This is a genomic window from Plantactinospora veratri (assembly GCF_036421995.1).
GTDB classification, from domain to species: domain Bacteria; phylum Actinomycetota; class Actinomycetes; order Mycobacteriales; family Micromonosporaceae; genus Plantactinospora; species Plantactinospora veratri.
The window spans coordinates 115,195-172,865 of the sequence record NZ_JAZGQL010000010.1; the positions used below are offsets into that span (position 1 = coordinate 115,195).

Consider the following 57,671-nt stretch of genomic DNA (forward strand, 5'->3'; position numbering starts at 1 on the left):
GGGAGACCCTGCCGCCGGGCACGGGGGCGGGCGCGGAGACCGAGCCGACCAACGTGCTGCTGCCCGGCCACGACGTGCCGCTGGGCCGCTACACCACGGTGCGCCGGCTGCTGCCGCAGCGCCAGCTCCGCACCATCGGCGCCTGGTGCTTCGTCGACCACTTCGGCCCCGACGACGTGGCCAACCGGCCCGGCATGGGGATCGGGCCGCATCCGCACACCGGGTTGCAGACGGTGACCTGGCTGGTGCACGGCGAGATCCGGCACCTGGACAGCCTCGGCAACGACCAGCTCATCCGGCCCGGCCAGCTCAACGTGATGACCTCCGGCCACGGCATCGCGCATGCGGAGTACTCGCCACCGGAGCATCCGCCGACCCTGCACGGGCTGCAACTGTGGGTGGCGCTGCCCGACGGGGCCCGGTCCGGCCCGCCCGGCTTCGCCCACCACGCCGAGCTTCCGGTGCTGACCGAGCCGGACTACTCGGTGACCGTACTCGTCGGGGAGCTGGCCGGGGTCCGGTCGCCGGCGGTGGTGCACTCGCCGTTGTTCGGCGCGCAGCTCTGGCTGCCCGACGGTGGTACGGCCCGGCTGCCGCTGACCGCCGACTTCGAGTACGGCCTGCTGGTGATGTCCGGGGCGGCCGAGGTCGGCGGGGTGGCGCTCACTCCCGGTGCGCTGCTCTACCTCGGAGCCGGTCGGGCCGAGCTGATGGTGCGGGCGAGCGGCCCGACCCGGCTGATGCTGCTCGGCGGCGAGCCCTTCGACGACGCGCTGGTGATGTGGTGGAACTTCGTCGGGCGCTCGCACGAGGAGATCGCCGAGGCCCGCGCGGACTGGGCGGCCGGCAGCCTGCGGTTCGGCCGGGTGCGGGGCGACGACTCCGAACCACTGCCGGCTCCGCCGATGCCGACGACCCGGCTGAAGAGCCGCGACCGGCACGGCCGCACCGTCGGCTGAGGCCGGTGCCGCACGCTGGCCGGGCCGGGCCCACCGCACGTCGGCCCGGAGCCGGTGCGCCGGACCGTCGGTGCGGAAACCGGCGGCCCCGGCGAGCTTTGGCCCGACCCGTCGTGGGTAGTCGCCGGCATGGCGACCACTGCGACGACGAGCGTCGAGGACCGCAAGCGGCTCGTCCGCCGGCTGGTGGCACGCAGCCGCGGCTTCGCCGAGGAGTACGGCCTCCAGGTCACCAACAACCCGGCGAGCCTGTTCCAGGTGCTCTGCCTGGCGATCCTGCTGCGCCGCACGGGTGACGTGCGGCGGGCGGTCGAGCCGGCTCGGGCGCTGCGGGACGCGGGCTGGGAGAGCCCGGCCCGGATGGCCCGGTCCCGCCCGGAGGCGCGGGCGGCGGTGCTCCGCGAGCACGGTCGGGGCGCCGACGCCGACCGGTTGGCCGGCACCCTGGGCGAACTGGCCGAGGCGCTCGTCGCGCGCTACCAGGGAGACCTGCGCCGGCTGCGGACCGCCGCCAGACAGGTGCCGGCGCGGGAGCGGGCACTGCTCGCCGAGCTGCCGGGAGTGGACGCCGAGGTGGTCGAGCTGTTCCTGCGCGAGGTGCAGGCGCTGTGGGCCGAGACGGCGCCGGTCGCGGACCGTCGGGCTCTCGCCGCCGCCCGCCGGCTCGGGCTCGGGCGCTCGGCGGCGGACCTGGCCACGTTGGCCGGTGGCGGCGAGTCGGAGAAACTGGCCTGGTTGGTCGGTACCCTGGCCAGGATCGACCTCGAGGACAGATACCACGAAATCGCCCGTTGAGCAGCGAAAGAGCGTGCTTTCCCGCACAGTTTCCCGGATTCCTGACCGAACGGTCCATCCCGCATCATAGGATGGGTGGGCGGCGTCAGCCAGCCTGGTTCGGGCCGGCCGCCGCGGTCCGGTGAGCGTGTCCGGTTCGGACGTGTGACCTCACCGGGGTACTGGCGGACGTGGCGCCCGGGACACGCGTGCGAGCGCGGGTGTGACGGGCGCCCCGTCCGGTACCTCAGCTCCATTCTGGACGGTCGGTCACTGGGCCAGTCCGGCGAGCAGGTTGATGGTCGCGGCGATGATGACCGCGCCGAACAGGTACGACAGCAGGGCGTGCCCGAGCACCGCGGCCCGCATCGCCTTCGAGGTCAGGTCGGTGTCGGCGACCTGGAACGTCATCCCGATGGTGAACGAGAGGTACGCGAAGTCGGTGTACCGGGGCGGGTCGTCCTCGTGGAAGTCCACCCCTCCGTCCTCGCCGCTGTAGTAGAGCCGGGCGTAGCGGGACGTGAAGACGGTGTGCACGACCGTCCAGGAGAGCAGCACGCTGACGATGCCGAGTCCGATGTGCAGTTCCCGGTCGATGCCGTGTGCCTCGTGGTCGGTGGCGAGCAGGATCCCGATCGCCGACAGGCTCGCCAGCCCGGCCCCGAGCAGCACCGCGTCGCGTACCGGCCGGCTCGGGTCCTCCCGGACGGCCAGCTCGGCGGTCTGCCCCGAGTCGCGGTACCACAGCACCCGCCAGGCCCACAGCAGATAGGTCGCCGCCGCCGCGTCCCAGCCGATCAGCGGCCCGATCAGCGGCGACAGCAGGATGGTGGCCGGTATGCCGACGCAGACTCCGACCACCGTGATGACGGCCATCTGGATCGAGGCCTTGGGCGGGTCGTACCAGGGGCCGCGCCGCATCGGTGGAACAGCGGTCAGATCTGGCGCATGTGCCGGGCGACCCGCTGGTGGGTACGGTCGCGGGTCTTGGCGGCCATCTCCGCCGGGCTGGCGTCCGGGGCCAGGTCGGTCTTGGCGGACCGGGCCACCTCCTCGGTGTTCTGGTAGTCCACCGGGGGCATCCCGCGCAGCGCCTGGAGCACCTCCCGGGGCGCACCCGCGCGTTCGGCCTCCCGGACGATGTCCTCCTTCGGCGCCGGAAAGTCCATCGACTCCAGGTACCGCAGTACGTCCGCGTTGGTCACCATGGGATCCCGCTCCTCGCCGGTTGGCTGGTTCACCGGCCGGCCGGATACCCGTTGTAGGCACCCTCACGCCTAACTCCGAGGGCGGATCACCCGGCCGGTGTCGAGCTGCTCGACGGGTTGCACCGGGAGGAGGACGGCCGGCGCCAGGGTCCCCGGCATCGGAAGGAGACGTCAGGCGACGGCGCCGTCGGTACGCAGCCGGCGGATCCGGTCGGCGTCGAGGCCGAGTTCGCCGAGCAGTTCGTCGGTGTGCTCCCCGGGGTGTGGCGGTGGTCGCCGGATCGCCCCCGGGGTACGGCTGAATCGGGGCGCCGGAGCCGGCTGCTCGGCTCCGGCATGCACGACGAAGACGTCCCGGGCGGCGAGGTGCGGATGCCGGGGCGCTTCGGCCCAGTCGAGGACCGGTACCACGCAGGCGTCGGTCCGCTCCAGGAGTGCGGCCCACTCGTCGCGGGTCCGGGTCCGGAAGAGTCGGGCCCAGGCCCGGTGCAGCGCTGGCCAGTTCGCCGGATCGTTCCGGTCCAGCGCCTCGTCCGGCGGCAGTGGAAAGCCGGAGAGCCGGACCAGTTCGGCGTAGAACTGCGGCTCCACCGCGCCCACCGCCAGGTGCCGGCCGTCGGCACACTCGTAGGTGTCGTAGAACGGGGCGCCGCCGTCGAAGATGTTCACCCCGCGGTCGTCACCCCACCGCCCCATCCGGCGCATCGAATGGATCATCGTGGCCAGTAGTGACACCCCGTCGACCATGGCCGCGTCCACCACCTGTCCGGTGCCGCCGCCCCGGATGTCGAAGAGCGCGCAGACCACGCCGAGGGCGAGCAGCATCCCGCCGCCGCCGAAGTCGCCGACCAGGTTCATCGGCGGTACCGGCCGCTCGCCGGCCCGGCCGATCCCGTGCAGTACGCCGGTCAGCGCCAGGTAGTCGATGTCGTGCCCGGCGTACCGGGCGTTCGGGCCGTCCTGCCCCCAGCCGGTCATCCGGCCGTAGACCAGTCGGGGGTTCACCGCCAGGCAGTCGTCCGGGCCCAGCCCGAGCCGCTCGGTGACGCCCGGCCGGAAGCCCTCGATCAGCACGTCGGCGGAGCGGACCAGGTCGAGCACCACCTGCCGGCCGGCCGGCGTCTTGAGGTCGACGGCGAGCGACCGGCGACCCCGGTTCAGCAGGTCGGGATGGGGGGTGCCGAACCGCTCCGGCCGGACCTCGGCCACCCGGTCCACCCGGACCACGTCGGCGCCGAGGTCGGCGAGGACCATCGCGGCGAAGGGCCCGGGGCCGATGCTGGCCAGTTCGACGATCCGGACGCCGGCGAGTGGGCCGGCGCCGGCCGGTCGGGGTGCGATCATCCGTGCACGATAGGACACCGCACCCCATCCCGGTCCAGGCGTCGTCGCCGGACAAGTCGCCGCCGGTCGCCGAGTCGCCCTGCCCGGTTCCCGTGTCGGCCCGCCCGGTTGCCGCCGATCGACCGGAACAGGGCTTATCGTCACGGGGTGGAGCGGCTCGGTCACTGGCGGCTGGTGGGTACGCCTCGTCCCGGCCGTGCCGAACGGCTCGGTCGTCTCGTCGGCCTGCGGGTACTGCGGATCCCGGGTCTGCGCCGGGTGGTGGTCGTCGCCGGCTCGACCGACCGGCTCCGGGACCTGCTGGCCCGGCCCGCCTCCCTGCACCCGACCAGGCGCGCGGTCGTCGTCGTGGCGTACTGGCGGGCACCTCGGCGCGGCTGGTCGAGCGGCATCGGGCCGCTGGAGCACCTGCGCCGGCACCGGGTGGCGCTGCCTGGCCGGGGGCGGGGGACCGCCGTCGTCACCGTCCGGCTGTCCCGGCCGGCGCAACTGCGCGAGGTGCTGCGGGCCGCGTTGTCGGCGCTGGCGCCGGAACGGCCGTTGCCGGCGCCGGCCGGGCCGGACGTCACCAGCCACGCGACGCTGCCGGCGTACCTGCCGGCGGGCGGGACGGTGCTGCTCGGCGAGCCGGTGGACAACCCCGACATCCGGTCCCACGACGTACTGCTGCGGGCGCCGGGCAGCGGTGGCGAGGCGGCGGGCGGGCTGCCGTACGCGGTCGGCTGGCCGGCCAGCCGGCACGGGCTCCAGCCGCCGGGGGCCGCCCCGGCCGTACTGGTCGACGCGCGCCGGATCAACCCGCGTGGCCGCCGGCCCGACTGCTACCAGCCCGGCGCCCCCCGGGTACGCCTCGACTTCGCCCCGCCGGCCCGCCGGCCCGCCGGGTCGTACCCGCTGGACGGCCCCGGGGTCACCGCCCCGGTGCTCGCCACCCTGCGCCAGACCGGCGTGGTCGACTGCCCGCAGGTCCCCGACGCCGAGCCGGTGGCGGTGGCGGCGCTGCTGGTCCAGATCGCGATGACCGGTGCGGTGCTCGCCGTCCCGGTGCTGCCGGAGCGGGTCGCCGGGCTGATCGCGCCGGAGTTGCGGGCCCTGCTGACCGCCCCGGTGCCGCAGGCCGGGACGCTGGCCCTGGAGGCGCGCAGCGTCGCGCAGCGGCGGGCGGCGCTGCGCGGGCACGCGGGCGCGTTCGCCCTGCCCCGGCTCACCTCGGCGGTCTTCCCGCCGCTGCGCCCGGTGCCGTCGGTGAGCGCGATCCTGTCGACCCGGCGCCCCGAACGGCTGCCGGAGGCGGTCCGGATGCTGCTCGCGCAGACCTACCCCGAGCTGGAGATCGTGCTCTGCCTGCACGGCGTCGAGCTGCCGGAACCGGTCCGGGCCACGCTGGCCCGATCCGGCCGGCCGTACGAGATCGTCCGGGTGCCGGCCGCCGCGAGTTTCGGCGCGGCGCTCGGGTCTGCGACCCAGCGGGCCCGGGGCAGCCTGGTCAGCAAGTTCGACGACGACGACAGCTACGCCGCCGAGCACGTCTGGGACCTGGTACTCGCCAGGCACTACTCCGGGGCGACCCTGGTGGGCAAGGGATCCGAGTTCGTGCACCTGGAGAACCGGGGCGTGACGCTGCGCCGGCCCTCCGGCACCGCCGAGTCCGACTGCGAGGTGGTGGCCGGCGGTACGATCCTGATCGCCCGGGGAGACCTGGAGGCGGCCGGCGGCTGGCGGCCGGTGCCCCGCTCCGTCGACTTAGGACTGCTCGACCGGGTACGCCGGGACGGCGGCACGATCTACCGGACCCACCCGCTCGGCTACGTCTACCACCGGCGGGCCGCCGGGCACACCTGGGACCCGGGTCAGGACTACTTCCTCGACAGCGCCTCCGCGTACTGGCCGGGGTTGCCCGCCGAGGTGCTGGGTGAGGTCGAGGCTCCGCCCGGCCGGCCGGCCCCGGACCAGCGGAGCGGGTCGGCGACCGCCAGGCCGGACCGGTCCTGACCGCGCTGCCACCGTTCCGCCGCTCGGCCGGAAATCGCCGGTTGTAACCTGCGGCGCAACCGGAGGTGGTAGGACTAGCGGGTGGGCATCGTGTCACCAGGCTTCCAGGGCCGGCGTCGGCAGTCCGGACCGAACCTGCCGCCGGGGCAGTACCTGACCGAGGACTTCCCCGTGCTCTCCGCCGGCCCCACTCCCCGGGTGCCGTTGACGGACTGGGAATTCGTCATCACCAACGAGACCGGGGCCGAGTTCCGGTGGAGCTGGGACGAGATGTGGGCGTTGCCCAACGAGACGCCGACGGTGGACATCCACTGCGTGACGCACTGGTCGAAGCTCGGCACCAACTGGCAGGGCGTCTCCCTGGACACCCTGCTCGACGGCGTCGACACCGCCGCCGACTACGCGCTGGTGCACTCGTACGGCGGCTACACCACCAACCTGCCGCTGGACGACCTGCGCGACGGGCAGGCCTGGGTGGTGCACCGGTACGACGGTGCCGACCTGCCCGCCGAGCACGGTGGTCCGGCCCGGCTGCTGGTGCCGCACCTGTATTTCTGGAAGTCCGCGAAGTGGGTGCGCGGCATCCGCCTCGGCCTGACCGACGAGCCCGGTTTCTGGGAAACCGCCGGCTATCACGATTACGGTGACCCATGGCGCGAACAGCGGTACCAGGGAGACTGATGAAGCGGACCGGCTGGTGGGTCGCCCGGCTGGTCGACCGCCGGACCGAGACCGCCACCTCCGGCACGCTGGTGCTGGAGGTGCCGGACTGGCCGGGGCACCTGCCCGGCCAGCATGTCGACCTGCGGCTGACCGCCGAGGACGGTTACCAGGCGGCGCGCAGCTACTCAATCTCCGCGCCCGCCGACGGCGACCGGATCGAGGTCACCGTCCAGCGGGTACCGGACGGCGAGGTCTCGCCGTACCTGCTCGACGGGTTCTCGGTCGGCGACCAGATCGAGGTCCGCGGCCCGGTCGGCGGCTACTTCGTCTGGCGGATGACCGACCCGTCGCCGGTGCTGCTGATCGGCGGTGGCTCGGGCATCGCGCCGCTGATGGCGATGATCCGGGCCCGCCGGGAGGCCGACAGCCGGGTACCGTTCCGGCTGATCTACTCGGTCCGCTCCGCGCAGGACGTCTACTTCGCCGACGAACTGCGTCGGCGTGCCCGGGACGACCGGGGACTCGACGTCGCCTACGTCTACACCCGGGAGGTGCCGGAAGGGCTTTCCGCCCAGGCGCACCGGATCGGCGTCGCGGACGTCAACACCCACGGCTGGCCGGCCCAGCTCGAACCGGTCAACTTCGTCTGCGGTCCGACCGGGTTCGTCGAGGCGGTCTCCGACGTCCTGGTCGCGCTCGGGCACGAGCCCCGGCGGATCAAGACCGAACGGTTCGGGCCGACCGGCTGACGGCTGACGGCTGACCGGCGAGCATCCTGGAGGCGAGATGACCGAGCAGCTCCGACCAGACCCGGAGCGGATGGACTACCTGGACGGCAACATGCTGGCCGGGCCGATGCGGGACGTCTTCGCGGTGGATGTGACCACGGCGACCGGCCGGTGCGCCTCCTGCGGCCAGACCGGCCCGATGGCCGCGCTGCGGGTCTACTCGAACGCGCCCGGGGTGGTCGCCCGCTGCCCGGCCTGCGAGGAGGTCATGCTCCGGCTGGTGCGTACCCCGACCAGCGCCTGGCTGGACCTGCGCGGCACGACCTTCCTGCAAATTCCGATGCCGGCCGAACCGGCCATGATGCCCGGCCTGACCGCGATGTAGCCGCCGGCCGCGCAGCCGAGCATGTTGGCACCGGCCTGCACATGTGCGACCGGGCTGGCCGGGGCGATCCGGATGCGCTGCGGATCATCGGCTGGCAGACTCGTCGGGTGCTCACCGCCGACGATCCCGCCAGCGTCCGCTACGCCCGGATGCGCTGGAACACGCCGCTGTCGGAGGAGCACGCCGAGCTGTTGCTGAGACGGCTCGACATCCCGGCCGGGGGGTCCGTGCTCGACCTCGGCTGCGGCTGGGGCGAGCTGCTGCTGCGGGCCGTCGCCGATGCCGAGGCGGCGCTCGGCGTCGGCGTGGACACCGACGCATCCGCCCTGGACCGGGGTCGTCGGGCGGCGCAGGAGCGGGGCCTTTTTCAGGTCGACTTCGTACGCCAGCCGGCCGCCGACTGGCGACGACCGGCCGACCGGGTGATCTGCCTCGGCTCGGCACACGCCTTCGGCGGGACGGCAGCCGCGCTGGCGGCCCTCGCCGAGCTGGTCCGGCCCGGCGGCCGGCTGCTCTTCGCTGACGGCTTCTGGGAGCGGGCGCCCTCGCCCGAAGCGGTCGAGATCTTCGGTGCCGACGTGCTCGGCCTGCCCGACCTGCTGGAGCTGATCCGGGGCGCCGGTTGGCGGGTACTGCACTTCTCCACCACCGACCAGCGGGAGTGGGACGACTTCGAGAACACCTGGCGGGCCGGCCGCGAGGAGTGGCTGCTGGCGCACCCGGACGATCCCCGGGCCGCTGACGTACGCGACGAGCTCGACGCCCGGCTGCGGGAGTACGCCAGCGTCTATCGTGGACTGTTGGGGCTCGGGTACTTCGTGCTCGGCCGGTGACCCTCGGAAGGTCCGGCCGCTACACTGGGGCGAACGGTTTCCCGTCGATGGCCCGTGTGCGCCGAGAAGCACACCTCGAATGATCGATCTCTTCTGCGGCGGAGCCGCCACCCGCCGATGAGCCCGGCGATCCGGGTCCGTCCCCGCCGTGAACTGGCCGCCGCCCGCCGTCGCCGGGCGCACCGCTGCTGGGGGCATCTCGTCGCGGCACCCCTGTGGCCGATGCACCATGCCAACCTCGGCACGCTGCTGCGTACCTGTGACGCGGTCGGCGCCTGTCTGGCCGTACCGCCGTGGCGGTGGGTCGACGAGGCGCTGGCGCGCGGGAACACGCTGCGCCGGCCGAGCTGCGTACACCGGGTCGGCGATCCGGTGCGCTGGCTGGCGGCGGAGCGCGCGGCGGGCGCCCGGGTGCTCGGCGTCGAGTTGACCGACGAGGCGGTCCGGCTCGCCGACCTGCCGGCGGCCCGGCGCCGTACCGTCGTGGTGCTCGGGCACGAGTCGACCGGCATCCCGCCGGAGGCGCTGGACAGCCTCGACGCGGCGGTCGAGATCCCGATGGTCGGCACCGGACTGAGTCTGAACGTGGCGGTGGCCGGCTCCCTGGTCCTCTACAAGCTCGCCGGCCTGATCTGACCGTCGCCCGGCGGCCAGTCCGGACACGATGCCGGCCGGACCGTTGCCGCCGGCTCTCCCGGGCATCCGCTCTCCCCGGGCATCCGCTACCTCAGGCGTCCGTTGTTCGGCCGTCTGGACCACCAGCCGCGTCTGAGCCTCGGCCGTCCACTGCCTCGACGTCCGTTGTTTCGGGCGTCCGTTATCCCGGGCTTCCGTTAGAACTTCTAACGAAATGATGTTGGGCGTGTCCTCGGGACGTGAGGATCGTTCTGTCTGGATGTGAGGAGGGGTGAGCAGCCGCCGTGGATCGTGTCGGACGAGTTGTGGGCCGAGATCGCACCGCTGCTGCCTCCCCGTCCGCCCAGGCGGCATCGGTTTCCGGGCCATAAGCCTCTCGATGACCGCAAGGTGCTGTGCGGGATCCTGTTCGTGCTCTACACCGCGATCCCGTGGGAGTACCTACCCCAGGAACTCGGGTTCGGGTCGGGAATGACGTGCTGGCGCAGGTTGCGGGACTGGAACGACGCCGGTGTGTGGCAACGACTGCATGAGGTCCTGCTCGGCAGACTGCGGGCCGCCGGGCAGTTGGACATGTCCCGGGCGGTGATCGACGGCTCCCACGTCCGGGCGCTCAAGGGCGGCCCAAAACCGGGCCGAGCCCGGTCGATCGCCGCAAGCCAGGCTCGAAACACCACGTCATCACCGACGCGGGCGGCATCCCCCTCGCCGTGAGCCTGACCGGCGGCAACCGCCACGACGTCACCCAGCTCATGCCCTTGGTCGACAAGGTCCCCCGGATCAAGGGCATCCGAGGCAGACCACGGCAACGACCCGACCGGATCTATGCAGATCGCGGCTACGACTTCGACAAGTACCGCCGCGAGCTACGGACCCGCGGCATCACACCTGTCATCGCCCGACGCGGCGTCCCGCACGGCTCTGGGCTCGGCACCCGACGCTGGGTCGTGGAGCAGACCATCGCCCTGCTGCACTGGTTCCGCCGACTGCGCATCCGCTGGGAGATCCGCGACGACATCCACGAAGCCTTCCTCACCCTCGCCTGCGCCATCATCTGCTGGCGCCGACTCCAACACTCAAAGAGTTAGGAGTTTTTAGAGCAAACCTCGATATCGCACCGCCTACGTGACCGCCGCCGGTCGATTCCTCCTCCGGCACTACTGGTGCGATCCGCGCAGGAGCAGCGTGACCGAGGCAAGGATCGGCGGTGGCCCACGCTTGACGTGAGTCAGCAGCCTCAGTCTGTGGTCTCGGGTGGGAAGGTGATGTAGACGGTGGCGCTGCTGCGGCCCTCCTCGCGGACGAGTTGGTAGGTGAACCGGTCGGTCCGGCCGTGCTGCGGGACCGGTCCCGAGTTCCGACGCTACTGTCGGAGTCATGGGCCAGCGAGGGCCGCCATCGCCAGCCTTCGATGGGTGAGTATGTCGTTGTGGGGACGGTGTGGCAATGAGGTATTGGACGAGCGTCCGGTCGCTGCTCGTTGTTTGCTGCCTGCTGACGCTGACGGCTTGCACCGATGGCGAGCCCAAGCGGTCCGACGACGCGGGGCTGCCCGCCCCAACTGTCTCCGAGTCGGAGATGGCGGAGCGGATCGGCGTCTACGCCGAGCGGATCCAGGACGAGGTCCTGGATCCAACCTTTACCTTCCCGCCCAAGTGGGAGGTGGCGCAATCGGCACCGCAGCCAGCGACCTGCGCGGACCTGCCGGTCAAGGGACCGGACTGGGGCGTGGTGCCGGCACGCGACTACGACATCAACGTCGCCAGCGAGGACGAGTCGAAGTACGTCGAGGCGGTAAAGACCTGGCTCGGCAAGAACGGGTTCACCGAGCTCTCCAACAGCGCGGAGCCCAGCGCCACCGCCTCGGCGGAGCCCACCGGCGCCGGTTCGCTGAGCGCCCGATCCGCTGACGGGATAAGCGTCCGGCTGGACGTGGACGTCCTGGGCACGATCTCGCTGGCGTTCCACGGTCCCTGCGCCTGGCCGAGCAACCGCCCGAACGGCCCGACGCCATCCGCCCTACCACCGATGCCAACGCCGTCGTGGCCGATCCAGGCGGCCGCCGACGAACTGGCCTGCGAGAAACCGGAAAGATACGCCTACAACCCCAAAGGCAAGCGGTACGCCGGAAAGGGTCCACACTGGATCACCCTGGTGCAGGTCGGTAGGGATGAGGAGCGGCACGGTGGCAAATTCTTCATCCCTTCGGAATGGCAGCCATGGGTCCGGGGCGAGGCGTACGGCACGCTCGACCGCTCCCGGGTCCAGCTCGTCGCCTGCCTGACCGCCACCCCGGGTGCTCCGACCGGCCGGCAGGTGACCTGCCAGTTCGAGACCAGGGCGGTGAACTTCGCGCTCTACGAGGCGACGTACCACGTGTCGGTGCGGGAAGCCGCTACGGGACGGCAGGTCGCGAGCTTCTCTTTCCCAGGTACGCTGAACGATCAGGACAGCTGCCCGAGCCTCGTCGTGTACCGGCCAGGCGACGGCATACTCAGGGGCATCGACGTAGACGCCTTCCACGCTGCCCTCCGTCCGCTCGTGAAGCCAGCGAAATAGACGAGTCAGCCGGAGGGATCCTTGTCCGACATCGAGGTCAGGTACGCCGCACCAGCCCCCAGGCGCCCGGGTGACGCCGCGATCGGCTAACCCACCGCCAAGGCGCTGGACATTCAGAGCATGTCCAGTCTCTACGAAAAACTCCTAACTCTTTGAGTGTTGGAGTCGGCGCCAGCAGATGATGGCGCAGGCGAGGGTGAGGAAGGCTTCGTGGATGTCGTCGCGGATTTCCCAGCGGATGCGTAGCCGTCGGAACCAGTGCAGCAGGGCGATGGTCTGTTCGACGACGCAGCGTCGGGCGCCGAGTCCGGAGCCGTGGCCGGTCCCGCGTCGGGCGATGACCGGGGTGATGCCTCTGGCTCGTAGTTCCCGGCGGTAGGTGTCGAAGTCGTAGCCGCGGTCGGCGTACAGCCTGTCGGGTCGTTGCCGGGGCCGGCCGCGGACGCCCTTGATGGGTGGGATCGCCTCGACCAGGGGGATCAGTTGGGTGACGTCGTGGCGGTTGCCGCCGGTCAGGCTCGCGGCGAGGGGGATGCCGCCCGGGTCGGTGATGACGTGGTGTTTCGAGCCTGGCTTGCGGCGGTCGACCGGGCTCGGCCCGGTTTTGGGCCGCCTTTGAGGGCTCGTATGTGGAGCCGTCGATCACCGCCCGGGACAGGTCCAGCTGGCCGGCGGCTCTGAGCCTGGCCAGGAGCACTTCGTGGAGTCGTTGCCACACGCCGGCGTCGTTCCAGTCTCGCAATCTGCGCCAGCAGGTCATCCCCGACCCGAACCCGAGTTCCTGGGGTAGGTACTCCCACGGGATCGCGGTGTAGAGCACGAACGTGATCCCGCACAAGACCTTGCGGTCGTCCAAGGGTTTCCGGCCGGGGAACCGGGTCCGTCTGGGTGGTCGGGCCGGCAGCAGCGGTTCGATCTCGGCCCACAACTCGTCCGAGACGATCCACGGCGGCTGCTCACCCTCCTCACATTTAGACAGAACGATCCTCACGTCCATCGGATACGCCCAACATCATTCTGTTAGGAGTTCTTATCCCCGGGGTACGGGGCAGGTGTCGACGGCGTCGTCGCCGAAGGCGGCGCCGAGCGCCTTGGCGATCAGGTGGGGCAGCTCGCTCCGTCCGTCGTCCTGCGCCCAGCGCACCAGGGCGGTGTGCATGGCGGCCAGACAGGCGCTGGCCGCCGCCTGGGTGTGGAACGCCGTCTCCGGGTCGGCGGCGGGGTCCGTGAGCGCGTCGACGATGGCCTGCTGGAGGGCGTAGTGGTTGTCCAGGTGCCTGGCCCGCAAGGCCGGCGTCGAGATCATCAGCTGGAGACGGGCCAGCAGGAACTGCTCGTTCGCGGTGAGGTCGTCTCCGCGGCGGCTGCCGGTCAACGCCGTGGCCGCGTCGATCAGCGCGCTGCCGATGCGGCGAGCCAACGGTTGCGCGGCCGGAGACACGGCGATCCGCTCGGCGATGAGCGGGCCGTACTGGTCGACCAGGACCAGGTCCTCCTTGGTGGGGAAGTGCCGGTACACGGTCATCGCGGAGACACCGGCGGCTTCGGCGACGTCAGTGACGGTCGTGGCGTCGTACCCGCGCTCGGTGAACAGCCGTACCGCGTGCGCCTGGATGGTCCGCTGCGTCTCCGCTCGCCGCTGCGCTCGCAGTGTTGAGGACTGGTCGGGCATGTGGTAGACACTACCGCACTGGTAGTCACTAACAGTTCGGTAGTAACTAACATTAAGAGGTGGGTAACCATGGACGACCTGACCGGTAGAACCGCCCTGGTGACCGGAGCGTCGCGTGGCATCGGCCGGGCCATCGCCCTCCGGCTGGCGGCGAGGGGTGCCATGGTCATCGTGCACTTCGGCACGGACCGGGCGGGCGCGACGACGACTGTCGACGAGATCCGACGTACCGGTGGCACCGCCCTCGCTGTCCGCGCGGAGCTGGGCGTGGACGACGACGTCGAGACGCTCTTCGCGGGAGTCGAGGCCGGGCTTGACGGCCGGCCGCTCGACATCCTGGTCAACAACGCGGCGGCCGCGCCCGCCGGCCCGCTCGGGGCCACGACGCGGAGCGGCTTCGACCACCTCTTCGCGGTCAACGTGCGGGCGCCGTACTTCATCATCCAGCGCGCGCTGCCGCTGCTGCCCGACGGTGGCCGCATCATCACGATCTCGTCCGTGGCAACCCGGATGGCCAACCCCACCCAGACCTCCTTCGCCATGACGAAGGGCGCGGTCGAGACGATGAGCATGACCCTGGCCAACCAGCTCGGGACCCGAGGGATCACGGTCAACGCCGTCGCCCCGGGCGCCACCCGGACGCCGACCAACGGATCGGTCTTCGAGACGCCGGGTCTGACCGAACTCGTCGCCGGGATGACGGCACTCGACCGGCTGGGCGGGGCCGACGACGTCGCCGAGGTGGTCGCGTTCCTCGCCTCCGACGCCGCGCGCTGGATCACCGGCCAGGTCATCGACGCGAGCGGCGGCCTGTTCCTCGGACCGCGCGCCCTGAGCGCGGCCGCCGGCGGAAACCCGTAGCGGGGGAGGACCCGGCGAGGGCTGGTTGCGGTGAGGGCCCGTAGCCGCGAGGACCCATAACGGTCGGAGGTCCGCCCTAGACTGCGGCGCCATGATGGCGCGAGTCGTACCGCTGGCCGGTGCGTGATGTCCAGTGTGGAGTCCGAGACGGTGATGTCGGTGCCGCTGTCGCCGTACGCGGCCGGATTGCTACGCCAGCTGACCGACCCGGAGCGGGAGCGGGAGGCGGAGCAGGCCGCCAGGCAGCAGCCGGTGGAGCTGTCCCGGGTCGGCGACCGGGAGTTCGGCGTACTGCTGGTGGCCGCCCGCAACCTGCCGCGCCCGGTGAACGGGGTCCAGCATCCCGGCTGGGCGGTGCGGTGGGCGGTGGAGCAGGCGCTCCGGGAGCGGCAGCCGACGTTCACTCCGGAGTCGTGCGCCGCACTGCTGGCGGCGCACGCGGAACGGGCCGCAGCCGAACCGTACGCGGCCAATCCGAGGCTGGCCACCGCCGCCCTGCTCCGCTGCGACGGCCCGTGGCCGGTGTCCGCGAGGCGCTCCGCCGGTGCCATCGCCCGGGGCGCGCTCGGGTACGGCCGGGTCGCCGAGCCGTACGCGGTCGCCGCCCTCGCCGGGCTGGCCGGCGGGCTCACCCGGCCGGTGCTCTCCAAACTCTTCGCCTGGTCGCTGCACTCGTTCGCCCGGGACGAGTTCGAGCTGCTGGTGAAGCTCGGGACGACCGCCCAACTCCTCCTCGCCGAGGTCGGTCCGAACCAGTCCTACCTGTGCCCGCCGCAGCTTCCCGACGCCTGGCAGCGACTCGCCGCCATCGACGAGTACGCCGCCTTCGCCCGGCGGGCGCTGGAGGCCGCGCACGCCCGGGTGGCGGCGATCCAGGCCGGCGAGTTGCCGTACGCGGCCGATCGGGCGTTCGGCAGGGACGAGGTCGAGGCGCTGGGCCGGGCCACCCGGATCGCGCTGCTCCGCGACGAGGCGTGGCTGCCGGACCTGCTCCGCCGGTTGCTGCTCGGCGTCGCGGTCGCCCCGACCGGTGCCAACACCCTGCCGTCGCAGGCGCTGCTCTACGAGGTGGCCCGGGCCGCCGGTGAGTTCCCCACCCCGGAGGCGCTGGCGGCGCTGATCGCCGCCCGGGGAGTGGTCCGGCACAAGGGCGTGCCGAAGCAGCTCGACCGGATGCTCAAGCGGGTCGAGCGCGGGCTCGCGGAGCGGCCCGACGCCGTGCTCCGGCTGCCCGACCTCGGCTTCGACGCCGACGGCGGATGTGTCGTCCCGGTCGGTGACCACCAGGCCGTGCTGACCACGTCGGAGGAGGTGCTGCTGCGCTGGCGCCGCGCCGACGGCACGCTCTCGGCGACCGTGCCGGCGCCGGTGCGGCGCGACCATCCGGAGCGGCTCAAGGAGCTGCGTGCCCGGGTCAAGCAGGCCAGGGAGCAGCTCGCGGCGCTGGCCCGCACCCTGGAGGCGGGGCTACCGGCGGCCTCGGCGCAGCCGTACCGGCACTGGCGCGAGGGGCTGGCGGGCAACGGGCTCGGCTGGTCGGTGGCGAGGCGGCTGATCTGGGAGTTCCCGGACGCGTCCGGACGGTGGCGGGCCGGGCTGCCCGACGACGGCTGGCGGGCGGGGGATCCGGACGGGTCCGCTGAGCTGTTCCGGGACGTCGCGGGTGCGGCACTGCCTCCGCCGGACCCGGCGGCGCCGATCCGGTTGTGGCATCCGGTCCGGGCCGGGGTCGACGAGGTCCGGGCCTGGCGGGACCTGCTGACCACGCGACGGTTGCGGCAGCCGCTCCGGCAGGCGTTCCGCGAGGTGTACCTGCTGACTCCGGCCGAGGAGGAGACCGGCGACCACTCGCTGCGGTTCGCCGCGCACATCGTGCACTACCGGCAGCTCTACGCGTTGCTGAAGGGGCGGGGCTGGACGACCGGGATGCTCGGACCGTGGGACGGCGGGGACAGTGCGGTGGCACACCGGGTGCTCGCCGGCGGGACGTGGCGGGTCGGGCTGCACACCGACTATCTCGGCGAGGAGGGGGTGGAGTGTGCCGGTACCGGCCGGGTGTGGTTCGAGCGGATCGGCGAGGGTGCCTGGCGACCGAGGCCGCTGACCGAGGTGCCGGTGGAGCTGTTCAGCGAGGCGATGCGTGACGTGGATTTCTTCGTCGCGGTCACCTCGATCGCCGCCGACCCGTACTGGACGGACGGCCACACGCGATACCTCGACTACTGGCGGGACGAGAGCAGGCGGGACCTGAGCAGCAGCGCCCGGGTCCGCCGCGAGGCGCTGGCCGGGATCCTGCCCCGGACGAGGATCGCCGACCGGTGCACGCTCACCGAGCGCTATCTCGTCGTCCGGGGCCAACTGCGGACATACAAGATCCATCTGGGTAGCGCGAACATCCTGATGGAGCCGGACGACTCCTACCTCTGCATCGTGCCGGAGCGGCGGAATACGCCCGGCGACCTCTACCTGCCCTTCGAGGAGGAGCGTCTCGGCCTGATCCTCAGCAAGGCGTTCCTGCTCGCCGACGACGCGCGGATCACCGACTCGTCGATCCTGGCGCAGTTGCGCCCCCGACGGTGATCCGGTCGTCGCACGGCAGGCACTACTCCCGGGAGGTGAAGGTGCCGAGGAAGTCGTGCGGCGCCGGGCTGCCCGTGTTGTCGAAACAGAGCGTGTCGACCTCGGCGGGGGGCGGACGAGTTGAACCCGAATCCGCCGGCCGGATAGTTCCAGTTGGTCTGGCCAGCGCCGGCCGAGAAGAAATACCCGGTGTACTTCGGCGGCCCGAACGAGCCGTAGACGGCCCGCTCACGGTGGTACGACAGGGTGAACTCGCTGTTCACCGGCGCTCCACCCTGGTCGAAGCAGGCGACGTACGCGATGATGTCGACGCCGCTGGCGCCCCAGCGCGCGACCTTGCAGCGGCGCGGTCCCGCGTTCGGCTGCACCGCCGTCACCTGGAGGTTGCCGGCGAGCGTGCCCGCCACCCCCACCCCATGATGCGGGGACGGAGTCGCATCTTACCTCCGATCAGGATGGTGCGATGTGTGCTCCGGAGTCTGCGATCCCGCCCGTCCGCTGTCGGTTCCCCGGCAGTCGCGGCGTGGCAGCGCCAAACCCAAGTACGGGCGTAAGCCGGAATATGCAGTGGTATCCGCCGACGCGCTGTTCCCGGCGGGAGAGTGTGCCGATGAGGCACCTAGCCCTCTTGGCCGGATATCGGCGGGCCAGGATGCGCCTTCAGCAGGCCACCCTCGCCAGCGCGACGTGGCCCTGGCGGGCCTCGCCCACCATGGCGAACGGGGACCGGTCGACGTCACAGCAGAAGGGAAGATCCTGGGAGAGATCAACCCGTTCGGGCGCGGGTTGCCGTGCGTACGCACGGGCATGCTCGGCGGCGCCCTCCATGATGCCCGCGACCAGGTCCGTCGGCCTCGGCTTCGCCCCCTGGAGGAGGTCGTCCAGATATCTCGCACAGGCCCGGTCCTCAGCGGTCTGCCCGGTGCAGACGAGAGTGTACGGAGTCTCGGCGTGGTTCGTCCCGATCCACCGAGCGGTGGCGCCGACGTTGAGTGCCGACACCGCGAGCAGCACCGCCGGGTCCCGATACCGGACGAGTCCGCGCGTACCGTTCGACGTCGTCTGAATCAGCCGTCGGCCGTCCATCTGCGCCATCGACATCTCGAACGGCGAGTTCCCGAAGTCGAAGTCCGCTGGCTTGAGCCCCTTCAGCTCGCCGACGAGCAGGCGATCCGGGTGCAGTCGCCGGAGATCTCGGCCCACCTCGGCCGACGGCACGCAGACTATCTCCGTCGCGCCACGCTCGAAGGCAATCGCGGCGGTCGTGAAGGCACGGATGACATCGATGACGATGACGACGGTGTTGGGCCGGACCTCGGCCTCCATGCCTACGATCGACACAGCACGCGATTTTCACGGCAGCAGGTCCGGCCCGCAAGAGCATTTTCGAGGGGCGACCGGGCGCACCCGTCGTCGGCCAGCGGCCCGCGTCGCCGACGGTCCGGCGACGCGACCGGCCTCGCCGCCGGGCCGTCGAACTTATCCCGACCGCCTCCTGCGTACTGTCGCGAAGGTGCGGCGCAGGTCGGCCACCCACGCGTCGGGAATCTCCCAGGGGATGAAGTGGCCGCCGTGGTCGTGTGTGGTCAGGTTGACATGGTTGTACCAGCCGGCGCGGTCGCTGCGGAGGAAGTGCTCGACCCGCTGCTCGGTGGTCACGCCGGGCGGGTTCTCATAGCCGACGAAGGTGATTCCGGTGGGCGCTTCGACCACCGGCCACCGATCGTGGGACGGTGTCCAGGGGTAGCGGTTGTTGTTGGCGTAGGTGCGGATCGAGGTCGAGATCGAGCCGGTCGTCCAGAAGATCATGGCGTGGGTGAGCAGCTCGTCCCTGCTGAAGACCGATTCGATGTCGCCGCCGTTGTCGCTCCACTTCACCCAGCGTTCCAGGATCCAGGCGAGCATCCCGGCGGGTGAGTCGGACAGTCCGTAGCCGAGGGTGCTGGGGGCGAGCACGTGCGCGGCCAGGTGCACGGCGAAGCGCCTGTCCAGCGCGACGATTCGGGCGTGCACCTCGGCCGGCAGCCCGGCCGGGATCGGCTGCCCACCGCTGAGATCCCAGGCCCGGTCGCCGTTGAACATGGTGAGTTTCTGGCCCGACCCGATGTGGATGCCGTACAGCTCGGCCGCGTACCGGTGTCCGAGATGCCCGGTGACCAGCGCTCCGACGTCGCACCCGGCCGCCGCGTACCTCCGGTGGCCGAGCGTCCGGGTCATCAGGGTGTGCCAGAGGTCGGCGATCTTCCAGAAGTTCATGTCCGGCCGACTGCCGGAGAAGCCGAACCCGGGCAGCGACGGGACGATCACGTCGAACGCCTCGGCCGGGTCGCCTCCGTACGCCCCGGGGTCGGCCAGCGGATCGACCACCTTCGACCAGTGCCAGAACGTCCACGGCCAACCGTGCGAGAGGATCAACGGGGTCGGGTTCGGGCCGACTCCGGGTCGGCGCATGAAGTGCACGGGCACGCCGTCGACCTCGACCCGGTAGTGCTGGTACGCGTTGATCGCGGCCTCGGCCTTGCGCCAGTCGTACCCGTCACGCCAGTAGTCGACGAGTTCCCGCAGGTAATCGCGGTTGACGCCGTAATGCCAGTCCTCGTTCGCCGGGTCGTCCGGCCACCGGGTCAGGTCGAGCCGGCGCCGCAGGTCGGCGAGCACCTCGTCGGGTACGTGGATCGGCTGGGGCTGTAGTGGGAAGGGGTCGCTCATCCTCGCCTCCTCGTGCTGCCGTCGCGGTCGGGGGCCGTGCCGCCGCCGTCCCGCTGCCGGTCGATGTCGCGCAGCCGCGCCAGGGCCGGCAGGGCCGCCGCGATGGCCGCACGTTCCTCCGCCGTGAGTTGGCCGGCCAGTTCGGTCAGATGCCGCACCCGGCTCGCTCGTCTGCTGTCCACGATCGCCGCCCCGTCGTCGGTGATGTGCACGAGCACCGCTCGGCCGTCCGTGGGGTCGGGTTCGCGCTTCACCAGGCCGTCGTTCTCCAGCTTCGTCACGGTCTGGGTGATCGCGGGCTGGGTGACCTGTTCGCTGGCGGTCAGTTCGGTGAGCCGCTTGGGCCCGCCGTACCGCAGTGTGTGCAGCACGGACAGCATCGTGAAGCTCAGCCGATGCACCGTCGGTAGGCGGATGAAGATGCGGTTGAAGTCCTCCAGCGTGGAGGTCAGCTCGGTGATGCTCAGCTCCGGCACGACGTCAACGTATCACAAACTTATTAAGTTGCTGATGTAATGAGCGGCGGTGGCGCGACTGGCCAGGCCTTGTCGGCGCGCTGGTCCGTGTCTACTGTGCGGTGATGCTTCCGCGACTGCTGACGGTCACCCTCGATGCACACGACCCGGCTCGCCTGGCGCAGTTCTGGGCTGGCATGCTCGGCCGCGAGATGGTGAAGGACGCCGATGGCGTGGTCGCACCCGGCACGGACACCCAGCCCGGCCTCCGGTTCGTCCCGAGCCGCGCGGAGAAGGCGGGGCCAAACCCCATGCACTTCCACCTGACCAGCGGAAGCCTGGCCGATCAGCAACACACGGTGACCAGGGCTCTGGAACTGGGTGCCGGTCACCTCGACGTCGGGCAGCGGCCCGAAGAGGGGCACATAGTCCTCGCCGACCCCGAAGGCAACGAGTTCTGCGTGGTCGAGCCGGGCAACGCCTTCCTCGCCGGGTGCGGCTTTCTCGGGGAGCTGACCTGCGACGGTACCCGGGAGGTCGGCCTCTTCTGGAGCGAGGCGCTGGGCTGGCCGCTGGTCTGGGATCAGGACCAGGAGACCGCAATCCAGTCACCGCGCGGCGGCACCAAGGTCGCGTGGGGAGGGCCGCCCGTGACTCCGAGACAGGGGCGGAATCGGCAGCGCTTCGGCCTCGCCCCGATCGACGGCGACCAGCAGGCGGAGGTCGACCGACTGGTCTCGCTCGGGGCTACTGAGCTGGAGACCGGGGAGGACGGCGCCGTCATGCTGGCCGATCCCGACGGCAACGAGTTCTGTGTCACCGCGAACTGACCCACGGGACCGCGCGGGGCTGCCAGGTTCGCGGCCACTCAGTCGAGACAGAACTCGTTGCCCTCGATGTCCTGCATCACGAGGCACGACTCGTTGTCGTCATCGGCAGGCAGCAGTCGCACCCGTGTCGCGCCGAGCGCGACCAGTCGTGCGCATTCGGCCTCCAGGGCGGCCACCCGCTCTGCACCGACGAGCCCGGTACCGACCCGGACGTCGAGATGCACCCGATTCTTGACGACCTTGCCTTCGGGGACACGCTGGAAGTACAGGCGCGGGCCCACGCCCGACGGGTCGATGCAGGCGAAGGCCGAACCCTGACGCTCAGGCGGCAGTGATCGATTGAAGTCGTCCCACGAAGCGAATTCCTCCGGCGGCGGCGGAACGACGTACCCCAACACCTCGCACCAGAAACGAGCGACGCGCTCAGGTTCTGCGCAGTCGAAGGTGATCTGGATCTGCTTGACCGACGCCATCGGGCCAGCATAGAGGCGGGATCTTCCGTCGTCCCCGCCGCCCCCGGGCAGGCGGGCCACTCGGTTGCGCGCGGGTCGCCACACCCCGACATCCGCTCGTCGACATGATCCACGTTCTCGTAGTCTGCGGCGGTGCGGGGCGGCCGCCCCGCACCGTCACCTACCGCCAGTCGGCGTGCCCGGCGGACCCGCGGCCGACGGCCATCCGGATCACGATCGTCAGGTACGCGCAGAGCACGGCGAACCCGGCCCACCAGGGGAGTGGGAAGTACCCGGCCGACGGCGCGTAGTGCGCGATGACCTGCGGATACTCCTCCATCGTCTGCTGAACGGCGAATCCGGCGGCCGGAGTGAGTCGCAGCAGCCACTCGGAGACGGTGTCGGGCAGTAGCGGAAACGCCGTGAATGCGTAGGGCAGGGCGACGAGCGAGAGCCCGACGAGGATCGCCAGCGCGCCGCGGCGCAGCCACACGCCGAACCCGTACCCGAGGACGGCGCAGAGGGCGAGCACCGCCGCGACGCCGACGATCACCCGGGCGCCGGTGAGTATCGGTATCGGTTGCACCGGGATGCCGTTGCCCCTCAGGATCGAGAGGGCAAGCGGGACGACGATGCCGACGGCGACCAGACCGGTGACGAAGGTGGCCGCCCCGACGACAGCCGCGCGGGCGGTGATCACCTGCCGGGAGGCTCCCTCACGAACTGTGCGGACGCCGTAGCGAACCGCGACTATGAGCATGATGATCAGCGCCACCGTCAGGCCGGGCAGGGTCTTCTCGACGCTACGCGCGCCCTCCTCACCGATCGGCCCGATGTCACCGGTGCCGCTGACCGTGACGACACCGTTCCTCTCGACGGCCCCCGACGCGTTGTGGTGTTTCTCCCAGTCGGTGTGGTTCATCTCGCCCACCGGGTCGCTCTGCCACCCGCCGGTGCTGCCCTCGACGGCGACGTTGTCGAAGACGCCGACGGCCTGGGTGAACCGGACCTCCTCGGTCGCACCGCCGAGGCCGACCTTCCGGAGCGTGAGGTCACCGGGGGAGGTGGCGAAGAGGCCGACCCGCACGACGTCCGGCAGCCCGTCGAGCTTCGCCGCTGCGACGGTGTGCCACTGCCTGCCGTCGGCCGACTCCGAACCGGTGATGGTGTCGCCCGAGCGGGTCAGGCGCAGCCAGCGCGGGTACCGCGCCGAGCCGCCCGCGCTGCCGACGACGTCGTGTCGATAGTCGTACTGGAACCGTACTCCGTGGCTGCCGGTCATCATCAGTGCCGCGTACCGGGAGCCCTGCCGTACGCCGTCCTTGACGATGATCCCGGCCTTCGCCCAGGGCACCAGCCCGGGAACGATCTGGTCATGGTCCGGCGGAGGATACGTGATCGTCCCGGTCATCCCGGTCATCCGGACCGTGATGCTGCCCTCGCGGCCGAGATCGCGGTGCAGGAACCAGAACCTGTCGCTGACGGTGGCGCCGTCGCCGGCCACGGGAACGGCCGGGCACGACCCGGGGCAGGACGCCCGGTTGCCTGAGGCGTAGAGCAGGCCCAGCCCGATGACCGCGAGCGCCGCGGCGCCCAGCGCGATCAGGCGGCCCGGACGGCGGAACGCGGCCCATTCCCGCCGGAGGAGTTCGATGGTCGACATGCCGTCGGTTCTACGCACCGGCCCATAACGCCGGCCGAACCGGTTCTGTCACGCCGGTGTTAGGTCCCCCGCGGCATGCTGGAGGCATGATCAGGCTGGCCAGCGGTACCGTGCAGGCAAGGTTCACGCTCCTCTATGCGGCGGTGTTCCTCGTCTCCGGCATCGGGCTGCTGGGCCTGACCTTTCTGCTCTCCGGCGGCAGCGTCAGCAACGTCGCCCCGGCCGGAAATCCCCCCGCCGGGGGCAGCGGCCCGACCGCCGCGCAGCAGCGTATCCGGCAGTTGGAGGACCAGTTGGCCACCGTGCACACCCAGCAGGCCCGCCAACTGCTGGCCGGCTCGCTGGTGGCGCTGATCGTGATGGCGGTCGTGTCGCTCGTGCTCGGTCGGGTGCTGGCCCGGCGCGTACTGCGACCGCTGCGGCTCATCACCAACACCACCCGGCGCGTCTCGGCCGACAGCCTGGACCGCCGGCTCGCCGTCACCGGCCCGGCTGACGAGGTGAAGGATCTCGCGGACACCATCGACGAGCTGCTCGAACGACTCGAGACCGCGTTCGCCGCACAGCGCCGCTTCGTCGCCAACGCCTCCCATGAGCTACGTACCCCGCTGGCGACGATGCGGGCGTCGCTGGACGTCGCCGTCGCCAAGCCCCACCCGGCGCCCTCGACGGTGGCGCTGGCGGACCGGGTGCGCACCCAACTGGATCGGGTCGATCACCTGCTCGACGGGTTCCTCGTGCTGGCCCGGGCACAGCACGGCAGGCTGGCCGACGCCACCATGGTCGACCTCGGTGACCTCATCGACACGGCCCTGCGGGAGAGGACCGCCGACGTGCGGACGAAGCGGCTGAGCGTAACGGTGGACGTACCACCGGCAACGAAGACCCACGGCAGCCCGGCGCTGCTGGCGCGAATGGTGGGCAACGTCGTCGACAACGCGGTGACACACAACGAGCCGGGCGGATGGATCGGAATCACCGGATCGGCGGGCGGGGAGGAGACGGTGCTGGTCGTGGAGACCGGCGGTCGAGTCCTCGACCAGCGGGAGGTCGACCGGCTGGCGCAACCCTTCGCGCGGCTCGGCGGCGAGCGTACCGGCTCCTCGGGACTCGGACTATCCATTGTGGCCGCCGTCGCCGCCGCCCACGGCGGCCGGCTCGTCCTGCTCGCCCTGCCGGAGGGCGGCCTGCGCGTCTCGATCACACTTCCGGTCCCGAAGGTGCCGGTGCCGGCATGAGGATCCTCGTCGTCGAGGACGACCACGCTCTCGCCGAGGTCGTCGCAGAGGGGCTACGCGACCAGGGGATGGCCGTCGACATCGCGTACGACGGGCTGACCGCCGGCGCCAAGCTCGACCTCACCGCGCACGACGTGGTGGTCCTGGACCGGGACCTGCCCGGCCTGCACGGCGACACGCTGTGCCAGATGATCACCGAGCGGGCCGACCGGCCGATGGTACTGATGCTGACCGCAGCGGGTGCGCCCGGTGACCGGGTCAGCGGGCTGACCCTCGGCGCGGACGACTATCTCGGCAAGCCCTTCCACTTCCCCGAGCTGATCCTGCGGATCCAGGCCCTCGCACGCCGCAAGCCGGACGCGCGGCCCCGGATACTGCATGCGGCCGGTATCGTGCTGGATCCGGTACGCCGGACCGCCGTCCGCGACGGACGGCAGCTCAACCTCTCGGTCAAGGAGTTCGCCGTACTCCACGCGCTGTTACGGGCCAGCCCGGGTTTCCTGAGTACCGAGTCCCTGCTCGAGCAGGTCTGGGACGAGAATGCCGACCCGTTCACCAATACCGTCACCGTGACCGTGGGCCGGTTACGGCGCAAGCTCGGCGATCCGGCAGTCATCGCCACGACACCGGGAGTCGGCTACCGGATCGTTTGACGCACCGACCACCTCGGTGCGATCCCAGGCCGCGCGGCGAGGTCACGGGCGAGGGTGGTTGGTGATGCCGTCCAGGATGGTGATCAGGTTGTGGTGGAAGGTCTCCTCGGCGTCGAGGTGAGCGCCGTCGATGACGAGCCGCGCGACGGTGGGGTAGCGGCCTGTCTCGAGCATGCGTGTCAGGTAGGGCCCGAGGGCGGCCTGCCAGGCGGTCACGTCGGTGCCGGTGGAACGGGCGGTGCGGCGCTCGGTGACCTCTCGGCGGAGCGCTCCGATGATGAATGCGTTGAGGGCGCCCACGGCCCGCTGGAGGTCGTCGATGCCGCGCACCCCGGGGGCCCGGCTGAGCGCCGCCGCGGTCGATTCACCTACGGCGAGCGCGTGCGGTCCCAGGTGTGGCCTTCCGCCGAGCAGGTCGGAGAACCATTCATGATCAAGGGCGGCCTCGCGGGTCCGGTGAGCGATGGCCAGTACCGTGGCGCGCCACTCGGAGCGCTGGCCGGCCTCGGCGATCTGGGCATAGACGGCGTCCACCATCAGGTCGAGCAGCTCTGATCTGTTGATCACGAAGTCGTAGAGCCGCATCGGGCCGACGCCGAGTTCTTTGGCGATCTTGCGTACCGACAGCCCGTCGAGACCGTGTTCGTCGGCGAGCCGGATCGCCGTGGCGGCGATCTTCGCGCGGCTCAGTGGCACGGGCGCCGCCCGGGGTCGAGGCTCGGGCCGTTCCCAGACGGGCGGCGGTGCGCTACCGTACGGCGTATCCATAAGGTACAGCGTACGGTAACGGAGATGATGATGCGAATCGCGATCGCCGGTGGTGGCCTCGGCGGCCTGACGCTGGCCCGAATCCTGGACCGGCACGGCATCGACGCGGTGGTGTACGAACGCGAGGCGGGCCGATCCGCGCGACCGCAGGGCGGGATGCTCGACCTGCACCCGGAGTCCGGGCAACAGGCCCTGGCCGAGGCGGGTCTCACCGGCCGGTTCCGGTCCGAGGCGCGGCCGGAGGGCGAGGAACACCGCATCCTCGACCCGGCCGCACGCACCCTGGTGCACCACAAACCACAACCCGGGTCATTCTCCGGACGTCCTGAAATCGATCGGAGAAGACTGCGTGATCTTCTGCTCGATTCGCTCCCGGCCGACGCGGTTGCGTGGCAGCACCGGCTCGTCGCGGCGACGCCACGACCTCACGGGGGCTTCGGGCTGACGTTCCATGGCGGTCACCGAACCGACTGCGACATTCTCGTCGGCGCCGACGGCGCCCGCTCGGTCGTCCGGTCGCTGCTGACCGATGCGAGACCCTGCTACGTGGCCACCCTGGTGGAGCTGACCGTCAGCGACGCCGACCGGCGCCACCCGGACCTCGCCGAGCTGGTTGGTCCCGGCAACCTGTGGTGCGTCGGCATGAACCAGATCCTTGCGGCGCAACGCCTCGGCGACGGCACCATCCGAGTCGGCGTCTCGCTGCGCGCGGAAGATCGCGACCTCGACACGTACCGGAGCAAGCGTGCTCTGCTGGACATCTTCGAAGGCTGGGACTCACGCCTCACCGCACTCATCGAAGCCGGCGACAGCGCGCCGACGCCTCGCCGGATCGAAGCGATGCCCGTCGGTACCCGCTGGGCCAACCGGCCGGGAATCACCCTCATCGGCGACGCCGCGCACCTCATGCCGCCGGTCGGCGAGGGTGCCAACCAGGCGATGCTCGACGCCGCCGAACTCGCCTCGGAACTTGCCGCCAACCCCGCCGACCCGAACCTGGCGATCCGGAGGTACGAGGAGACGATGTTCGCCAGAATTCACCCGATCGCGGAAATGTCCGCACGAGTCCAGGCGATGATGCTCTCGCCCACCGCGGCCGACGACATCATCCGCTTCTTCGCGCCACGGTCCACCGAGACGATTGACATCAAGTAAGGTTCATGTTTGAGGATCGTGCCATGACGGGAGTCAACAGGCCGACACCCAGAGTCGCGATCCTCGGCACGGGCGCCATCGGCAGCGCCGTGGTGCATCGACTACTCCGAAGTGGACGCGACGTTACGGTGTGGAACCGGACCGAGAGTCGCGCCAAGGACCTGGTGGTCGCGGGGGCACTGCCAGCGCGATCCGTCGCGGAGGCAGTCTCCTCGAGCGCCCTGGTTCTGCTGACCGTCAAGGACTACGCAGCGGTAGAGCAGTGCCTTGGCCAGCTCGACACGGATCTGTCGGGGCAGGCGATTGTCGGGATGTACACGGGTACCGCCGGCGAAGCCCGGCTGGCCGCCCAGCTGGTCGCCGGCCTGGGCGCGCAATACCTCGACGCGGGGATCCAGGCCTCGCCGGAGACGATCGGCACCGATGCCGCAACCATCCTGTACAGCGGGTCTCCGCAAGCGTTCGCGCAACACCGGACGACCCTCGAACTGCTGAGCAGGCCACGTTTCGTCGGTGCGGCGCCGGAGGCGGCAGCGGTCTGGGACCTCGCCCTCTTCGGAGTGTGGTACGACGCCCAACTCGGCCTGCTACGAGCGCTTGAAACGGCACGCGCGGCCGGGGTCGACGTGGTGGAATTCTCCCGTACGGCGACCACGCAGCTCGGCCACGTGGTTGCGGCGGTATCCGCCACCGTCTCGGAGATGCAGCAGGCAAGCTACCCTCCCGGCCCGGCAGACCTCACCGAACATCTGACTGTCCTCCGCCACCTCATCGAACTGCGGGCCGGCCGACGCCTCGGAGATGGCGGCCTACCAGAGGTGGCGGCGAGAATCGAAGCGCTCCTCGCGGCCGGCCGTGGCGGCGAGGGCCTGACCGCGACCGTCGAGTAGCGTACGGTCAACCGACACCGGCTCGGTGATTCCGCCGGTACGGGCTGGCTTTCCCAGCGGTAAGGCTGTCTTGCCGCCGGGTCGACGTGTTGATCCGGCGCCTTAGCGTGGCAGGGTGGCAGCACCCAGGGTGGCACCGCCGGAGGCGATCAGCCGCAGGCTCACCTTCCTGCTCGCGGTGGCGGCGGGAGCGGCCATCGCCAACCTGTACTGGGCGCAGCCGCTGCTCGACTTCATCGCAGATGACCTACGTGCCACGACCGCGACGGCCGGCTGGCTCGTCACCGCCACGCAGGTCGGGTACGCCGTCGGCGTGTTGCTGCTGGTGCCGCTCGGCGACGTCGTCGACCGTCGCCGGTTCGTCCCGGTGATGCTGCTGACCTCGGCCGCCGCGCTGTTGCTGTGCGCGCTGGCACCATCGATCGGCCTGCTCCTGCTCGCACTCGGCGTGCTCGGGGTGACGACGATTTCCGGCCAGGTCCTCACCCCGCTCGCCGGGGACCTTGCCGGCGACGCGCAGCGTGGCCGAGTCGTCGGCGCCGTCGGGTCCGGGACCCTCACCGGTATCCTGGCCTCCCGCACCATCAGTGGGTTCGTCGCCGGTACCGCCGGGTGGCGTGTGATCTTCGCCCTCGCCGCGGTCGTCGCCATCCTGCTCGCGGTCCTGCTGTACCGTGCGATCCCACCACTGGCACCCCGGACCCGCATGCCGTACCCGGCGCTGATCGCCTCGGTCGGCGCGGTGGTCATGCGTGAGCGGGCGGCCCGATGGACACTGCTCCTCGCGGCCACCGGGTTCGCCGTGTTCTCGTTGTTCTGGACGGGGCTGACGTTCCTGCTCAGCGGTCCGCCGTTCCAGTACCCGGTGCAGGTGATCGGGTTGTTCGGCCTGGCCGGCCTCGCCGGTGTCCTCGCCGTCCAGCATGCCGGCCGGTTGCACGACGGTGGTTGGTCACTTCCGGCCACTGGCGCGGCCTGGGTACTGGCGCTCGGCGCCTTCGTCTGCGCGGCGTTCGCCGGCCGCTCCGTCGTACTCGTCGTCATTGTGATCATCGTGATCGATGTCGCCCTCCAGGGGCAGGCCCTCCTCAACCGGGCGCGGTTGTTCGCCCTCTCCGACGAGGCCCGGAGCCGGCTCAACACGGCGCTGGGTGCCGGCAACTTCCTCGGTGGTGCGATCGGCTCCGCCACCGCGACCGCGCTCTGGCCCGCAGGCGGCTGGAGAGCGGTCACGGTCGCGGGTGCGGCGCTTTGTTGCTGCGCGCTCGTCGTGTGGGCGCTGGGACGTCGCGGCCCGCTCGTGACAGCGCCATCGCGGTGACGTTGCCCGGACCGGACCAGAACAGATCGTGCAGGTCGGCCGAGAAGTGTCGGCCGGGACCGGTCCGGGCACCTCGGAGCACCGGGTGGCAGATCAGGGAACGACCACGACGCCGCCCCGCACGCCGCCCTGGGCCAGCCGGGTGTGGGCCGCCGCCGCGTCGGCGAAGGAGTAAACCCCGGCGACCCGCAACGGGATGTCAGCGCTTTCCACCAGTTTCACCAGGTCGGCCAGCCGGGAGCCGTCCGGCAGCACGTCCAGGGCGAAGGTCCGGATCCCTCGTACCGGCTTCGGGCGCAGCGGGGGTGAGGCGGCCACGTAGCCACCGCCGTCTCTGACCAGTTCCATCACTGACGGGCCGATCAGTGCCAGGTCGACAACCGCGTCGAAGCCGCCCGACGTCACCGCGAGCGGACCGTCCGAGCGCGGCACGAACGCCGCGCCCTGCGACTCGACGAACTCCCGGTCGCCGACCCCCGCGATTCCTTCGGCGTGCAGGCCGGCGACCCGGGCCAGGGCAAGGGTGAACCCGCCGACCTGTCCTGCGGCGCCGGTGACGAGCACGGACGAGCCGGACGGGAGTGCGAGCAGGTCGAGGGCCTGGGCGGCGGCGAGGCCGTTGGTCGGCAGGGTCGCCGCCTCGGTGGCGGGGATCCCGGCGGGCGCGGCGGTCAGCCACTCGGCATTCAGCACCACGTACTCGGCGTGGGTACCGACCGTGGTGCGCAGCCAGGGCGAGAAGCCGATGACATCGTCATCCACCCTGAGACCGGTGACGGAGGGACCGACCGCGTCGACCCTGCCCGCCACGTCCCAGCCGGGTGTGTACGGCAGCCCGCCCGGCAGCGGTGCCGGGAATCGACCGGCCCGGACCATGAGGTCGACCGGGTGCAGGACGGAGGCGCTGACCCGCACCCGTACCTGTCCCGGCCCGGGGTCGGGCACCGGCAGGTTCGCCACCACCTGCAAGACCTCCGGCCCGCCGAACTCCGTATAGCTGACTGCGCGCATCGCCGTACCCTCCGCTGAATGTCGTGGTTCCCGTAACCGTAGGGACCATTGGGCACCGTGAGAAAGTAGGTACCTTGGAGTGCCTAAGGCACTGACAAGGGTGGTGAGACGTGTCGACCATGACCGCAGGGCAACGGCGCGAGCAGGCAAAACGTGACTACGACGCGTTTCTGGCTGCCTGCCCGACCCGGGAGCTGCTGACCACGCTCACCGACAAATGGGCCGCGCTGGTGATCGCGGCGCTCGCCGACGGCCCGCAGCGACATGGCGAGCTCGCCCGCCGCATCGCCGGCGTCAGCCAGAAGATGCTCACCCAGACTCTGCGCAAGCTGGAGCGCGATGGTCTGCTCACCCGCACGGTGACCGCCTCCGTGCCGGCCCGGGTCGACTACGCGCTCACCCCGCTCGGCGGGGACCTGGTCCCGGTGATGGTGGCGATCAAGACCTGGGCAGAGGCGCACATGGACCGCGTCTTCGAGGCGCGCGCCGAGTTCGACGCACGGCCATGAAGACCGACGGAGACTGCCAGGCATGAGGCAACGGACAGGCTTGATAACCGGTGTGGTGAATCCTGCTCGTCGGGGTCGGCGGCCTGGCCGGTTGGCGGTGGTGGCGTGACCGGCCGCCGTACGGGCCGGAGGTGCTGGCCGCCGCCACCCTGAGCCTGGTCGACCAGGCCGCCGCGGATGCCGCGTCCAGCCCGGACAACGTGGAGCGGGCCGGCGACGGCGACCAAGTCAGTTGGGCCGGCACGGTCATGGTCAGCACGACCGAACCCCTGCTGCCGCCTCCGCCCGGGATGACCCTGCGGGCGGCTACCGGAGCTCCAGACCAGGGTATTCCGCGTGTACGTCGCCGCCGAACAACCGCCAGTAGAAGTCGTTCATCCGGGCCGCTGCCGGCGCGTGTCGGGCGAGGATCCCCGCCACGGCCGGGGGAAGCTCCTGCGGGATGTCACCACCGGCGCACCGACGTACGTACTCGTTGCGGGCGACGGGGCCGCCGCTGACCGGCACCGGTATCCCACAGACCGTGGTGACGAGCCAGTTCGCCAGCGTCATCGCCGCGTACCCGGCGTCGTGGTCGGCGTGCCGGGCCACGAACTCGCGCTCGGCGTCGGAGAGGTCGAACCTGGACGAGGTCGCCAGCCCGAAGTCGACGAGGTGGATGCGTTCGCCGTCGGAACGCAGGTTGCCGAAGTGCCCGTCCAGGTGCAACAGCTCACGATCCCGCAGGAAGGCGGTGATCTCGAACAGTTGCCGCTCGAACGTCTCGGCTCTGCCGACCGGGTCGGCGTTCAGCCAGGCTGGCAGCGGGTGGGGGACGTGTTCGAGGAACAGCACGAGGCTGGACGTCGCGCTGGCCAACTCCGCGAGGCGGGTACGCACGACCGCGGTGCCGCCGACGCGGCGGAGTACCGCGTCGACGTCGAGGTGCTCGGCGGCGGTCGGCGGCCGGCCGGGGAGCACGCGCCAGTGGTAGAGCAGCGGAAACGATTCGACCTCGCCGGCCAGCACCGCCTCGGTGACGATCTGGTTCGCGGCCAACTCACGCCAGACGTTGAGGGCGGGCCCACCGATGCCGTACTGAGAGTAGGTCGGCAGGCCGGAGAGGTTCGCCGTACTCCGCGGACGGGCCAGCTCCCGATCGGTGATCGGGATGCGCTTGACGAACACCGGCACGCCGTCGATGTCGACGACGGCGCAGCCGCCGCCCACGCCCACGGCGGCGACGGGCGCGGTGTCGAGCAGCGCCGACAGTTCGGCGTCGGCACGGGCGGCGAGCGCGACCGAGAGGTGATCGTGGTGGGAACCTCGGGCGGCCAGCATCGCGCCCATCATGCCAGCCGACGGTGGCTGCCTCACCACGTCAGTTCGGCGACGAAAAATGATTTGACAACGCAGATAGTCTGATCCTCCGTACTTCCGGCAGACCGTGAGTCGCGAGGGGGCCCTGCCCGCTCAAGACTCAGGAGCCGCGATGCGCCGGGCACCCGCCCTCTCCTTCCTGCTCGTCACCGTCTTCCTCGACATGCTGGGGCTCGGCCTGATCGTGCCGATCCTGCCGGCCCTGATGGCGGCCGTTACCAAGGACACCGCCGCGGCGGTCTTCTGGTCCGGCCTGCTCGGCTCGATCTACGGCCTGTTGCAGTTCGCCGTCTCGCCGCTGCTCGGGCGGCTCTCCGACCGGTACGGCCGACGACCCGTCCTGCTCGCGTCGCTGGCCTGCCTCGGCGTCGACTGGCTGGCCCACGCGATGTCCCACACCCCCTGGACGCTTCTGGTGTTCCACGCCCTCGCGGCCGCCTGCGCCGGAACGAGGACCGTGGTCAACGCGTACATCGCGGACGTCACCGCGCCCGAGTCGCGGGCTCGCGCGTACGGCTTGGTCGGCGCCGCGTTCGGGCTCGGCTTCGTCGCCGGTCCGACCATCGGCGGCCTGCTCGGTGCGGTCGATGTACGCCTGCCGTTCTTCGTCGCCGCCGCGCTCTCCTTCGGCAACGTCGCCTACGGCTGGTTCGTCCTGCCGGAGTCTCGGCCCGGTGACCGGACCACCCCACTGACCCTGCGGATGGCGAACCCGGTCGGTGCCGTCGCCGTCGTCCTGCGCCGGCCGGTACTCGGGCGGCTCGGGTACGCCCGCCTCTGCGCCGATGTCGCCCGGATGACCCACCAGTCGATCTGGACGTTCTTCCTCACGTACCAGTTCGCCTGGAGCACCACGCACGTCGGCGTGGTGATGGCGGCCGGCGCGCTCGTCGGCGCGGTCTTCCAGGCGCGGGCCGTCGGACCGGTGGTCCGCCGGCTCGGTGACAAGCGCGCGGCGGTGGCCGGCAGCCTGCTCGGCGTCGCCGGGCTGCTGGGTACGGCGTTCGTCTCCGCTCCGTGGATGCTCTACCTCCTACAGGCGGTCGGCGTGCTCGGCTCGGTCGGTGGCGTGGCCGCACAGTCGTGGATCTCCCGTAACGTCCGGGCCGACGAGCAGGGGATCGTGCAGGGTGCGCTGACCGGGATCGGCGCCGTCGCGGAGACCGTGGTGCCGGTTGTGGCCGGGCTGACGTTCGGATGGGCGCTGACCTACGCGTCACCGGGTCTGGTCTTCCTCGGTGCCGCCGCCTTCGCGGCCGTGTCGGCGCTGCTGCTGGCCGCCACGCCCGACGTCCGCGCAGCGTCGATCGGGGAGCCTCCGGGCGCCACGAACTGAACCAAACAGGTGCAGTACCGTCATCGGGTGCGGAAAGCCCAGAAGCGCCGGGCGACCATCGCGCCGCCGGTTCGCCACGGGTGTGGCTCGCCGCGTACGGGGTAGCCGGGACAGTGACCTGACGCGGGGGGCGGACTTCCGCCCTGATATCGAGGTTGTCGAGGTTATGCGCTTCCTGCCCAGGATCAAGAGCAGAGCCGACATCAGCGGCGCGGCAACGGTGCCGAACCCCGGTCCCACGGCAATCGAACTGGCTTCCGGTCAGCTTCTCCTGCGGCCGGCGACGCACGAAGACCTTCCCGCCATCTCTCGGGCCCACGTCCTTCTCCTGCCGTTCGGGCTGTTCCCGTCGCTCGGGGCGCGCTTTGTCCGTCGCTGGCAGCGAACGTTCCTCGACTCCCGGCACGGCGTCGGCTATGTCGTCGTCGACGCTACGGCCGGGCCGGACGAACTGGTCGGATTCCTGATGGGTACCAGCGACCAGGCCGAGTACACCACCGGGCTGATGGCGGACCGGCGTACGGTCGCGTCCCTGGCGGTGAACGGGATCGCCGCGCTGTGCGTCCGTCCTCGCGTCGCCGCCCGCCTCCTGCGATCACGGGTCCGTCCGTGGACGCAGCGGCTGCTGCACCGCCGGGCGGCGCCAGTACCGGCCCGGTCTGTCCCGGCCGCGCAGGTGGCCGTGATGACCGCGTTGGCGGTGCGGCCGGATTGGCGCAAGAGCGGAATCGGCGAGCGGCTGGTAGAGCACTTCGTGGAGTACGTCCGGGCTGCCGGCGCGACCTGGGTCGAATTGCAGACCTCGACCGGACCCCTGGGAGCGGTCGGCTTCTACGAGCGGTTGGGATGGGAAGCCGGATCCCAGCGATCCACCCCGGACGGCGACGTCATCCGCACCTACCATCGCGTCCTGCGCTGAACCCCTCCCGGACCGGCGTACGGTACCGGCGGCCCGACGTGGACCGCGGGGACGAGGTGCCAGGATGCCCTTGTGGAGATTCGTTTCGACTTCGACGACGAGCATGGTCGGGTGCTGGTGGATGTCACGCCGAACACCGACCCGGTGGCCATCGGCAAGAGTGAACGGGAGGTGGGCATGCCGGTGTGTACCGCGTCTGTCGAATTCAGTGCCCGTGGCTACCGGTCACTGCTGGGCTGGGTACAACTGGTCCGGGAACCCCGCCCGACAGATCGGTTCGAGATCGACCCCTTCGACCTGTTCGCCGACTCCACCGCGCCCTTCGCCTGGTACGGGTTCAACCCCGTACTCTTCGACGCGCCATCCCGCTGGCGCTCCGGTGCGGTGCGGTGGCAGGCGCACACCTTCCTGACCATCGGTCCGTGGGACGTCGACCGGCGGCTCGTCGTACCCCTGGTCGGGTTCACCTGGGGCTACGACCAGGATCCGGAGGACCGGCTCCAACTGTCCCCGGTGCGGTTGCTCGGACCGAGCGACTGGGACGGTCATCGCCGCTACCTGACCGAGCGGTACCCGAGCTGGAGGTTCGGCGACGGGAGTCCCCTCGCCGCACAACGCTGACGGTCGACGCCGCACCCTGGCCACCGGCCACTTCCCGACCGGTCGTCGCGTAAGCGCCGGGATCGACCGTCAGGCAACCGTCAGGTTCGTCGACGCCGGATCGTCAGGCCCGGACGCTCTGCTGAGACTCCTCGACCCACGACCACGGGAGTCTGCCGTCATGGCCGCATCGCTCTACCGGCTCGGTGCCTGGACGTACCGGCGCCGTCGGACCGTCCTGGTGGCCTGGCTGGCCCTCCTCGTCGCCGCCGGAGCACTCGCCGCCACCGCCGGTGGCTCGTACTCCGACGACTTCTCGATCCCCGGCTCCCGCGCCCAGCAGACCCTGGACACCGTCGCCGAACAGTTCCCGGCCTCCTCGGGCGCCTCCGCGCAGGTGGTGTTCGTCGCGCCCGCCGGCCACCGGATCGCCGAACACACCAGGGTCGTCGAGCAGACCCTCGGCGCCGCCGCGAAGCTGCCGCAGGTGGCCGGGGTGCTGGACCCGTTCACCGCGAGGACGGTCTCGACCGACGGTCGCACCGCCCTGGCGACCGTGGACTACCAGGAGCAGCGCACCCACCTGGCCGACGGCGCCCGCGCCGCGCTGGAGGACGTCTTCCAACCGGCCCGGGAGGCCGGGCTGCGGGTCGAGTTCGGCGGGTCGGCCTACGACAGCGCCGGTGGAAACAGCCACGGCACCGAGGCCGCAGGACTGCTGATCGCGCTGGTCGTCCTCGTCATCACCTTCGGTTCCCTGGTCGCGGCCGGGCTGCCGCTGCTCACCGCGCTGCTCGGGGTGGGTGTAACCGTCGCCGGCCTGACCACCGTGGCGGGGATGCTGACGCTACCGCCGACCGCGCCGGCCCTGGCCCTCATGCTCGGACTCGCGGTCGGCATCGACTACGCACTCTTCATCGTCGCCCGGCACCGGTCGCAGCTGGCGTCCGGGATGCCCGTGGCCGACTCCGTGGCCCGGACGATCGGCACAGCCGGCACCGCCGTGGCGTTCGCCGGCCTCACCGTGGTCGTCGCGCTGGCCGGGCTGACCGTCGTCCGGATCCCGTTCCTGACCGCGATGGGACTGGCCGCGACCGCCGCCGTGATCGTCGCGGTGCTGGTGGCGGTCACCCTGATCCCGGCCGTGCTGGGCTTCGCCGGAGACCGGCTGCGCCCGAAGCCCGGCTCGCGGGCCGTCCGGCGTGCGACGGGGGACGGCCGGGGCAGCATGGGCGGGCGCTGGGTCCGGCTGGTCACCCGCCGGCCGCTGGTCACGACGCTCGCTGTCGTCGCGGCACTCGGCGTGCTGGCCGTACCGGCGGCGGGGCTGCGGCTCGCGCTCACCGACAACGGTTCCGCCCCGGCGGCCAGCACGCAGCGGCAGGCGTACGACCTGATTGCCGGCGCCTTCGGACCGGGCTTCAACGCTCCGCTGCCGGTCCTGGCCGACCTTGCGGGCGCGGGCGGCGACGAACAGGCCGCTGCCACGGCGCTGGCCGATCGGCTCGGTGCGGTGGACGGGGTGGCCGCGGTCGGACGCCCGCAACTCTCCGCCGACGGCCGGTACGCGATGCTGACGGTGATCCCCGAGACCGGGCCGCAGGACGAACGTACCGAACGGGTGGTGACCGGTATCGAGGACGCGGGTGGCGAATCCGTGGCAGTCACCGGCGTGACCGCGATCGGCATCGACATCTCCGAGCTGCTGAGCGCTTCGCTCGTACCCTTTGCCCTGGTCGTCGTGGGTCTGGCCTTTCTGCTGTTGCTGCTGGCATTCCGGTCGCTGCTGGTGCCGTTGAAGGCGACCCTCGGCTTCCTGCTCTCGGTCGGCGCGACGCTGGGTGCGGTGGTCGCGGTCTTCCAGTGGGGCTGGCTCGCCGAGCTGGTCGGGGTCGCGCGCACCGGGCCGGTGATCAGTTTTATGCCGATCATCCTGATGGCGGTGCTCTTCGGCCTGGCGATGGACTACGAGGTCTTCCTGGTCAGCAGGATGCACGAGGAGTACGCCCAGAGCGGCGACCCGCGACGTGCGGTCGACCAGGGTTTCCGGGCCTCGGCGCGGGTGGTCGCGGCGGCCGCCCTGATCATGGTCTCGGTCTTCGCGAGCTTCATCCCGGTCGGCGACGCCACGCTGAAGCCCATCGCCTTCGCGCTCGCGGTGGGTGTCCTGCTGGATGCGTTCCTGGTCCGGATGACGCTCGTACCGGCGCTGCTGGCGCTTGCCCGGCACGGCGCCTGGTGGCTGCCGCGCTGGCTCGACCGGGTACTGCCGAACCTGGACGTGGAGGGTGCCCGGCTCACCCGGCCGGTGCAGGGACGCCCGGCCGCCCCCGCCGCAGTGGTGTGATGGGGACGTGCACAGCATTCTGGTGGTCGACGACGATCCGGGCCTGCGGGAGCTGCTCGTCGCCGCGCTGCGGTTCGCGGGGTTCGAGGTCGAGGCCGTCGGCGACGTCCCGGCCGCCCTCGCCGCGATCGGGACCCGTACCCCCGACGCGATCGTGCTGGACGTGATGCTGCCCGGTACGGACGGCTTCGACCTGTTGCACCTGCTGCGCTCGCGGGGCGTCGGAGTGCCGGTGATGTTCCTGACCGCCCGCGACGAGGTGGACGACCGGGTACGCGGCCTGCGTCTGGGCGGCGACGACTACCTCAGCAAGCCGTTCAACGTGGTCGAGGTCGCCGCTCGGCTGGAGGCCCTGCTGCGGCGGTCCGGACACGGGCCGCCGGCGGTGCCGGAGGGAGTACTGCGCTGCGGTGACCTGGAGATGGACGAGGCCCGGCACGCGGTGACCCGGGGCGGGCGTCCGGTCGAACTTTCCCCCACCGAGTTCCGGCTGCTGCGCTACCTGCTGGCCAACACCGGACGGGTGGTCTCCAAGGCGCAGATCCTGGACCACGTCTGGCAGTACGACTTCGGCGGCGACGCGGGCGTGGTCGAGCGGTTCGTCTCCAACCTGCGACGCAAGATCGACTTCGGCGGGCCGTCGCTGATCCACACCGTGCGGGGGTTCGGGTACAGCCTGCGGCCGGTGCGGCAGTGAACCGCTCCGCGAAATGGCGGCTGGCCCTCGTGGCGCTCGTCGCCGGCCCGGAGGCCGCCGCGATCACCGCCGCGGTCCAGCGGGCCTTCGACGCCCAACGGCGGGCCGAGGACCGGCTGCGCAGCTTCGTCGCGGACGCCAGTCACGAGCTGCGCACCCCGCTGGCGACCATGCACGGCTGGATCGACCTCTACGTCCAGGGTGGACTGCGCGACCCCGACCAGCTTGACCACGCCATGGAACGGATGCAGGCCGAGGTGGGCCGGATGCGGCTGCTCGTCGACGAGCTGGCGCTGCTGGCCCACCTCGACGGGGCGCGACCGCTGGAACTCGGGTCGGTGGACGTGGTGGCGCTGGCCGGCGAGGTGGTGGACGACGCCCGGGTGGTCAGCACCGACCGAGCCATCACCCTGGACGGCGTCGCGGCGGCGGTCGTCGACGGGGACGGCCCGCGCATCCAGCAGGTGCTGCGCAACCTCGTCGGCAACGCGGTGCAGCACACCCGGCCCGGCACGCCGGTCGCGGTCACCGTCAGCACCGAGGGTGGGGAGGTGGTGGTCACGATACGCGACGAGGGCGACGGGATCGCGCCGGAGCACCTGCCGTACGTGTTCGAGCGCTTCTACCGCGCCGACCCCAGCCGCAGCCGCGACGGCGGCGGCTCGTCCGGCCTGGGTCTGGCCATCGTCGAGGCGATCGTGACCGCGCACGGCGGCACGGCCGGGGTCACCTCGGTGCCCGGGCAGGGCAGCACCGTCCGGGTCAGCTTCCCGGCGAAGGCTGCCCCTGCCGGGCCGGAGCGCTCCGGTCGGCCTTCCCGCCCCGACCCGCCCGGCCGGGCGCGCTGAGTCCCTCGTCGCCTGCTCTCCCGTCCTCTGGCGCGTGTTCTCCCGTCCTCTGGCGCGGACTCGTGGCTCTCAGCGCGGACTCGTGGCCCTGCGGACCCCGAAGAGGGCGACCAGGGCGAGCAGGATGACCGCGACGGAGTATTCGTCCGCGGTCCGGGGGACGCCACCGGCGTAGACCACCAGGAAGCCGGCGACAACGGTCGGCAGGCCGAAGCCGACGTAGCAGATGACGTACAGCAGGGAGAGCACGCCGGCACGTTCGTGCGTCTCGACGAGCGGCATGACGGTCTTGAGGCTACCCTGAAATCCGCCCCCGAAGCCGATACCCCCGAGCGCGAGGCCGACGAAGAAGCCGGGGACGGAACTGGCCATGACCGACACCAGCGTGACGATCATGCCCAGGATGAGAGCGGTGATCGCGACCAGGATCACCGTCCTCGCGGCGGTGTTCCGCATCAGCAGTACGGCGACCGAACCGAAGAGAGCGAAGACGAACAGCACCAGACCGGCAGTCACGATCGAGGTGTTCATCAGGGCGCGCACCAGCGCCGGACCCAGCGCGCCGAAGAAGCCGGCCAGCGCCCAGACCGCGAAGAGCACCGGTGCGACCACCAGTACCGGCCCGCGCACGGCACGGGGCAGCCTGACCTCCGGCCGCAGGCTCCGGCGTGCCCCTGGCGTCCGGGCGACCGTCTCCGGCATCAGCGCGAGCGCCGCGCCCTGGATCAGCAGGACGACGAAGAGGACGACGTACACCAGCCGGGTCGGTGCGGGCAGGAAGCGGATGAGCAGCGCCGAAAGCAGGGCGCCGCTGCCGGTTCCGATCCCGGGGGCGATCGCGTTCGCGAGCGTGCCACGGGCACGGTCGAGGTCGAGCATGGCAGCGCCGACGGCGCCGGTGGCGGCGCCGGCCGCGAGCCCCTGCACGAGGCGGGCGGCCAGCAGCGCGGGTACGCCGTCGGCGAGGACGAAGATGACCAGCGAGGTCATCTGTACCGCGATCGCCACGGCCAGTACCGGACGCCGGCCGACATGGTCGGAGAGCCTGCCGAACGTGAGCAGCGAGGCCAGCACCGCGACGGCGTAGACGGCGAACACCACCGTGGTCGTGATCGGCGAGAAGTGCCAGCGCTCCTGGTAGATCCCGTAGAGCGGGGTCGGGGCCGCCGAGGCGGCCAGGAACGACACCAGGATCGACGCCAGCAGCACCAGGGAGACACCCGGTGGGAGTCGCGTCCGCCCGGCGATGCTCATCTCAGCTCCTCCGTCGTACGACAAGGGCCCGGCCGGCGCCGCCGACCCGAACGCCCCCTGACTGCTGGGCTGTAGCGGGGTACCCGTTGTCCGCCGTCGCACGCCGGCTGACCGGTACCGGCACCGGGCCGGGTCGCCCGCCGGTCGACCGAAGCCGGGCGGCGGTGCTGTCAAGGGTCGATCTTTGCCCGCTGCCGCGCCGGACGACGCGTCGATATAGTCCGATCAACCAACATCCAACTCACGGAGGTCGATGTGTTGGTACGGCGTCTGCGTTCCTCTCTTCTCGTAGCGGGTCTGTCGGTGGTGGCGCTGTTGGGTACGTCCGGAGCTGCCACGGCGGCTCAGGTGTCCACAAGCGACGCCGCAACCTGTCCCTCGAATGCTCTGTGTCTGTACGACGGAGTCGGATTCACCGGTGAGATGTTCGCCGTCACCTCCCTCAACCCCAGCGGCACCTGTGTGAGCCTGGTGGACGCGGACTGGGACGACCGGGCGCAATCGGTCCGGAACACCCACAGCCGCAGCTCGGCCATGTTCATGAACGACGACTGCCTCGGCGACCCGTACCAGGTCTCGGGCAACTCCGGCATCTCCGACCTGGGCACGTTCACCCCGGACAGCGTCTGGGTCCAGCGGTAGGGCCGTGACCCGGCGGTACGCGGTGCCGGTACGGCCGGGTCCGATGTCGCGTTCGACGGTCGCAGGCGGGCCCCCGGTGCCCGCCTGCGACGTCGGAGCGGGGAGCGTACGGTGCGCAAACTGTGTCAGGACAAGGTCGTCGTCGTCACCGGCGGTACGTCGGGAGTCGGCGAGGCGGTCGCCCGGACAGTCGCCCGTGAGGGCGCGGTCGGGATCGTCGTCGCCGGACGGGACCGCGGGCGTGGCCTCGCGGTGACCGCCGCGCTGGCCGGCACGAACTGTTCCGCCGAGTTCGTCCGGGCACACCTGGAGGATCCCGAGGACTGCCGCGCGGTGGTCCGGCGGGCGGTCGAGCGGTTCGGCCGGGTCGACGGGCTGGTCAACAGTGCGGCGGACACCGGACGATCCACACTGGACGGGACCACGCCGGCATTCTTCGACCGGATGATGGCCGTCAACGTACGCGCGCCGATGCTGACGATGCAGGAGGCGGTCCGGGACATGCGCCGCCGTCGGGCCCCGGGTGCGATCGTCAACATCCTCTCGACGAGCGCCCACGGCGGTCAGCCGCACCTCTGCGCGTACTCCACCTCGAAGGGGGCGCTGGCGACCCTCACCCGCAACGTCGCCCACGCCCACCGCCGGGACCGGATCCGGGTCAACGGGCTCTGCCTGGGCTGGACCGACACCCCGCACGAGGACCGGGTCCAGCGATCGTTCCACGGCCGGGCGCCGGGCTGGCTCGCGGAGGCGGAGGCGGCGGCGCCGATGGGTCGGCTGGTCAAACCGGACGAGGTCGCCGAGATGGTCGCGTTGCTGCTCTCCGACCGCATCGGCGTGGTGACCGGCTCGCTCGTGGAGTTCTCCCAGGACGTCCTCGGCGGCGCGGACTGACGCCTCGCCCTGTTCGACTGATCAAGATGAACTCTTGAACGGAGGTTCTCCCTGGTGAAACGGCGTGGAAGGACATCCGTCGACCCGGTGGCCCCCGGCAGGGTGCCGGCCGGCAACACCGCGGCGACAGCGGAGGAGACGGCGTGGGCGAGGTGACCGGGACCCGCCGGGTCCACGGGTGCGAGCTGCTGGAGTACCGCTACGGGCCCGCCCTGGTGCCGGCACCGGCCGGGCCGGTCAGCTCGATGTGGCGGTACCGGTCGCTGCTCCCGCTCGACGACAGCCCGGTCCGGTACCCGCTGCCGGTCGGCGGCACGCCCCTGGTGGCGCCGCCCCGGCTGCGTGCCCGGCTCGGCGTGCCGGAACTCTGGCTCAAGGACGAGACCCGCGGGCCCAGCGCGTCCAACAAGGACCGGGCCACCGCGCTGGTCGTCGAGGACGGACTGCGGCGCGGCGTCTCCACGGTCACCACGGCGTCGACCGGGAACGCGGCGGTGGCGACCGCGCTGGGCGCCGCCGCGGCCGGGTTGCGCGCCGTGATCCTGGTGCCGGTCGACTGCGATCCGGAGAAGGTGTCCCTGATGCGCTCCGCCGGGGCGCTGGTGGTGCGGGTGGCCCGGGGCTACGACGCCGCGTTCGACCTGTCCCGGAACGCGGCCGCGACCTTCGGCTGGCTCGACCGCAACACCGGGGCGAACCCGCTCACCACCGAGGCCAAGAAGACAGTGGCCTGGGAGATCTGGGAGCAGCTCGGCCGCCGGTGCCCCGACGTGGTGGTCGCGCCGGTCGGCGACGGGCCGACGCTCGCCGCGCTCGCGAAGGGCTTCGACGAGCTGGTGCTCTGCGGGGCGGTGCGGCGGCTGCCCCGGGTGGTCGGAGTGCAGGCCGAGGCGTGCCAGCCGCTGGTGCACCGCTGGGCGGGCACGGCACCGTCACCGCAGACGACGGACCCCGCCGGTACGGTGGCGGACGGCATCGCCGTCGACCGTCCGGTCGCCGGTGACCTGGCCCTCGACGCGGTACGCCGCAGTGGCGGGGCGATGGTGGCCGTCCCCGACGCCGCGCTGCTCGACGCGGTACGACTGCTCGCCGCGTCTGCCGGGGTCGGCAGCGAACCGGCCGGTGCGGCCGCCCTCGCCGGCCTGATCGCGGCGCTGGAGCAGGAACTGCTCGACCGCTCCGAGACCGTCGCCGTGCTGGTCACCGGCCGGGAGTTGCGGGCCGGGCCGGCGGCGGCCGGGCCGGACGCGCCGGTCATCGACGGTGACCTCGACGAACTGGCGGAGTGTCTGGCGGTCGCCTCCCGCGCATAGCCGCGGCCCGGTGAGAATCTGGTGCCGTGGAATGGGTACGGGACTTCTACACGCAGACCGGCCGGTGGTGGGGAGAGGCGGAGGGGCGCGTCCGGGAGCGGGACCACCGCCGGGTCAGCCTGCTGCACCGGTACGTCGGCGAAGGGCCACTGCGGGTGCTGGAACTCGGCGCCGGCTACGGGACCACCGCGCTCGCCGCCGCGCAGGCCGGACACGACGTCACCGCCGTGGAGATCAGCGACCGGGCAGACCGGGCCGCCGGGCTCCCGGCAGATGCCACGCCGGGCACGCTGACCGTGGTCAAGGACGACTTCTACCGGGTACGGCTGCCGGGAGACTTCCCGGCGGTGTGCTACTGGAACGGCTTCGGGGTCGGTTCGGACGCCGACCAGCGCCGGCTGCTGCGACGCATCGCCACCGAGTGGCTCGCCCCCGACGGCACCGCCCTCGTCGACGTCATGAACCCGTTCGTCTGGGCGCGTTGGGACGGTGACGAGGAGGAGAAGCCGGCGAGACCCGACGACGGCTACCCGTACGCGGTGTCGAACCGTACGGCCTTCGACCCGGTCACCTGCGTGGCGGTCGACACCTGGTGGGAGAGTGGCAGTCCCGACCAGCAGATCAGCCAGTACCTGCGCTGCTACACGCCGGCCGACCTGATGCTCCTGCTGGAGGGCACCGGGCTGCGACTGGATCGGCTGGTGGTCGGCGAGGAGGAGACGCCGGTGGCGCCCTGGCCGGGATCGACCGCCCTGCTGCGCGACCACGACGAGTACGCGGCGGTGCTCCGGCACGGTTAGGTACCCGTGCACGGCACGGGCGGCGGCGGTGCCCGGCACGGGTCACGCCGGTCCACGGTGTGCGCCCGGTTAGACCTGTCTCGATCGCCCGGGGCGTCGTAACCTCCCCGGGCATGAGGATCTCGGCCGCGGCGCTTCGGCGCATCCGTCGGATCGGCCTGTGGTCGGCCGTCGTGGCGGTGGTGGTCGCGATGGCCGCGAGCGGGTTCGCACTGTGGAGCGTCCGGCACCCCTTCCCGACCACCGACGGCGAGCTGCGGCTGGGCGGCCTGACCGCCCCGGTCACGGTGCTGCGGGACGGCAACGGGATCCCCCAGATCTACGCCGGGAACGAGGACGACCTGTTCCACGCCCAGGGCTACGTGCACGCCCAGGACCGCTTCTGGGAGATGGACCTGCGCCGGCACATCACCGCCGGTCGGCTTGCCGAAATGTTCGGGCCGGACCAGGTGGAGACCGACGTTTTCGTGCGTACCCTCGGCTGGCGCGAGTCCGCACGCGCCGAGTGGGACCGGCTGTCGCCGGACGCGCGGCGGCGGCTGCTCAGCTACGCGGCCGGCGTCAACGCGTGGATCGAGGCGAACGGCGGCCGGGACGCCCACCGGGGCAAGGCGTTGCAGTATTCCGTGCTGGCGGTGCTGAGCCCCGGCTACCAGGTGGAGCCCTGGGACCCGGTCGACAGTGTCGCGTGGCTCAAGGCGATGGCGTGGGACCTCGTCGGCAACCTGTGGCAGGAGATCAACCGAGCCGCCGTGGTGCTGGAGGGGCGCAGCCGGACCCAGGCCGAGGAGCTGTATCCGGCGTACCCGAGCGACGCGCACCAGCCGATCGTCCCGACCCGGCCGGCAGCCGGCCCGGAGACCGAACCCCGGCGCAGCACGCCCGCCGGCGGCCTCTCCCGGGACGACCTGGAGCGGGCCCGGGACGGGCTGGAGGCGGTACAGCGGGCGGCGGCGAGCCTTCCCGAGCCGGTCCGTCCGGGCGGTCCCGGTACGGGATCCAACTCGTGGGTGGTCGCCGGTTCACGCACCGTCTCCGGCGCACCCATCCTGGTCAACGACCCGCACCTGGCGCCCTCCCTGCCCGGCGTCTGGTACCAGCTCGGGCTGCACTGTGCCTGCGGATACCGGGTCGCCGGCTTCACCTTCGCCGGGATGCCGGGTGTGGTGATCGGGCACAACGAGCGGATCGCGTGGGGCCTGACGAACCTGCCCACCGACGTGACCGACCTGTATCTGGAGCGGCTCGACGGTGACCGCTACGCGGTCGGGGACCAGTGGCGTCCGCTGGCCGTCCGGGAGGAACGGATCAAGGTCGCGGGCGACTCGGCGCGTACCGTCCGGATCCGGCACACCCGGCACGGGCCGCTGCTCTCCGACGCCTTCCAGCAGCTGCGCGACATCGGCGCGAAGCCGCCGCTCGGTCCGGACGGCGCCCCGGCCGAGACCGCCCAGCCGGCGCCCGGCGGCGGCTACGCGGTCGCGCTGGCCTGGACCGCGCTCGAGCCCGGTCGCAGCATCGAGGCGCTGTTCGCGGTCAACCAGGCCAGGAACTGGACCGAATTCCGCGCCGCCACCGCCCTCTTCGACAGCCCGGCACAGAACTTCGTCTACGCCGACGTGGACGGCAACATCGGTTACCAGGCGGCGGGCGCGGTGCCGGTGCGCGGTGCCGGCGACGGGCGCTGGATGTCGCCGGGCTGGGATCCGGCCTACGACTGGACCGGCCGGCTGCCCTTCGCCGAACTGCCGCACCTGCTCAACCCGGAGGGCGGCGTGATCGTCACCGCGAACCAGGCGGTGACCGGGCCGGACCACCTGCGGTGGCTCACCGCGGACTGGTCGTACGGCTACCGCAGCGACCGGATCGGCGACCTGCTGGCCGAATCGGCGGGCCGCCGGCTCGACCTGACCGACATGGAGCGGATGCTGACCGACGACCGCAACGGCCTGGCCCCCGAGCTGGTCCCGGCGCTGCTGGCCGTGCCGGCGGACCGGCTCGGCGGTGGACCGGCCGCCGGACGGGAGCTGTTGGCTGGCTGGGACTTCCGGCAGCCCGCCGACTGCGCCGACGACGACGGCGCCCGGTGCCGCTCCTCGGCCGCCGCCGCGTTCTTCAACGCGACCTGGCGGCACCTGCTGGCCGGGGTCTTCGACGAGCTGCCCGAGCACGAGCCGCCGCTCGGCGACGACCGCTGGTTCGTGGTCGTGGCGAAGCTGCTCGACCAGCCGGACGCGTCGTGGTGGGACCGGCAGGAGACCGGCCAGGTCGAGCGGCGCGACGACATGCTCGTCGCCGCGATGCGGGCGGCGCACCAGGAGCTGACCGCCGCGCAGGGCGACGAGCCGGACGGGTGGCGGTGGGGCAGGGCGCACACCCTGACCCCCCGGGACCAGAGTTTCGGCGTCTCCGGTGTCGGTGCGGTCGAGTGGCTCTTCAACCACGACCCGGTCCCGGTCTCCGGCGGTACCGACGCGGTGAACGCCACCGCCTGGAACGCGGCGGACGGCTACGAGGTGACCGAGCTGCCGTCGATGCGGATGGCGGTGGACCTTTCCGACCTGAATGCCGCCCGGTGGGTGCAGGTCACCGGCAACTCGGGGCACGCCTACCACCGCCACCACACCGACCAGCTCGACGTCTGGCGTACCGGCCGGATGCTGCGGTGGTACTGGCTGCGCGCCGACATCGAGGCGGCGGCCGAGAACACCCTGACCCTGCGGCCGTAGCCGGGCCGGACGACCGGGAGGAAGGCAACGTGACGGACGTACCAGCCCAACATCGATCGACGCTGGCCGATGTCCTGCGCTGGCGCTCGGAGGAGCAGCCGGAACGACTCGCCTTCGCGTTCCTCGGCGACGAGCCGGACACCGAGGTGCGCTGGGACTACCGGACCCTCGACTCGCGGGCCCGTGCCGTCGCCGCCGCCCTGCGCGACCGGTGCGTCCCCGGCGACCGGGCGCTGCTGCTGCACCCGCCCGGCCCGGAATACGTCGCGGCCCTCTTCGGCTGCTGGTACGCCGGCATCGTCGCCGTTCCGGCCTACCCGCCACGGGCCGGCACCCGCACCGAACGGCTGGTCGCGATCGCCGACGACGCCCGACCGGCCGTGGCGCTGACCACCGCCGCGCTCGGCGACGCCGTCTCGGACAGCTGGAACGGCGCGACGATCGCCACCGACACGCTGACCGACCCGGCCGGCGGGCCCGCGTCCGGCCTGGCGGGCGGAGCGACGGCCGCACTGTTGCAGTACACCTCCGGCTCCACGGCCACCCCCAAGGGCGTCCTGCTCAGCCACGACAACCTCACCGCCAACTCCACGCACATCCGGCGCTCCTTCGCCAGCGGACCGGAGAGCCACGCCGTGGTGTGGCTGCCGCCGTACCACGACATGGGGCTGATCGGCGGGCTCCTCCAGCCGGTCTGGGCCGGCTTCCCGGTCACCCTGATGGCACCCACCGCCTTCCTGCGCCAGCCGCTGCGGTGGCTGCGCGCCATCAGCGACACCCGCGCCGACTGCAGCGGCGGCCCCAACTTCGGGTACGAGATGGCGCTTCGTCGGATCCGCCCGGAGCAGCTCGCCGAGCTGGACCTGCGCGCGTGGCGGGTCGCGTTCAGCGGCGCCGAGCCGGTCCGGGCCGACACCCTCCGCCGGTTCGCCGAGTACTTCGCCCCGTGCGGGTTCCGCGCGGACGCCTTCTACCCCTGCTACGGGCTCGCCGAGGCGACCCTGCTCGTCACCGGTGCCCCGGCGGGCCGGCCACCGGTGAGCGCCCGGTTCGACCGGGACGCCCTGGCCGAGGGCAGAGCCGTTCCGTCCGCCGCCGGCCCCGAACTCGTCGGGTGTGGACGGTCCATGCCCGGCCAGTCGGTCCGGGTGGTGGAACCGCAGACCGCCGAGGTCCTACCGGACGGGAAGGTCGGCGAGATCTGGGTCAGCGGACCGAGCGTGGCACAGGGGTACTGGGACCGGCCGGCGGAGACCGCGCACACCTTCGCCGCCCGACTGGCTGGCGAGACGGGGGAGCGGTCCTGGCTGCGCACCGGCGACCTGGGTTTCCTGCACGACGGCGAGCTTTTCGTCACCGGCCGGCTCAAGGACCTCGTCATCCTGCGTGGCCGCAACCACTACCCGCAGGACATCGAGGCGACCGCCCAGCGGGCCGACCCGGTGCTGCGCCCCGACTGCGGTGCCGCGTTCGGGGTGCCGGTCGACGGCGAGGAGCGGCTGGTCGTCATCCAGGAGGTGGAACGCGGCCGGACGGTCGACCACGCCGCCCTGACGGCCGCCATCCGCACCCGGGTGGCGGCCGAGCACGACGTCGTGCCGTACGCGGTGCTGCTGGCCCGCCCGGCCACCATCCCGCGTACCACGAGCGGGAAGGTACGGCGGCAGCGCTGCCGCGAGCTGTACCTGGCGGGGGAACTCGTCGGGCTCGCCCACGACGTCCTCGAACCCGCCCCGGACGGGGAGGTCGACGAACCCTCCACGGTGACGCCGGCCGACCTCGCCGCCGCCGACCCGCACACCCGACGGCAGATCGTCACCGAGCTGGTCCGGCTCGGCGCGGCCCGGGTGGCGCGGCAGCCGGCGGAGAAATTCGACAGCGCCCGGCCACTCGTCTCGTACGGCATCGACTCGGTGACCGCGGTCGGGCTCCAGCACCGGATCGAGACGGCCACCGGGGTACCGGTCGCCGTCGGCACCCTGCTCGGCGGCGGCAGCACCGACGACCTCGTCGACGAGGTCCTCACCGGCCTCGACGCCACGGCCGGGCCGGCTGCCGAACCCACGACCACCGGCGGCCCGGACGGCGAGCCCACGCCCAACCAGCGGGCACTGTGGACATTGCAGCGGATCCTGCCCGACTCGACCGCCAACAACCTCGGCTGCGCGGTACGGGTCACCGGCGGGCTCGACGTCCCAGCCCTGCACCAGGCACTGCGGGACCTTGTCGAGCGGCACGACGCCCTGCGCACCAGCTACCCGTCCCGGGGCGGCGTGCCGGTCGCGGTGGTGCACGAGGCGCTCGACGGCTGGTTCGGACACGTCGACGTCACCGGCCTGACCAGCACGGCCCTGCTCCAGCGGTGCGCCGACGACGCCGACCGGCCCTTCGACCTCGCGCGCGGGCCCCTGCTGCGGGTGCGGCTCTACACCGGAGCCGGCGACCCGCTGTTGCTGCTGGCCGCACACCACATCTGCCTGGACCTGTGGTCGGCCGAACTGCTCCTGGCCGAACTCGGCGAGCGGTACCGTGCCGCACTCGGTGGGCAGAGCACGACGGACCGGCGGCCCGCGCCGCCGTACGCCGGGTACGCCGCCCGACACCTCCGCGCGGTCACCGGACCGGGGGCCGAGCCGGCCCGGGCGTACTGGGCCGAGCGGCTGGCCGGCGCGCCGCCGCGTACGGTGCTGCCCGCGCCCGGCCTACACCCGCCGGTCCGGCGGTTCCAAGGGGCGACCTGGCACAGTGACCTTCCCGGCGATCTGGTCGGCCGGCTACGTGCCCTCGCGGCAGCCGAGGGGACGACGCTCTTCACCCTCCTGCTGGCGGCCTACACGACACTGCTGCACCGGCACAGCGGCGCGTCCGACGTGGTCGTCGGTACCCCGGCCGGCGCCCGGGTCCGGCCCGGTGACGCCGACGTGGTGGGCTACGTGTCGAATCTCCTGCCGCTGCGCACCACCGTCTCCGGCGAGCCGTCGTTCCGTACCCTCCTCGGCCAGGTCCGCCGCGAGCTGATGGCCGCCCTGGAGCGCCAGGAGTACCCGTTCGCGCTCGTCGCCGACGCGGTCGGCGGCACCCACGACCTGAGTCACGCGCCGGTGTTCCAGACCACGTTCGCCGTCGCCGCCGCCCACCCCGGTGGCGACCCCGCCCTGGCCGGCCTCGTCCTCGGCATCCCCGGCCAGCACGGCCGGCTCGGTCCGCTCGAGGTCGACGCGGTACCGCTGCCCCGGGTGGCCACCCCGTTCGAACTGACGCTGACCGTCGCCGAGACGCCGACCGGCGCGGTCGCCTCCTGGACCTACGACACCGACCGGTACGACGCCGGCACCGTCGAACGGGTCGCCGAGGGTTACGCCACCCTGCTGGCCGCCGCCGTCGACGACCCGGACCAGCCCGTCTCGCGGGTACCGGTGATGCCGGCGGCATCGCGGGAGTGGTTGCTGTCGGTGGTGGCCGGTGACCGCGCTGCGGGTACCGCCGACATCGGTGGTTCCGTGCTGGATCGGTTGGCGGGGGTGGTGGAGTCCTCTGGTCCTGCGGTGGCGTTGACGGATGGCTCGGGTGTGTCGGTGTCGTTCGCTGAGGTGGGGGAGTTGGTTGGTCGGTTGGCGGGGGTGTTGCGGTCGGTGGGGGTGGTGCGGGAGTCGGCTGTGGGGGTGTGTGTGTCCCGTGGGGTGGATCTGCCGGTGATCGTGTTGGCGGTGTGGTGGGCGGGTGGGGTGTATGTGCCGTTGGATCCGTCGTTGCCGGGGAGGCGGTTGGCGGAGATGGCGGAGGCTGCCGGTGTTTCGGTGTTGGTGTCTGCTGTGGACGGGGTGGCGGTGCCGGGGTTCGGGGGTGCGGTGGTGGACGTGTCCGGGGGTGTGGCGGGGTTGGTGGCGGGTTCGGTGGTTGGGGGTTCGGTGGTGGTGCCGGTGGTGCCGGTGGTGGGGCAGGGGGCGTTTGTGGTGTTCACGTCGGGGTCGACGGGTCGGCCGAAGGGTGTGGTGGTGGAGCACGGGGGGTTGTGGAATCGGTTGGTGTGGATGTGGGAGGGGTTTGGTTTTGGGGTGGGGGAGGTGGTGTGTCAGAAGACGAGTGTGGGTTTTGTGGATTCGGTGTGGGAGTTGGTGGGTGGGTTGTTGGCGGGGGTGCGGTCGGTGGTGGTCCCGGACGAGGTGGCACGGGACCCGGTACGACTGGTGGACGTGTTGGGGCGGGAACGGGTGACCAGACTCTGGCTGGTGCCGTCACTGCTGCGAGCGGTCCTGGACGCGGTCCCCGATCTCGGATCGCGGTTGCCGGAGCTGCGGATGTGGGTGAGTAGTGGTGAGGCGTTGCCGTGGTCGTTGTGGCACCGCTTCCACACCGCGATGCCGCACGCCCGACTCTTCAACCTCTACGGCACCTCGGAGATCTGGGACGCGACCTGGCACGACCCGTACGCGAACCCGGTGTCGCCGGTCGCGGCGTCGGTGCCGGTCGGTCGGCCGATTCGGGGTGTGCGGGTGTATGTGCTGGATGGGGTGGGTGGGTTGGTGCCGGTGGGTGTGCCGGGGGAGTTGTGGGTGGGTGGGGTGGGGGTGTCGCGGGGTTATCTGGGTGAGCCGGGGTTGACGGCGGATCGGTTTCGGCCGGATCCGTTCGGGGTGTCGGGTGGGCGGATGTATCGGACTGGGGATCTGGCGTGTGTGTTGCCGGATGGGCAGGTGCAGTTTCTGGGTCGGGTGGATCATCAGGTGAAGGTTCGTGGGGTGCGGGTGGAGCCGGCCGAGGTGGAGGCGGCTCTCGAACGCCACCCCGACGTACGGACCAGCGCGGTGGTCAGCCATCCCGACCCGGCCGGGCGTGACCGGCTGGTGGCGTACGTGGTGCCGGCCGGAGATCGCCGGCCGACCGTCACCGCGCTCCGGGCGTACCTGCACGAGCGGCTGCCCGACGCGTTCGTGCCGTCCACCTTCGTGCACCTTCCCGAGCTGCCCCGCAACGCCAGCGGCAAGGTCGACCGGCCCGCGCTCCCGCCACCCACCGGCGAGCGGCCGCACCTCGACGGCGCCTTGGTCGCCCCCCGCTCCGTGGTCGAGCGCCGGCTCACCGAGATCTGGGCCGAGGTGCTCGGCGTGGACCGGATCGGTGTGCAGGACAACTTCTTCGACCTCGGCGGCACCTCGCTGACCCTGGTCGAGGTGCACGAACGGATCGTCGCGGCGTTCGACGTCGACATGCCGGTGGTCCGGCTCTTCCAGAACCCGACGATCCAGGCCCTCGTCGCCCACCTGGACGGCGGTGCGGCCGAGGGAGCCGACCGGCTGCACCGCGGCGCCGAGGACGCGGCGCGGCGCCGCAGGGCCCTGGCCGGCGGCCGTGCCCGCACCGCCCGGGCCGCCGGAACCGAACCGCAGTGAGCCGATCGCAGGGGGTCTCGTGAACGACACCGACATCGCCATCGTCGGCATGGCCATCCGCTGCCCCGGGGCGGCGGATCTCGACCAGTTCTGGTCCAACCTCCGCGCCGGGGTCGAGTCGGTGAGCTTCTTCGGCGAGGAGGAGCTGGAACCGCCGTCGTACCTGCCGGTGGACCAGAGCGCCGAAGGGTTCGTGCCGGCCGCCGGTGTCCTCGACGGCGCCGACCTGTTCGACGCGGAGTTCTTCGGCGTCTCCGCGTCGGAGGCCGAACTCATGGACCCGCAGCACCGGCTCTTCCTCCAGTGCGTCTGGGAGGCGATGGAGGACACCGGCCACGACCTGACCCGGGGCGACCGGACGGTAGCCATGTACGCCGGCTCCGCCGCCAGCACCTACGGGCTGTCGGTGCTGCGCGGCGCCACCTCCGCCGTGCGCGCCTACCAGGGCGTGATCGGCACCGACAAGGACTACCTGCCCACCCGGGTCTCGTACAAGCTCAACCTGACCGGCGAGAGCGTCGCGGTGCAGACCGCCTGCTCCACCTCACTGGTCGCGGTACACCTCGCCTGCCAGAGCATCCTCAGCGGACAGTCTGAGGTGGCCATCGCCGGCGGCGTCGCCGTGCAGACCCGGCAGCGGACCGGGTACGTCTTCAACCCGAACGCGATCTTCTCGCCGGACGGGCACACCCGGACGTTCGACCGGGACGCCCACGGCACCGTCTTCGGCAACGGGCTCGGTGCTGTCGTCCTGCGGCCGCTGGCCGACGCGATCCGCGACGGCGACCGGGTGTACGCGGTCATCAAGGGCACCTCGGTGAACAACGACGCCGCGACGAAGGTCAGCTACACGGCGCCGAGCGTCGACGCCCAGGCCGCCGTGGTGGCCGGCGCGCTGGCCTTCGCCGACGTCCCCGCCGACACGATCGGGTACGTCGAGGCGCACGGTACCGGCACCGAACTCGGTGACCCGATCGAGGTGGCCGCCCTCACCCAGGCGTTCCGGCGTACCACCGACCAGCGCGGCTTCTGCGCGCTCGGCTCGGTGAAGACGAACATCGGTCACCTCGACGCGGCCGCCGGGGTGGCCGGGCTCATCAAGACGGCCCTGGCGCTCTGGCACCGGGAGATCCCGGCCAGCCTCAATTTCCGCACGCCCAACCCGCGCATCGACTTCGCCGGCAGCCCGTTCTACGTCAACACCGAGCTGCGTGACTGGCCGGCCGGCAGCTCGCCCCGCCGGGCCGGCGTCAGCTCGCTCGGCATCGGCGGCACCAACGCCCACGTGGTGCTGGAGGAGGCGCCGGCCGCAGCGCCCGCACCGGTCCCCGGCACGCCGCCGCGCCCGGCGCACCTGCTGACGCTGTCGGCGAAGACCGCCGAGACACTGCGTACCCTCGCCGACCGGCACCGGGGCCACCTCGCCGCGCACCCGGACGTGCCCGTCGCGGACTACTGCCACACCGCGAACGACGGTCGGGTCGCCTTTCCACACCGGCTGGCCGTCGTCGGCGACTCGGCCGGGGCGCTCGCCGGGGCGCTCACCCGGCACCTCGACGGCACCGGACGCCGGTCCGGCGTCACGGTCGGGCACGCGCCGCGCCGTCCGGCGGTCGCCTTCCTCTTCACCGGGCAGGGGCGGCTGCACCCCGGGGCCGGCGCCGGCCTGCGCGACACCGAACCGGCCTTCCGGACCGCCTTCGACGAGGTGGACGAGGCGCTCCGCCCGCATCTCGACGAGCCGGCGCACCGGTACCTCGACCCGGCGCACCCCGCCTCGGCCCAGCTCGCCGACACCCGGATCGCCCAGCCGATCCTCTTCGCGCTGGAGTACGCGCTGGCCCGCACCTGGCTGCGCTGGGGGCTGCGCCCGGAGGCGGTGCTCGGGCACAGCCTCGGCGAGTACGCCGCCGCCTGCGTTGCCGGCGCCGTGAGCCTGCCCGACGCGGCGCGGCTGGTGGCCGAACGCGGGCGGCTCACCGCCGAGGTCGCCACGGGCGGGCTGATGGTGGCGGTTCTCGCCGAGGAGCGCGACGTCACGCCGCTGCTCACCCCCGGCGCCGGCGGCATCGCGGTGGCGGCGGTCAACGGCCCACGGCACACCGTCGTCTCCGGCGACCGCGCCACGGTCGAGGGGTTCGCCGACCGCTGCGCCGCCGCCGGCCTGCCGGTCCGCCCGCTGCCGGGCGCGGTGCCGTTCCACTCGCCGCTGATGGACCCGATCCTGCCGGCCCTGCGGGCCAGCGCCGCGACCGCCCGGTTCACCGACCCGGGCATCCCGATGGTGTCCGGCCGCACCGGACGGTTCGTCGACGGCGCCGACGACCTGGAGCCGGAATACTGGGCCGCGCAGGCGCGCCAGCCGGTGCTCTTCGCCGCCGGGGTCAGCGCGCTGGTCGAGCGCGGTGTCGAGGTGTTCCTGGAGATCGGGCCCCATCCCACCCTCGCCCCGCTGGGCCGGCGGATCGCCCCCGACCCCGGGTTGACCTGGCTGTCGTCGCTGGACGCCGAGCGCGACCCGACGCAGGCCATGCTCGCGGCGCTCGGCGGCGCGTACGTCGCCGGGGTGCCGGTCGACTGGCGGGCGTTCGACGGCCACCGGCAGCCCCGCCGGGTGGCGGTGCCGAAATACCCGTTCGCGCCGAAGCGGTACTGGCTCCCCGAACCGGAGGCCGCGCCGCTGACCGCCCAGCCGACCGTACCGGGCGGACCCGAGCCGCAGCCGGACGCACGGAAGCCGGAGCCGGGGCCGGAACGAAGGCCGGGCGCGCGAGGGCCGGAGCCGGAGATGGCGGCAGCGGCCGTGCGGGATCCGGCAGCGGCCGTGCACGATCGGGTGCCGTCCGGGCCGGGCGCGGCCGCACCGCACGACGTGCTGGCCCAGCTGCGCGACCTGACCGCGCGGCTGCTGCGGGTCGACCCCGCCCGGGTCGACCCGGGCGCGTCGCTGCTGGAGATCGGACTCGACTCGCTGGTCCTGATCGAGGCGGCCCAGGTGATCGAGTCCACGTTCGGGGTACGGCTCACCGTCCGGCAGTTGCTCTCCGAGCTGACCACGCTGGAGGCGGTCGCCGGGCACGTCGCGGCGCGGCACGACCCGGCCCGGCACCCGCTGCCCCCGGCATCCGAGACGGCTCCGGCGGCTCAGCTGGCGGCAACGCCACCGGCGGCCCGGGCGGAAGCACCGCCAGCGGCGGCTGCCGGGGCGGGGGAGGCGGCGCCGGGCCCCGAGCCCTTCGTACCGTTCCGGCCCATCGTCGTGCGGCGGACCGGCGCCACGTCCGGCAGCCCGCGTGCCCTCGCCACGTTGATCGCCGACTACACCCGGCGTACCGCCGGCTCGCGGCGGCTCGCCGCAACCCACCGCCCGGTGCTGGCCGACAACGACAACCGGGTGATGTCGGACTTCCGGATGGCGATCAAGGAGATGGTCTATCCCATCGCGGCGGAACGGTCCGCGGGCGCCCGGCTCTGGGACGTCGACGGCAACGAGTACGTCGACGTGATGATGGGGTACGGCTCGAACCTGTTCGGCCACTCGCCGCCGTTCGTCACCGACGCGATCCGCGAGCAGCTCGACCGCGGTGTGCACATCGGCGTGCAGTCGGATCGGGCCGGCGAGGTCGCCGGACTGCTGGCCGGACTGACCGGGGCGGCCCGGGTGGCGTTCTGCAACTCCGGCAGCGAGGCGGTGATGATGGCGCTGCGGCTGGCCCGCGCCGCGACCGGCCGGACCAGGGTGGCGATGTTCGCCGGCTCCTACCACGGGATCTACGACGGCACGCTGGGCAGCATGCGACGGCTGCGGCCGGACCTGCCGCCCGCGCCGGTCGCGCCCGGCATCCCGCAACGCATGGTCGACGACCTGGTCATCCTGCCGTACGCCGACGAGGCGGCCCTGCGGACGCTGCGCGCACAGGGCGGCGACCTGGCCGCCGTACTCGTGGAGCCGGTGCAGAGCCGCCGGCCGGACATCCAACCGGGGTGGTTCCTGCGCGAACTGCGGGAACTGACCGCCGGATCGGGAGTGGCGCTGGTCTTCGACGAGATCGTCACCGGGTTGCGGACCCGTCCGGGCGGCGCGCAGGAATGGTTCGGGGTCCGCGCCGACCTCGCCACCTACGGCAAGGTACTCGGTGGCGGCCTGCCGATCGGCGCCGTCGCCGGTGACGCGCGCTTCCTCGACGCGGTCGACGGCGGCACCTGGTCGTACGGCGACGACTCCTTCCCCTCGGCCGAGACGACGTTCTTCGCCGGCACCTTCTGCAAGCACCCGCTCGCGATGGCCGCCGCCTCCGCCATGCTCGCCGAGCTGACCCGGCGGGGGCCGGAGCTGCACGACGCGCTCAACCGGCGCACCGCCGAGATGGTCGAACGGCTCAACGGCTTCTTCGTCGAGGAGGCGGTGCCGATCCGGGTCGCGCACTTCGGGTCACTGTTCCGGTTCTTCTCCACACAGGACATCCACCTGCTCTACTACCACCTCGTACTGCGCGGCGTGCACGCCCGCGAGGGGCACAACGCGTTCCTCTCCGCCGCGCACACCGACGAGGACGTCGACCGGATCGTGCACGCGGTGCGCGAGGGTGTCACCGCGATGCGCGCGGCCGGGCTGCTGCCCGCCGGGGAGGGGCCGGTGCTGCACACTCCGGCGGCACCGTCCGGTAAGCCGGCCCGGGACGACCGGGTACCCGAACCGGCCGCCGTCGGCGCGGACGACCGGGCGCACCCGTCCCACGTCGTGCGCGACGACGACCCGACCTACCCGCTGACCGCGGCACAGCGTCAACTGTGGACGGTCGCGCAGCTCGATCCGCAGGCGTCGGTGGCGTACCACCAGACCAGCGTCCTGCGACTCCACGGCGACCTGGACCTCGACGCGCTGCGCGGCGCGGTCCGCGCGGTGGTGGCCCGGCACGAGGCCCTGCGCACCGTCTTCGACGACGACCAGGCCCGCTGGCAGCGGGTGCTGCCGGCGGCCGAGGTGGACGTGCCGCTGGTGCGGGTCCCGCCCGAACGCGGTGCGGACGTGCCGGCCTGGCTGGCCGAGCGGGAGCGCCGCCCGTTCGACCTGACCGCCGGGCCGCTGGTCCGGCTCGCCGCGGTACCGACCGGCCCGGACGAGCACCTGCTCGCGCTGACCGTGCACCACATCGTCGCCGACGGCTGGTCGGTCGGCCTGGTGCTACAGGAGATCGGGGCCGCCTACACGGCGCGGCGGCGCGGTCAGGCCTGGCAGCCGCCGCCGGCACGGCCGTTCCGGGCGTACGTGACCGAACTGGCCGAGCGCCTGACCGGCCCGGCCGCCGCCGCGACCGAGCGGTACTGGCTGGAGCGGATGGCCGGCCCGCCGCCGGAGCTGGACCTGCCCACCGACCGGCCGCGCCCGGCCGCTCGGACGATGCGCGGTGCCCGGTACACCACCACCCTGGAGACCGACCTGGTCAACCGGTTGCGCGCGGTCGGTGCCCCGGGCGGGTCGACGCTGCTGATGGTCCTGCTGAGCGCCTACCAGGTGCTGCTGCACCGGCTGACCGGCCAGCCCGACGTGGTGGTCGGCGTACCGGTCAACGGCCGCGGCGCGGCGGGCACGCAGACGACCGTCGGGCACTGCCTGGACGTACTGCCGATCCGGGCCACGGTCGACGCCGACGAGCCGTTCACGGCACTGCTGCGCCAGGTCAGCGAGCACCTG

47 protein-coding genes (2 of these 47 only partly in view) are annotated in these 57,671 nt (G+C 72.1%); 33 read left to right on the forward strand and 14 right to left on the reverse strand.

Features of this window, described 5'->3' with window-relative positions; translation table 11 throughout:
- Positions 1-959 carry the 3' portion of a pirin family protein gene (locus V1634_RS16505; RefSeq protein WP_331208710.1) on the forward strand. Its footprint begins 25 nt before the window's first position, so 959 of the gene's 984 nt are visible here — the last part of the coding sequence; its start codon lies off the left edge, out of view; its stop codon occupies positions 957-959.
- A gap of 129 nt (positions 960-1,088) precedes the next feature.
- Positions 1,089-1,754 (forward strand): HhH-GDP family DNA glycosylase, encoded by a 666-nt coding sequence (locus V1634_RS16510; RefSeq protein ID WP_331208711.1) that lies wholly within the window; start codon positions 1,089-1,091, stop codon positions 1,752-1,754.
- A gap of 249 nt (positions 1,755-2,003) precedes the next feature.
- Here V1634_RS16510 and V1634_RS16515 read toward each other — a convergent pair whose 3' ends face one another.
- The 3 genes from V1634_RS16515 to V1634_RS16525 all read right to left on the reverse strand — a co-directional run bounded on the left by V1634_RS16515 (position 2,004) and on the right by V1634_RS16525 (position 4,285).
- On the reverse strand, positions 2,004-2,654 hold the full coding sequence (locus V1634_RS16515) for a DUF1345 domain-containing protein (protein ID WP_331208712.1): 651 nt from the start codon (positions 2,652-2,654) through the stop codon (positions 2,004-2,006).
- 14 nt (positions 2,655-2,668) lie between these two features.
- On the reverse strand, positions 2,669-2,974 hold the full coding sequence (locus V1634_RS16520; RefSeq protein WP_331208713.1) for a DUF2795 domain-containing protein: 306 nt from the start codon (positions 2,972-2,974) through the stop codon (positions 2,669-2,671).
- Positions 2,975-3,112: 138 nt separating this feature from the next.
- Complete coding sequence (locus V1634_RS16525; protein ID WP_331208714.1) at positions 3,113-4,285, reverse strand: CaiB/BaiF CoA transferase family protein; 1,173 nt, start codon at positions 4,283-4,285, stop codon at positions 3,113-3,115.
- 147 nt (positions 4,286-4,432) lie between these two features.
- Between V1634_RS16525 and V1634_RS16530 the strand changes: the two genes are divergently transcribed.
- The 8 genes from V1634_RS16530 (at position 4,433) to V1634_RS16565 (ending at position 12,081) form a co-directional block, all read left to right on the forward strand.
- Positions 4,433-6,277 carry a hypothetical protein gene (locus V1634_RS16530; protein WP_331208715.1) on the forward strand — a complete coding sequence of 615 codons (1,845 nt, stop codon included), beginning with the start codon at positions 4,433-4,435 and terminating at the stop codon, positions 6,275-6,277.
- 90 nt (positions 6,278-6,367) lie between these two features.
- Entirely contained in the window at positions 6,368-6,958 is a 591-nt protein-coding gene (locus V1634_RS16535; RefSeq protein ID WP_331208759.1) for a molybdopterin-dependent oxidoreductase, read from the forward strand.
- A complete protein-coding gene (locus V1634_RS16540) occupies positions 6,958-7,689 on the forward strand; it encodes a ferredoxin reductase (protein WP_331208716.1) in 732 nt (243 codons plus the stop codon). The genes V1634_RS16535 and V1634_RS16540 overlap by 1 nt, the downstream gene beginning before the upstream one ends.
- A gap of 37 nt (positions 7,690-7,726) precedes the next feature.
- Positions 7,727-8,053 (forward strand): DUF6510 family protein, encoded by a 327-nt coding sequence (locus tag V1634_RS16545; protein WP_331208717.1) that lies wholly within the window; start codon positions 7,727-7,729, stop codon positions 8,051-8,053.
- Between the two features lie 41 nt (positions 8,054-8,094).
- On the forward strand, positions 8,095-8,886 hold the full coding sequence (locus V1634_RS16550) for an SAM-dependent methyltransferase (RefSeq protein WP_331208718.1): 792 nt from the start codon (positions 8,095-8,097) through the stop codon (positions 8,884-8,886).
- A 117-nt stretch (positions 8,887-9,003) separates the two neighbouring features.
- Complete coding sequence (locus V1634_RS16555; RefSeq protein WP_331208719.1) at positions 9,004-9,522, forward strand: TrmH family RNA methyltransferase; 519 nt, start codon at positions 9,004-9,006, stop codon at positions 9,520-9,522.
- 288 nt (positions 9,523-9,810) lie between these two features.
- Positions 9,811-10,610, forward strand: a protein-coding gene (locus V1634_RS16560) for an IS5 family transposase (RefSeq protein ID WP_331208760.1) whose coding sequence is annotated in 2 segments (ribosomal slippage) — positions 9,811-10,147 and positions 10,147-10,610 — 801 coding nt in all. Because the reading frame shifts where the segments join, the coding sequence is not laid out codon by codon here.
- Positions 10,611-10,968: 358 nt separating this feature from the next.
- Entirely contained in the window at positions 10,969-12,081 is a 1,113-nt protein-coding gene (locus V1634_RS16565) for a hypothetical protein (protein WP_331208720.1), read from the forward strand.
- Between the two features lie 144 nt (positions 12,082-12,225).
- On the opposite strand, the gene V1634_RS16570 is transcribed toward V1634_RS16565, so the two are convergent.
- Together V1634_RS16570 and V1634_RS16575 are read right to left on the reverse strand one after the other, a co-directional pair.
- Positions 12,226-13,078 (reverse strand): IS5 family transposase gene (locus V1634_RS16570; RefSeq protein WP_331208721.1). Its coding sequence is split into 2 segments (ribosomal slippage): positions 12,226-12,688 and positions 12,687-13,078, totalling 855 coding nucleotides; the frame shifts between segments, so codons are not numbered across the junction.
- A gap of 33 nt (positions 13,079-13,111) precedes the next feature.
- Positions 13,112-13,753 carry a TetR/AcrR family transcriptional regulator gene (locus V1634_RS16575; protein WP_331208722.1) on the reverse strand — a complete coding sequence of 214 codons (642 nt, stop codon included), beginning with the start codon at positions 13,751-13,753 and terminating at the stop codon, positions 13,112-13,114.
- Between the two features lie 69 nt (positions 13,754-13,822).
- Between V1634_RS16575 and V1634_RS16580 the strand changes: the two genes are divergently transcribed.
- The 3 genes from V1634_RS16580 to V1634_RS16590 all read left to right on the forward strand — a co-directional run bounded on the left by V1634_RS16580 (position 13,823) and on the right by V1634_RS16590 (position 17,614).
- Positions 13,823-14,614: an SDR family oxidoreductase gene (locus V1634_RS16580; protein WP_331208723.1), complete on the forward strand. Its 792-nt coding sequence runs from the start codon at positions 13,823-13,825 to the stop codon at positions 14,612-14,614.
- Between the two features lie 126 nt (positions 14,615-14,740).
- The gene (locus V1634_RS16585) at positions 14,741-17,194 is read left to right on the forward strand and encodes a DUF4132 domain-containing protein (RefSeq protein ID WP_331208724.1); all 2,454 of its coding nucleotides are present in this window, start codon (positions 14,741-14,743) and stop codon (positions 17,192-17,194) included.
- Positions 17,195-17,440: 246 nt separating this feature from the next.
- On the forward strand, positions 17,441-17,614 hold the full coding sequence (locus V1634_RS16590) for a hypothetical protein (protein ID WP_331208725.1): 174 nt from the start codon (positions 17,441-17,443) through the stop codon (positions 17,612-17,614).
- Positions 17,615-17,854: 240 nt separating this feature from the next.
- Here the strand turns inward: V1634_RS16590 and V1634_RS16595 are convergent, their stop codons facing one another.
- The 3 genes from V1634_RS16595 to V1634_RS16605 form a co-directional block, all read right to left on the reverse strand.
- A complete protein-coding gene (locus V1634_RS16595) occupies positions 17,855-18,520 on the reverse strand; it encodes a 2-phosphosulfolactate phosphatase (RefSeq protein WP_331208726.1) in 666 nt (221 codons plus the stop codon).
- Positions 18,521-18,673: 153 nt separating this feature from the next.
- Positions 18,674-19,903: an epoxide hydrolase family protein gene (locus tag V1634_RS16600; protein WP_331208727.1), complete on the reverse strand. Its 1,230-nt coding sequence runs from the start codon at positions 19,901-19,903 to the stop codon at positions 18,674-18,676.
- On the reverse strand, positions 19,900-20,379 hold the full coding sequence (locus tag V1634_RS16605) for a MarR family winged helix-turn-helix transcriptional regulator (RefSeq protein ID WP_331208728.1): 480 nt from the start codon (positions 20,377-20,379) through the stop codon (positions 19,900-19,902). The genes V1634_RS16600 and V1634_RS16605 overlap by 4 nt, the downstream gene beginning before the upstream one ends.
- 104 nt (positions 20,380-20,483) lie before the next feature.
- On the opposite strand from V1634_RS16605, the gene V1634_RS16610 reads away from it, so the two are divergent.
- Positions 20,484-21,188, forward strand: coding sequence for a VOC family protein (locus tag V1634_RS16610; RefSeq protein ID WP_331208729.1), 705 nt, complete (start codon positions 20,484-20,486; stop codon positions 21,186-21,188).
- A 38-nt stretch (positions 21,189-21,226) separates the two neighbouring features.
- Here V1634_RS16610 and V1634_RS16615 read toward each other — a convergent pair whose 3' ends face one another.
- Positions 21,227-21,661 (reverse strand): VOC family protein, encoded by a 435-nt coding sequence (locus V1634_RS16615; protein WP_331208730.1) that lies wholly within the window; start codon positions 21,659-21,661, stop codon positions 21,227-21,229.
- A gap of 160 nt (positions 21,662-21,821) precedes the next feature.
- Positions 21,822-23,303 carry a hypothetical protein gene (locus V1634_RS16620; RefSeq protein ID WP_331208731.1) on the reverse strand — a complete coding sequence of 494 codons (1,482 nt, stop codon included), beginning with the start codon at positions 23,301-23,303 and terminating at the stop codon, positions 21,822-21,824.
- 86 nt (positions 23,304-23,389) lie between these two features.
- On the opposite strand from V1634_RS16620, the gene V1634_RS16625 reads away from it, so the two are divergent.
- The gene (locus tag V1634_RS16625) at positions 23,390-24,541 is read left to right on the forward strand and encodes a sensor histidine kinase (protein WP_331208732.1); all 1,152 of its coding nucleotides are present in this window, start codon (positions 23,390-23,392) and stop codon (positions 24,539-24,541) included.
- Complete coding sequence (locus V1634_RS16630) at positions 24,538-25,194, forward strand: response regulator transcription factor (protein ID WP_331208733.1); 657 nt, start codon at positions 24,538-24,540, stop codon at positions 25,192-25,194. The genes V1634_RS16625 and V1634_RS16630 overlap by 4 nt, the downstream gene beginning before the upstream one ends.
- Positions 25,195-25,236: 42 nt before the next feature.
- On the opposite strand, the gene V1634_RS16635 is transcribed toward V1634_RS16630, so the two are convergent.
- Positions 25,237-25,962, reverse strand: a complete 726-nt coding sequence (locus tag V1634_RS16635; RefSeq protein WP_331208734.1) for a TetR/AcrR family transcriptional regulator — start codon at positions 25,960-25,962, stop codon at positions 25,237-25,239.
- 30 nt (positions 25,963-25,992) lie between these two features.
- Between V1634_RS16635 and V1634_RS16640 the strand changes: the two genes are divergently transcribed.
- From V1634_RS16640 to V1634_RS16650, 3 genes are all read left to right on the forward strand, one after another.
- Positions 25,993-27,117, forward strand: coding sequence for an FAD-dependent oxidoreductase (locus tag V1634_RS16640; protein WP_331208761.1), 1,125 nt, complete (start codon positions 25,993-25,995; stop codon positions 27,115-27,117).
- Between the two features lie 23 nt (positions 27,118-27,140).
- Positions 27,141-28,007, forward strand: coding sequence for an NAD(P)-dependent oxidoreductase (locus V1634_RS16645; RefSeq protein ID WP_331208735.1), 867 nt, complete (start codon positions 27,141-27,143; stop codon positions 28,005-28,007).
- A 115-nt stretch (positions 28,008-28,122) separates the two neighbouring features.
- Entirely contained in the window at positions 28,123-29,328 is a 1,206-nt protein-coding gene (locus V1634_RS16650; protein WP_331208736.1) for an MFS transporter, read from the forward strand.
- 93 nt (positions 29,329-29,421) lie between these two features.
- Here the strand turns inward: V1634_RS16650 and V1634_RS16655 are convergent, their stop codons facing one another.
- Positions 29,422-30,339: an NADP-dependent oxidoreductase gene (locus tag V1634_RS16655; RefSeq protein ID WP_331208737.1), complete on the reverse strand. Its 918-nt coding sequence runs from the start codon at positions 30,337-30,339 to the stop codon at positions 29,422-29,424.
- A 119-nt stretch (positions 30,340-30,458) separates the two neighbouring features.
- Between V1634_RS16655 and V1634_RS16660 the strand changes: the two genes are divergently transcribed.
- Complete coding sequence (locus V1634_RS16660; RefSeq protein WP_456238614.1) at positions 30,459-30,848, forward strand: winged helix-turn-helix transcriptional regulator; 390 nt, start codon at positions 30,459-30,461, stop codon at positions 30,846-30,848.
- Positions 30,849-31,154: 306 nt separating this feature from the next.
- Here the strand turns inward: V1634_RS16660 and V1634_RS16665 are convergent, their stop codons facing one another.
- Entirely contained in the window at positions 31,155-32,180 is a 1,026-nt protein-coding gene (locus tag V1634_RS16665) for a serine/threonine protein phosphatase (protein ID WP_331208739.1), read from the reverse strand.
- 139 nt (positions 32,181-32,319) lie between these two features.
- Between V1634_RS16665 and V1634_RS16670 the strand changes: the two genes are divergently transcribed.
- The 6 genes from V1634_RS16670 to V1634_RS16695 all read left to right on the forward strand — a co-directional run bounded on the left by V1634_RS16670 (position 32,320) and on the right by V1634_RS16695 (position 38,954).
- Positions 32,320-33,543, forward strand: a complete 1,224-nt coding sequence (locus V1634_RS16670) for an MFS transporter (RefSeq protein WP_331208740.1) — start codon at positions 32,320-32,322, stop codon at positions 33,541-33,543.
- Between the two features lie 166 nt (positions 33,544-33,709).
- Positions 33,710-34,462, forward strand: a complete 753-nt coding sequence (locus V1634_RS16675; RefSeq protein ID WP_331208741.1) for a GNAT family N-acetyltransferase — start codon at positions 33,710-33,712, stop codon at positions 34,460-34,462.
- A 72-nt stretch (positions 34,463-34,534) separates the two neighbouring features.
- On the forward strand, positions 34,535-35,083 hold the full coding sequence (locus tag V1634_RS16680) for a hypothetical protein (protein WP_331208742.1): 549 nt from the start codon (positions 34,535-34,537) through the stop codon (positions 35,081-35,083).
- 160 nt (positions 35,084-35,243) lie between these two features.
- The gene (locus tag V1634_RS16685; protein WP_331208743.1) at positions 35,244-37,409 is read left to right on the forward strand and encodes an MMPL family transporter; all 2,166 of its coding nucleotides are present in this window, start codon (positions 35,244-35,246) and stop codon (positions 37,407-37,409) included.
- A gap of 7 nt (positions 37,410-37,416) precedes the next feature.
- A complete protein-coding gene (locus V1634_RS16690; RefSeq protein WP_331208744.1) occupies positions 37,417-38,106 on the forward strand; it encodes a response regulator transcription factor in 690 nt (229 codons plus the stop codon).
- Positions 38,103-38,954, forward strand: a complete 852-nt coding sequence (locus V1634_RS16695; protein WP_331208745.1) for a sensor histidine kinase — start codon at positions 38,103-38,105, stop codon at positions 38,952-38,954. Before V1634_RS16690 ends, V1634_RS16695 begins: the two co-directional genes overlap by 4 nt.
- A 69-nt stretch (positions 38,955-39,023) precedes the next feature.
- Here V1634_RS16695 and V1634_RS16700 read toward each other — a convergent pair whose 3' ends face one another.
- Positions 39,024-40,208, reverse strand: a complete 1,185-nt coding sequence (locus tag V1634_RS16700; RefSeq protein WP_331208746.1) for an MFS transporter — start codon at positions 40,206-40,208, stop codon at positions 39,024-39,026.
- Between the two features lie 348 nt (positions 40,209-40,556).
- Here V1634_RS16700 and V1634_RS16705 point away from each other — a divergent pair, with 348 nt between their 5' ends.
- The 7 genes from V1634_RS16705 to V1634_RS16735 all read left to right on the forward strand — a co-directional run.
- Entirely contained in the window at positions 40,557-40,850 is a 294-nt protein-coding gene (locus tag V1634_RS16705) for a peptidase inhibitor family I36 protein (RefSeq protein ID WP_331208747.1), read from the forward strand.
- Between the two features lie 111 nt (positions 40,851-40,961).
- Positions 40,962-41,744 (forward strand): SDR family oxidoreductase, encoded by a 783-nt coding sequence (locus tag V1634_RS16710; protein WP_331208748.1) that lies wholly within the window; start codon positions 40,962-40,964, stop codon positions 41,742-41,744.
- A 143-nt stretch (positions 41,745-41,887) separates the two neighbouring features.
- A complete protein-coding gene (locus V1634_RS16715; RefSeq protein WP_331208749.1) occupies positions 41,888-43,057 on the forward strand; it encodes a threonine synthase in 1,170 nt (389 codons plus the stop codon).
- A 26-nt stretch (positions 43,058-43,083) separates the two neighbouring features.
- A complete protein-coding gene (locus V1634_RS16720; RefSeq protein WP_331208750.1) occupies positions 43,084-43,857 on the forward strand; it encodes a class I SAM-dependent methyltransferase in 774 nt (257 codons plus the stop codon).
- A gap of 113 nt (positions 43,858-43,970) precedes the next feature.
- A complete protein-coding gene (locus tag V1634_RS16725; protein WP_331208751.1) occupies positions 43,971-46,586 on the forward strand; it encodes a penicillin acylase family protein in 2,616 nt (871 codons plus the stop codon).
- A 29-nt stretch (positions 46,587-46,615) separates the two neighbouring features.
- The gene (locus tag V1634_RS16730) at positions 46,616-51,976 is read left to right on the forward strand and encodes an amino acid adenylation domain-containing protein (RefSeq protein ID WP_331208752.1); all 5,361 of its coding nucleotides are present in this window, start codon (positions 46,616-46,618) and stop codon (positions 51,974-51,976) included.
- A 19-nt stretch (positions 51,977-51,995) separates the two neighbouring features.
- On the forward strand, positions 51,996-57,671 hold the 5' portion of the coding sequence (locus V1634_RS16735; protein WP_331208753.1) for a non-ribosomal peptide synthetase/type I polyketide synthase. It continues 2,331 nt past the right edge of the window; only the first 5,676 of its 8,007 coding nucleotides appear in the window; the start codon lies at positions 51,996-51,998; its stop codon lies beyond the right edge, outside the window.

Coding starts and splice junctions, on each gene's coding strand:
- V1634_RS16510 (WP_331208711.1), top strand. CDS start 1,089: ATGGCGACCACTGCGACGACGAGCGTCGAGGACCGCAAGCGGCTCGTC.
- V1634_RS16515 (WP_331208712.1), bottom strand. CDS start 2,654: ATGCGGCGCGGCCCCTGGTACGACCCGCCCAAGGCCTCGATCCAGATG.
- V1634_RS16525 (WP_331208714.1), bottom strand. CDS start 4,285: ATGATCGCACCCCGACCGGCCGGCGCCGGCCCACTCGCCGGCGTCCGG.
- V1634_RS16540 (WP_331208716.1), top strand. CDS start 6,958: ATGAAGCGGACCGGCTGGTGGGTCGCCCGGCTGGTCGACCGCCGGACC.
- V1634_RS16545 (WP_331208717.1), top strand. CDS start 7,727: ATGACCGAGCAGCTCCGACCAGACCCGGAGCGGATGGACTACCTGGAC.
- V1634_RS16550 (WP_331208718.1), top strand. CDS start 8,095: ATGTGCGACCGGGCTGGCCGGGGCGATCCGGATGCGCTGCGGATCATC.
- V1634_RS16555 (WP_331208719.1), top strand. CDS start 9,004: ATGAGCCCGGCGATCCGGGTCCGTCCCCGCCGTGAACTGGCCGCCGCC.
- V1634_RS16565 (WP_331208720.1), top strand. CDS start 10,969: ATGAGGTATTGGACGAGCGTCCGGTCGCTGCTCGTTGTTTGCTGCCTG.
- V1634_RS16575 (WP_331208722.1), bottom strand. CDS start 13,753: ATGCCCGACCAGTCCTCAACACTGCGAGCGCAGCGGCGAGCGGAGACG.
- V1634_RS16580 (WP_331208723.1), top strand. CDS start 13,823: ATGGACGACCTGACCGGTAGAACCGCCCTGGTGACCGGAGCGTCGCGT.
- V1634_RS16585 (WP_331208724.1), top strand. CDS start 14,741: ATGTCCAGTGTGGAGTCCGAGACGGTGATGTCGGTGCCGCTGTCGCCG.
- V1634_RS16595 (WP_331208726.1), bottom strand. CDS start 18,520: ATGGAGGCCGAGGTCCGGCCCAACACCGTCGTCATCGTCATCGATGTC.
- V1634_RS16600 (WP_331208727.1), bottom strand. CDS start 19,903: ATGAGCGACCCCTTCCCACTACAGCCCCAGCCGATCCACGTACCCGAC.
- V1634_RS16610 (WP_331208729.1), top strand. CDS start 20,484: ATGCTTCCGCGACTGCTGACGGTCACCCTCGATGCACACGACCCGGCT.
- V1634_RS16615 (WP_331208730.1), bottom strand. CDS start 21,661: ATGGCGTCGGTCAAGCAGATCCAGATCACCTTCGACTGCGCAGAACCT.
- V1634_RS16620 (WP_331208731.1), bottom strand. CDS start 23,303: ATGTCGACCATCGAACTCCTCCGGCGGGAATGGGCCGCGTTCCGCCGT.
- V1634_RS16625 (WP_331208732.1), top strand. CDS start 23,390: ATGATCAGGCTGGCCAGCGGTACCGTGCAGGCAAGGTTCACGCTCCTC.
- V1634_RS16630 (WP_331208733.1), top strand. CDS start 24,538: ATGAGGATCCTCGTCGTCGAGGACGACCACGCTCTCGCCGAGGTCGTC.
- V1634_RS16635 (WP_331208734.1), bottom strand. CDS start 25,962: ATGGATACGCCGTACGGTAGCGCACCGCCGCCCGTCTGGGAACGGCCC.
- V1634_RS16640 (WP_331208761.1), top strand. CDS start 25,993: ATGCGAATCGCGATCGCCGGTGGTGGCCTCGGCGGCCTGACGCTGGCC.
- V1634_RS16645 (WP_331208735.1), top strand. CDS start 27,141: ATGACGGGAGTCAACAGGCCGACACCCAGAGTCGCGATCCTCGGCACG.
- V1634_RS16655 (WP_331208737.1), bottom strand. CDS start 30,339: ATGCGCGCAGTCAGCTATACGGAGTTCGGCGGGCCGGAGGTCTTGCAG.
- V1634_RS16660 (WP_456238614.1), top strand. CDS start 30,459: ATGACCGCAGGGCAACGGCGCGAGCAGGCAAAACGTGACTACGACGCG.
- V1634_RS16665 (WP_331208739.1), bottom strand. CDS start 32,180: ATGATGGGCGCGATGCTGGCCGCCCGAGGTTCCCACCACGATCACCTC.
- V1634_RS16670 (WP_331208740.1), top strand. CDS start 32,320: ATGCGCCGGGCACCCGCCCTCTCCTTCCTGCTCGTCACCGTCTTCCTC.
- V1634_RS16675 (WP_331208741.1), top strand. CDS start 33,710: ATGCGCTTCCTGCCCAGGATCAAGAGCAGAGCCGACATCAGCGGCGCG.
- V1634_RS16685 (WP_331208743.1), top strand. CDS start 35,244: ATGGCCGCATCGCTCTACCGGCTCGGTGCCTGGACGTACCGGCGCCGT.
- V1634_RS16700 (WP_331208746.1), bottom strand. CDS start 40,208: ATGAGCATCGCCGGGCGGACGCGACTCCCACCGGGTGTCTCCCTGGTG.
- V1634_RS16725 (WP_331208751.1), top strand. CDS start 43,971: ATGAGGATCTCGGCCGCGGCGCTTCGGCGCATCCGTCGGATCGGCCTG.